General features: G+C 56.1%; 56 protein-coding genes and 1 other RNA gene (2 of these 57 running past the window's edge). 28 read left to right on the forward strand and 29 right to left on the reverse strand.

Annotation, left to right across the window (positions count from 1 at the left end):
- From ftsH to P1U45_RS02720, 9 genes are all read right to left on the reverse strand, one after another.
- Positions 1-202, reverse strand: the start of a protein-coding gene (gene ftsH, locus P1U45_RS02680) for an ATP-dependent zinc metalloprotease FtsH (protein ID WP_301057377.1). Its footprint begins 1,697 nt before the window's first position; 202 of the gene's 1,899 nt are visible here — the first part of the coding sequence; the start codon lies at positions 200-202; the stop codon falls past the left edge of the window.
- A gap of 55 nt (positions 203-257) precedes the next feature.
- The gene (tilS, locus tag P1U45_RS02685) at positions 258-1,610 is read right to left on the reverse strand and encodes a tRNA lysidine(34) synthetase TilS (protein WP_301057378.1); all 1,353 of its coding nucleotides are present in this window, start codon (positions 1,608-1,610) and stop codon (positions 258-260) included.
- Positions 1,594-2,595 (reverse strand): tetratricopeptide repeat protein, encoded by a 1,002-nt coding sequence (locus P1U45_RS02690; protein ID WP_301057379.1) that lies wholly within the window; start codon positions 2,593-2,595, stop codon positions 1,594-1,596. The genes tilS and P1U45_RS02690 overlap by 17 nt, the downstream gene beginning before the upstream one ends.
- Before the next feature lie 78 nt (positions 2,596-2,673).
- A complete protein-coding gene (gene pal / locus P1U45_RS02695; protein WP_301057380.1) occupies positions 2,674-3,231 on the reverse strand; it encodes a peptidoglycan-associated lipoprotein Pal in 558 nt (185 codons plus the stop codon).
- Positions 3,232-3,347: 116 nt separating this feature from the next.
- Positions 3,348-4,712, reverse strand: coding sequence for a Tol-Pal system beta propeller repeat protein TolB (tolB, locus tag P1U45_RS02700; RefSeq protein ID WP_301057381.1), 1,365 nt, complete (start codon positions 4,710-4,712; stop codon positions 3,348-3,350).
- 20 nt (positions 4,713-4,732) lie between these two features.
- A complete protein-coding gene (locus P1U45_RS02705; RefSeq protein WP_301057382.1) occupies positions 4,733-5,638 on the reverse strand; it encodes a hypothetical protein in 906 nt (301 codons plus the stop codon).
- A 5-nt stretch (positions 5,639-5,643) separates the two neighbouring features.
- Positions 5,644-6,081: an ExbD/TolR family protein gene (locus tag P1U45_RS02710; protein ID WP_301057383.1), complete on the reverse strand. Its 438-nt coding sequence runs from the start codon at positions 6,079-6,081 to the stop codon at positions 5,644-5,646.
- Between the two features lie 3 nt (positions 6,082-6,084).
- Positions 6,085-6,804, reverse strand: coding sequence for a protein TolQ (tolQ, locus tag P1U45_RS02715; protein WP_293607682.1), 720 nt, complete (start codon positions 6,802-6,804; stop codon positions 6,085-6,087).
- Between the two features lie 120 nt (positions 6,805-6,924).
- On the reverse strand, positions 6,925-7,377 hold the full coding sequence (locus tag P1U45_RS02720; RefSeq protein ID WP_301057384.1) for a YbgC/FadM family acyl-CoA thioesterase: 453 nt from the start codon (positions 7,375-7,377) through the stop codon (positions 6,925-6,927).
- Positions 7,378-7,487: 110 nt separating this feature from the next.
- On the opposite strand from P1U45_RS02720, the gene P1U45_RS02725 reads away from it, so the two are divergent.
- From P1U45_RS02725 to P1U45_RS02740, 4 genes are all read left to right on the forward strand, one after another.
- Positions 7,488-9,173: a tetratricopeptide repeat protein gene (locus tag P1U45_RS02725; RefSeq protein WP_301057385.1), complete on the forward strand. Its 1,686-nt coding sequence runs from the start codon at positions 7,488-7,490 to the stop codon at positions 9,171-9,173.
- The gene (locus P1U45_RS02730) at positions 9,173-9,535 is read left to right on the forward strand and encodes a DUF983 domain-containing protein (RefSeq protein WP_301057386.1); all 363 of its coding nucleotides are present in this window, start codon (positions 9,173-9,175) and stop codon (positions 9,533-9,535) included. The genes P1U45_RS02725 and P1U45_RS02730 overlap by 1 nt, the downstream gene beginning before the upstream one ends.
- Positions 9,536-9,590: 55 nt before the next feature.
- A complete protein-coding gene (locus P1U45_RS02735; protein ID WP_301057387.1) occupies positions 9,591-10,022 on the forward strand; it encodes a hypothetical protein in 432 nt (143 codons plus the stop codon).
- Between the two features lie 173 nt (positions 10,023-10,195).
- Positions 10,196-10,624 carry a hypothetical protein gene (locus P1U45_RS02740; protein ID WP_301057388.1) on the forward strand — a complete coding sequence of 143 codons (429 nt, stop codon included), beginning with the start codon at positions 10,196-10,198 and terminating at the stop codon, positions 10,622-10,624.
- Here the strand turns inward: P1U45_RS02740 and ruvB are convergent.
- Genes ruvB through ruvC form a run of 3 tightly spaced genes read right to left on the reverse strand, consistent with a single transcriptional unit; the run spans position 10,621 to position 12,766 of the window.
- Complete coding sequence (gene ruvB, locus P1U45_RS02745) at positions 10,621-11,646, reverse strand: Holliday junction branch migration DNA helicase RuvB (protein WP_293607677.1); 1,026 nt, start codon at positions 11,644-11,646, stop codon at positions 10,621-10,623. The two genes, P1U45_RS02740 and ruvB, sit on opposite strands and share 4 nt — an antisense overlap.
- Positions 11,643-12,269: a Holliday junction branch migration protein RuvA gene (gene ruvA / locus P1U45_RS02750; RefSeq protein ID WP_301057389.1), complete on the reverse strand. Its 627-nt coding sequence runs from the start codon at positions 12,267-12,269 to the stop codon at positions 11,643-11,645. The genes ruvB and ruvA overlap by 4 nt, the downstream gene beginning before the upstream one ends.
- Positions 12,266-12,766 carry a crossover junction endodeoxyribonuclease RuvC gene (ruvC, locus tag P1U45_RS02755; protein ID WP_301057390.1) on the reverse strand — a complete coding sequence of 167 codons (501 nt, stop codon included), beginning with the start codon at positions 12,764-12,766 and terminating at the stop codon, positions 12,266-12,268. The genes ruvA and ruvC overlap by 4 nt, the downstream gene beginning before the upstream one ends.
- A 229-nt stretch (positions 12,767-12,995) precedes the next feature.
- Between ruvC and P1U45_RS02760 the strand changes: the two genes are divergently transcribed.
- Positions 12,996-15,290: a TonB-dependent receptor gene (locus P1U45_RS02760; protein ID WP_301057391.1), complete on the forward strand. Its 2,295-nt coding sequence runs from the start codon at positions 12,996-12,998 to the stop codon at positions 15,288-15,290.
- 61 nt (positions 15,291-15,351) lie between these two features.
- Here P1U45_RS02760 and P1U45_RS02765 read toward each other — a convergent pair whose 3' ends face one another.
- The 3 genes from P1U45_RS02765 to thiE all read right to left on the reverse strand — a co-directional run bounded on the left by P1U45_RS02765 (position 15,352) and on the right by thiE (position 17,186).
- Positions 15,352-15,966: a glutathione S-transferase N-terminal domain-containing protein gene (locus tag P1U45_RS02765; protein WP_301057392.1), complete on the reverse strand. Its 615-nt coding sequence runs from the start codon at positions 15,964-15,966 to the stop codon at positions 15,352-15,354.
- A gap of 112 nt (positions 15,967-16,078) precedes the next feature.
- Positions 16,079-16,528, reverse strand: a complete 450-nt coding sequence (locus tag P1U45_RS02770) for a YcgN family cysteine cluster protein (protein ID WP_293607672.1) — start codon at positions 16,526-16,528, stop codon at positions 16,079-16,081.
- A 1-nt stretch (position 16,529) separates the two neighbouring features.
- Entirely contained in the window at positions 16,530-17,186 is a 657-nt protein-coding gene (gene thiE / locus P1U45_RS02775; RefSeq protein WP_301057393.1) for a thiamine phosphate synthase, read from the reverse strand.
- 90 nt (positions 17,187-17,276) lie between these two features.
- Here thiE and P1U45_RS02780 point away from each other — a divergent pair, with 90 nt between their 5' ends.
- The 4 genes from P1U45_RS02780 (at position 17,277) to P1U45_RS02795 (ending at position 20,356) form a co-directional block, all read left to right on the forward strand.
- Positions 17,277-17,759, forward strand: coding sequence for a VOC family protein (locus P1U45_RS02780; protein ID WP_301057394.1), 483 nt, complete (start codon positions 17,277-17,279; stop codon positions 17,757-17,759).
- Positions 17,760-17,781: 22 nt separating this feature from the next.
- Positions 17,782-18,195, forward strand: coding sequence for a VOC family protein (locus P1U45_RS02785; RefSeq protein WP_301057395.1), 414 nt, complete (start codon positions 17,782-17,784; stop codon positions 18,193-18,195).
- A 95-nt stretch (positions 18,196-18,290) separates the two neighbouring features.
- Complete coding sequence (locus tag P1U45_RS02790; RefSeq protein ID WP_301057396.1) at positions 18,291-19,985, forward strand: S41 family peptidase; 1,695 nt, start codon at positions 18,291-18,293, stop codon at positions 19,983-19,985.
- A gap of 2 nt (positions 19,986-19,987) precedes the next feature.
- Positions 19,988-20,356, forward strand: a complete 369-nt coding sequence (locus P1U45_RS02795) for a hypothetical protein (protein WP_301057397.1) — start codon at positions 19,988-19,990, stop codon at positions 20,354-20,356.
- A 264-nt stretch (positions 20,357-20,620) separates the two neighbouring features.
- On the opposite strand, the gene P1U45_RS02800 is transcribed toward P1U45_RS02795, so the two are convergent.
- The 7 genes from P1U45_RS02800 to tkt form a co-directional block, all read right to left on the reverse strand.
- On the reverse strand, positions 20,621-21,511 hold the full coding sequence (locus P1U45_RS02800) for a fructose bisphosphate aldolase (RefSeq protein WP_301057398.1): 891 nt from the start codon (positions 21,509-21,511) through the stop codon (positions 20,621-20,623).
- A 65-nt stretch (positions 21,512-21,576) separates the two neighbouring features.
- On the reverse strand, positions 21,577-22,773 hold the full coding sequence (locus P1U45_RS02805) for a phosphoglycerate kinase (protein WP_301057399.1): 1,197 nt from the start codon (positions 22,771-22,773) through the stop codon (positions 21,577-21,579).
- A gap of 3 nt (positions 22,774-22,776) precedes the next feature.
- The gene (locus P1U45_RS02810; protein ID WP_301057400.1) at positions 22,777-23,412 is read right to left on the reverse strand and encodes a class I SAM-dependent methyltransferase; all 636 of its coding nucleotides are present in this window, start codon (positions 23,410-23,412) and stop codon (positions 22,777-22,779) included.
- 204 nt (positions 23,413-23,616) lie between these two features.
- Entirely contained in the window at positions 23,617-24,624 is a 1,008-nt protein-coding gene (gene gap / locus P1U45_RS02815) for a type I glyceraldehyde-3-phosphate dehydrogenase (RefSeq protein ID WP_293607663.1), read from the reverse strand.
- A 136-nt stretch (positions 24,625-24,760) separates the two neighbouring features.
- The gene (locus P1U45_RS02820) at positions 24,761-25,267 is read right to left on the reverse strand and encodes a 1-acyl-sn-glycerol-3-phosphate acyltransferase (RefSeq protein ID WP_293607662.1); all 507 of its coding nucleotides are present in this window, start codon (positions 25,265-25,267) and stop codon (positions 24,761-24,763) included.
- A gap of 169 nt (positions 25,268-25,436) precedes the next feature.
- On the reverse strand, positions 25,437-27,149 hold the full coding sequence (locus P1U45_RS02825) for an alpha/beta fold hydrolase (protein ID WP_301057401.1): 1,713 nt from the start codon (positions 27,147-27,149) through the stop codon (positions 25,437-25,439).
- Between the two features lie 253 nt (positions 27,150-27,402).
- Positions 27,403-29,382: a transketolase gene (tkt, locus tag P1U45_RS02830; protein ID WP_301057402.1), complete on the reverse strand. Its 1,980-nt coding sequence runs from the start codon at positions 29,380-29,382 to the stop codon at positions 27,403-27,405.
- A 137-nt stretch (positions 29,383-29,519) separates the two neighbouring features.
- Here tkt and P1U45_RS02835 point away from each other — a divergent pair, with 137 nt between their 5' ends.
- The 4 genes from P1U45_RS02835 (at position 29,520) to P1U45_RS02850 (ending at position 32,051) form a co-directional block, all read left to right on the forward strand.
- On the forward strand, positions 29,520-29,798 hold the full coding sequence (locus P1U45_RS02835; protein ID WP_293607659.1) for a DUF4164 family protein: 279 nt from the start codon (positions 29,520-29,522) through the stop codon (positions 29,796-29,798).
- Positions 29,799-29,817: 19 nt separating this feature from the next.
- Positions 29,818-30,147 carry a cell division protein ZapA gene (locus P1U45_RS02840; protein ID WP_301057403.1) on the forward strand — a complete coding sequence of 110 codons (330 nt, stop codon included), beginning with the start codon at positions 29,818-29,820 and terminating at the stop codon, positions 30,145-30,147.
- A 96-nt stretch (positions 30,148-30,243) separates the two neighbouring features.
- Entirely contained in the window at positions 30,244-31,056 is an 813-nt protein-coding gene (locus P1U45_RS02845) for a hypothetical protein (RefSeq protein ID WP_301057404.1), read from the forward strand.
- A 74-nt stretch (positions 31,057-31,130) separates the two neighbouring features.
- The gene (locus P1U45_RS02850; protein ID WP_301057405.1) at positions 31,131-32,051 is read left to right on the forward strand and encodes an outer membrane beta-barrel protein; all 921 of its coding nucleotides are present in this window, start codon (positions 31,131-31,133) and stop codon (positions 32,049-32,051) included.
- A 1-nt stretch (position 32,052) separates the two neighbouring features.
- Here P1U45_RS02850 and P1U45_RS02855 read toward each other — a convergent pair whose 3' ends face one another.
- Complete coding sequence (locus tag P1U45_RS02855; protein WP_301057406.1) at positions 32,053-33,492, reverse strand: S8 family serine peptidase; 1,440 nt, start codon at positions 33,490-33,492, stop codon at positions 32,053-32,055.
- Positions 33,493-33,593: 101 nt separating this feature from the next.
- On the opposite strand from P1U45_RS02855, the gene P1U45_RS02860 reads away from it, so the two are divergent.
- The 3 genes from P1U45_RS02860 to P1U45_RS02870 are packed head-to-tail and all read left to right on the forward strand — an operon-like array spanning position 33,594 to position 35,383.
- Positions 33,594-34,091: a sigma-70 family RNA polymerase sigma factor gene (locus P1U45_RS02860; RefSeq protein ID WP_301057407.1), complete on the forward strand. Its 498-nt coding sequence runs from the start codon at positions 33,594-33,596 to the stop codon at positions 34,089-34,091.
- A complete protein-coding gene (locus tag P1U45_RS02865; protein WP_301057409.1) occupies positions 34,084-34,878 on the forward strand; it encodes a hypothetical protein in 795 nt (264 codons plus the stop codon). Before P1U45_RS02860 ends, P1U45_RS02865 begins: the two co-directional genes overlap by 8 nt.
- Positions 34,868-35,383: a hypothetical protein gene (locus P1U45_RS02870; protein ID WP_301057411.1), complete on the forward strand. Its 516-nt coding sequence runs from the start codon at positions 34,868-34,870 to the stop codon at positions 35,381-35,383. Before P1U45_RS02865 ends, P1U45_RS02870 begins: the two co-directional genes overlap by 11 nt.
- A gap of 58 nt (positions 35,384-35,441) precedes the next feature.
- Here the strand turns inward: P1U45_RS02870 and P1U45_RS02875 are convergent, their stop codons facing one another.
- From P1U45_RS02875 to P1U45_RS02885, 3 genes are all read right to left on the reverse strand, one after another.
- Positions 35,442-37,478 (reverse strand): methyl-accepting chemotaxis protein, encoded by a 2,037-nt coding sequence (locus P1U45_RS02875; protein WP_301057412.1) that lies wholly within the window; start codon positions 37,476-37,478, stop codon positions 35,442-35,444.
- A gap of 134 nt (positions 37,479-37,612) precedes the next feature.
- Positions 37,613-37,933, reverse strand: a complete 321-nt coding sequence (locus P1U45_RS02880; RefSeq protein WP_301057413.1) for an energy transducer TonB — start codon at positions 37,931-37,933, stop codon at positions 37,613-37,615.
- 279 nt (positions 37,934-38,212) lie between these two features.
- On the reverse strand, positions 38,213-40,576 hold the full coding sequence (locus tag P1U45_RS02885) for a DUF3772 domain-containing protein (RefSeq protein WP_301057415.1): 2,364 nt from the start codon (positions 40,574-40,576) through the stop codon (positions 38,213-38,215).
- A 142-nt stretch (positions 40,577-40,718) separates the two neighbouring features.
- Here P1U45_RS02885 and ssrS point away from each other — a divergent pair.
- From ssrS to P1U45_RS02905, 4 genes are all read left to right on the forward strand, one after another.
- A non-coding RNA gene (gene ssrS, locus P1U45_RS02890) (6S RNA) lies at positions 40,719-40,880 on the forward strand.
- Positions 40,881-40,907: 27 nt separating this feature from the next.
- Positions 40,908-41,492 carry a 5-formyltetrahydrofolate cyclo-ligase gene (locus P1U45_RS02895; RefSeq protein ID WP_301057417.1) on the forward strand — a complete coding sequence of 195 codons (585 nt, stop codon included), beginning with the start codon at positions 40,908-40,910 and terminating at the stop codon, positions 41,490-41,492.
- 140 nt (positions 41,493-41,632) lie between these two features.
- On the forward strand, positions 41,633-43,804 hold the full coding sequence (locus tag P1U45_RS02900) for a methyl-accepting chemotaxis protein (protein WP_301057418.1): 2,172 nt from the start codon (positions 41,633-41,635) through the stop codon (positions 43,802-43,804).
- 123 nt (positions 43,805-43,927) lie between these two features.
- Positions 43,928-44,752 (forward strand): TIGR00282 family metallophosphoesterase, encoded by an 825-nt coding sequence (locus P1U45_RS02905; protein ID WP_301057419.1) that lies wholly within the window; start codon positions 43,928-43,930, stop codon positions 44,750-44,752.
- On the opposite strand, the gene P1U45_RS02910 is transcribed toward P1U45_RS02905, so the two are convergent.
- On the reverse strand, positions 44,749-45,156 hold the full coding sequence (locus tag P1U45_RS02910; protein WP_301057420.1) for a hypothetical protein: 408 nt from the start codon (positions 45,154-45,156) through the stop codon (positions 44,749-44,751). The two genes, P1U45_RS02905 and P1U45_RS02910, sit on opposite strands and share 4 nt — an antisense overlap.
- 180 nt (positions 45,157-45,336) lie before the next feature.
- On the opposite strand from P1U45_RS02910, the gene P1U45_RS02915 reads away from it, so the two are divergent.
- The 4 genes from P1U45_RS02915 (at position 45,337) to P1U45_RS02930 (ending at position 49,244) form a co-directional block, all read left to right on the forward strand.
- Positions 45,337-46,086 (forward strand): YebC/PmpR family DNA-binding transcriptional regulator, encoded by a 750-nt coding sequence (locus P1U45_RS02915; RefSeq protein WP_293607644.1) that lies wholly within the window; start codon positions 45,337-45,339, stop codon positions 46,084-46,086.
- Positions 46,087-46,211: 125 nt separating this feature from the next.
- A complete protein-coding gene (locus tag P1U45_RS02920; protein ID WP_301057421.1) occupies positions 46,212-46,580 on the forward strand; it encodes a hypothetical protein in 369 nt (122 codons plus the stop codon).
- A gap of 59 nt (positions 46,581-46,639) precedes the next feature.
- Positions 46,640-47,503, forward strand: a complete 864-nt coding sequence (locus tag P1U45_RS02925; protein WP_301057422.1) for a protein phosphatase 2C domain-containing protein — start codon at positions 46,640-46,642, stop codon at positions 47,501-47,503.
- Positions 47,504-47,597: 94 nt separating this feature from the next.
- Complete coding sequence (locus tag P1U45_RS02930; protein WP_301057423.1) at positions 47,598-49,244, forward strand: methyl-accepting chemotaxis protein; 1,647 nt, start codon at positions 47,598-47,600, stop codon at positions 49,242-49,244.
- A 55-nt stretch (positions 49,245-49,299) separates the two neighbouring features.
- On the opposite strand, the gene P1U45_RS02935 is transcribed toward P1U45_RS02930, so the two are convergent.
- Positions 49,300-50,556, reverse strand: a complete 1,257-nt coding sequence (locus tag P1U45_RS02935; protein WP_301057424.1) for an FAD-dependent monooxygenase — start codon at positions 50,554-50,556, stop codon at positions 49,300-49,302.
- Positions 50,557-50,782: 226 nt separating this feature from the next.
- Here P1U45_RS02935 and P1U45_RS02940 point away from each other — a divergent pair, with 226 nt between their 5' ends.
- The 3 genes from P1U45_RS02940 (at position 50,783) to P1U45_RS02950 (ending at position 55,102) form a co-directional block, all read left to right on the forward strand.
- Positions 50,783-52,090: an ammonium transporter gene (locus tag P1U45_RS02940; RefSeq protein WP_293616106.1), complete on the forward strand. Its 1,308-nt coding sequence runs from the start codon at positions 50,783-50,785 to the stop codon at positions 52,088-52,090.
- Positions 52,091-52,212: 122 nt separating this feature from the next.
- A complete protein-coding gene (locus P1U45_RS02945; RefSeq protein ID WP_301057425.1) occupies positions 52,213-52,500 on the forward strand; it encodes a hypothetical protein in 288 nt (95 codons plus the stop codon).
- 130 nt (positions 52,501-52,630) lie between these two features.
- On the forward strand, positions 52,631-55,102 hold the full coding sequence (locus P1U45_RS02950) for a DNA translocase FtsK 4TM domain-containing protein (protein WP_301057426.1): 2,472 nt from the start codon (positions 52,631-52,633) through the stop codon (positions 55,100-55,102).
- A 38-nt stretch (positions 55,103-55,140) separates the two neighbouring features.
- Here P1U45_RS02950 and P1U45_RS02955 read toward each other — a convergent pair whose 3' ends face one another.
- A complete protein-coding gene (locus P1U45_RS02955) occupies positions 55,141-55,539 on the reverse strand; it encodes a hypothetical protein (protein ID WP_301057427.1) in 399 nt (132 codons plus the stop codon).
- 265 nt (positions 55,540-55,804) lie between these two features.
- Between P1U45_RS02955 and P1U45_RS02960 the strand changes: the two genes are divergently transcribed.
- Positions 55,805-55,979 carry the beginning of an outer membrane lipoprotein carrier protein LolA gene (locus P1U45_RS02960; protein WP_293616109.1) on the forward strand. Its footprint extends 524 nt past the window's final position, so the window shows 175 of its 699 coding nt (coding positions 1-175); its start codon is at positions 55,805-55,807; its stop codon lies off the right edge, out of view.

Here is a 55,979-nt window from a genome sequence, read left to right on the forward strand (position 1 = left end):
GTTGATCGGTGATTGTGACGCCATGAACGGTGTAGCCATCCACATCCACGCTGCGCACTTCGCCATTGCGGGCGCGCTCAAGGAGTTCAGAATAGCTGATCTGGGTGCCGCGCTCTGCTGTATCTGTCGGCTGCAGATACGAAAAGAGTGCGATCAGAAGGGCAGCAATGACAGCCCAGAGGGCGATATTGCGCATGTTCATGTGTTCAGGCTTTCTTCTTCAAAAACGTTACTTTGTATAACATAGGTAAGGAATATCAGGAAAACGACTCCCTATGGCGAGATTCAGTCGCAAAAAACTGCGCTTTGAACTGCAAAAGCTTATAAAAGCGCGCCTGCGAAAGGTCTCTTGGGCAGACTGACGCGCCATCTTGCAAATGGGGGACTTCAGTTACCTCACCGGCATCATTCAGAATGACCGGCAGACTATGTCTGATATCGTAGCGCGGCAGACTTCCCCTATCAAGCGAACGCGGAACTTCTCGCGTCTCCCATGAGGCAACCAATGATGGCCCGGCGCAATTGTCGGTTCGCGTTAGCAGGGTTCGCCCTTTCCAGACTTCAGAGCTTTGAGGTTCGAGTTCCAGAACGTCTGCGAGCGGAGCAGGTTCCGGCGCGACGAGACAAACACCATCGCGCACCTGCAGACGGCATCCATGCAGCGTACGCCCGGCTGCACAGCCAGACAGATCAATCAGTGCCTCGGCTTTTTCCTTACGCGGCAAAGCCTCTTTCCCGCCAACAGCGGTCAGAAGCGCCATCAGAAATCGTAGGCGCAGCGCTGGCTCCAGTTCCAAAAAAGCAGGCACGTCAAATTCGGCTACACCGCCGACGAGAAAATTGACGTGTCGCGCCGCCCAGCCCGTCATCTGGTCGGCATCGCGTATGCGTTGAGAGATCGCGTGACCGAGCACGCCTTCCAGCCGTTTGACCTCATCCGGGTTGTCTCTAAGCAGATTGCGCACCCGTACGCGTTCAAACGCAGTATTGGTATTAGACGGGTCTTCCACCCATTCTGCGCCCAAACCCTTCAGAAGCTCACGCAAATCATGTCGCCCTACCGTCAGAAGCGGGCGCACCAGGGAGAGGTCATACCCTTCATGCCAGATAGGCAATGGCGCGACATCTGCCATGCCCGCAAGGCCATAGAGACCAGAGCCTGCACCTTCACGAATGAACACCGTTTCCAACTGATCATCATAGGTGTGACCTGTAGCAATCGCGGTCAGCCCGTGTGCACGGGCATGAGCTGCCAGCGCCGCATATCTCGCTCGCCTTGCCTGCGCCTGCGAGACGCTTGCCGCGTCGTCCCAAGCAAGGGTCAGAATGTCATGATGAAGCCCGAGCCGCTTGCACACATCGCCGACCATTTCCGCCTCGGCTAGCGCTTCAGGCCGCAGCCCATGATCGACCGTTGCAACCCGGATGACGGGCTTGATGGCAACTGGCAGACGGTTAAATGCATGGAGCAGCGCCAGCGAGTCACTGCCACCGGAAACGGCGAGCAATAGCCCGCCGCTTAATTCGTCTTCATAGAAAGAGACAAACCGTGAGAGCCGCTCAATAACAGACCGGCCTGTCACGTCAGATCGTTCAGTTACAGCCGGCAAGTTGTTCCTGCACATTAGCCGCCTGCATTGTCCGTGCTGACACATCACCAATCTGGTCGATGCGCGATAGGAACTGGCAGGCGCGGTTCGTATCGCCGACCTCAACCAGCGCGCGGGCGAGCTTCACCACACCATCCGCGCGGCGCGGGTCTTCAGGGAAGTCACGCACGAAAGAAGTGAGGAAGCGCGCAGAGCCTTCATAGTCACCTTCCTGATAAAGGACTTCGCCAAGCCAGTAATGGACTTCGCCAGCCTGCGGGTCATCGCCGAACTCGTCGAGAAAGGCGCGGAATGCCTGCTCGGCACCTGTATAGTCAAAGTTCAGAAGACGGTTGCGACCAAGTTCATAGAGCGCGCCCGCTTCACCCGGAAGCTGACTTGCTGGCAGAGTACCGAGACTACCTTCTGGCAGGCGTCCATCCGGACCGCGTGTGAAGGATGATGTTTCAGACGCACCGGTTGGGGCGCGGCCACCAGAGAGAGCAGACTGACCATCAGGCGATGTGTTCGGAACAGCCGTTTCAGGGCGTCCAGGCTGGGTGTAGCGGACACTTCCGTCACGCGTCTGGATGTTACGTGGCCCTGTTGGAACTTCCGGCGCAACCTGCTGGAAGGATGGACGCGGCTGGCCAGTCGTCACCTGCCCTGAGTTAACGGAGCTGGCCCCAGCAGCGAGGCGCGCATTGATCGTATCAATCCGTTCGTTCAGGCTACGGAAATCTTCCTGCAACTGCTCGCGAGCATCTTCACTTTCAGACAGGCGATATTCAAGCTGCTCGATACGCCCTGTGAGGCGGGAGATTTCAGCTTCCAGATCCACCACCCGCGCGCTCTGGCGGGATAACTGATCCTGCATATCCTGCTGCGTCTGATAGGAAGAACTGCCATCACCGAAACGGATAGGCGCATTGGATTGCGCCATGGCAGGAGCGGAAAGGAGCACCAGTCCCAGTGCTGCGAGAACGGAATGACGTGCGTGTTTCATGGCTCAACTCATACACAAAAAAGCAGGGCTGAAATGAGGCAGCCCTGCTTTTTCTGTTTTTAATAGCAGTGCCGGGATTTAACCGACCTGACCGCTCACAATTTGCGTGTGAGAGTTACGGTTCACTTCCCATGCTTCCGGCGTAGAGCGGCCGTCGATCGGGCGTTCTTTACCGTAAGAAATGGTTTCGATACGGTCTGCAGAGATACCGCGCGAAACGAGGTAATCTTTCACAGAGTTCGCACGGCGTTCCCCAAGGCCGAGGTTATATTCACGTGTGCCGCGCTCGTCGCAATTGCCTGCAACCATGATGCGGACAGTCGGATAAGCCTGCAGCCATGCTGCCTGACGGTTCAGTACAGACATATCGTCTGCGTCGAGGTTGTAACGGTCTGTGTCGAAATAGACGCGCTCACCCACATTGACGATGAAATCCTGAACCGTGCCCGGAGGCGGGCCCTGAACCACTTCGCGCGGCGGCTCAATAACTTCGCGCACTGGTGGCGGCGTTGTATCGCGCACTGGCGGCGGTGTTGTAACCGCAACTTCTTCCTCAACTGGCGGATTTGAAGCACATGCGCCCAGTGCAAGTGCTATGCCCGCGACCGAAACCAACTTGAACATTTTGTTTTTCATTTGGGACCCTTCCACAACCTTCTTGCGTATCTCAGTCTCTAAGTTGGGATTTTGTCAACTCTGAGACCAATGTCCTGATTTCAGAGTGACAAATTCCAATTCATTTGCCCAATGAATTATCGGAGAGTTGGAGACCATGCCGGGTCAGATGCATCACCCGGTGTATTGAGGCGGCGCAAATTGCGACCCGTAAGGTCGACCGTGTAGAGCGCAGGGCTTGCGCCCGGGCGGTCTTCACGGAAGAAAATGATCACACGGCCATTTGGAGACCAGGCCGGACCTTCATCCAGATAAGCCTCTGTCAGAAGGCGCTCGCCCTCACCATCCGGCTCGATAACGCCGATATAGAAACGACCGTTTGCCTGACGTGTGAAGGCGATCAGGTCACCGCGTGGAGACCAGACCGGCGTTGAGTAACGACCGCTACCGAATGTGATACGGCAAGCTACATCGCGGCCACCTGACGGGCAGGTGCGCATAGAGCCGTCACGGTTCATGACATAAAGCTGAGGAGTGCCGCCACGGTCCGATGTGAAGACAATCTCATCCCCGTCCGGAGACATGCTTGGTGAGGTATCGATCGCAGGGTGATCTGTCAGGCGCGTACGGCGACGGCTGTTCAGATCCATGATGTAGATGTCGGAATTACCGTTATCGGCCTGTGCCATGATGACGGAGTTACCATCCGGCGAGAAACGCGGCGCATAAGTCATGCCCTGGAACTGGCCCAGCGCTTCTGAACGGCCTGTCTCAATATCAAAGAGGTAGACCTGCGGACGACCGCGCTCATACGTCATGTAAGTGATCGTCTGATCAGACGGCGAAAAGCGCGGCGTCAGAACTGTATGTTGGCCGTTAGTCAGGAATTCAGCGTTCGCGCCATCCTGATCCATAATTGCAAGGCGTTTCACACGCGCTGTACGTGGGCCGGATTCAGCAATGAAGACGATGCGGCTGTCGAAATAGCCTTCGTCACCGGTGAGGCTTGTGTAGATGTCATCGGCCAGAACGTGCGCAACACGGCGTAGGTTCTCGGATGTCGTCACATACTGGCGACCACGACGACCGGAGAGAAGGTGCTCTTGTTCCTGCGCTGTATCCCAGAGACGGAAGGCGACGCGCATACGCCCGTCATCCATGATTTCGACTTCACCAATACCGAGCGATTCAGTGTCGATAATGCGCCAGTCGGCAAAGCGCGGCTGCACAAGCACTGAAAGATCCTGCTGGATGAAGGAATCCGGCGTCAGAAGATCAAACAGGCCAGTCGAGCGCAGATCGTTACGCATGATTGCCGTGATCTGATCTGCCAGCGCCTGAGCTTCCGGAGTGTTCGCGTTAAAGTCTGGCAGGGCGACGCGGAACTCACGCGCGGACGCCTGCGTGACTTCACCTTCAAGCTGCGCCATTGCAGGCGCGCCGAGGCCCATGCTTACCGTGAGCGCCACCCCAAGGCTCAAAATCATTCTCTTTAGTGCCATGTGTGTTCCTCCAATCGGAATCAGAATGTGTCTTCGTTAAATGTCAGCACGATGTCTTCATCACGCCAGAATTCGTAATTTTGTTCGCTCATAGGAAACGGCTCGCAGTTCCGTATCGCGCGAATGGCGCGGTCAGCTGCCGTCCGTATAAAGCGATCTGAGTTCACCGGACGCGAGGAGCCGGTAACGCGCGGCGAACGCGTGATGTTACCCTCAGCATCAAGGCGGAAGGACACCGTCACATCAAGGTTCTGCCAGTCCGGCAAGTCGGAAACAGAGCGCCAGCAATCCTGATCTTCGATGTAGGATACGATGAAATCGACAACCGTAGCCGTGTTGCCGGTCTGTGCACCTGCGCCGCGCTGGTCTTCCTGATCCTGATCTTCCAGTTCCGTCGTTGACGCGTTCCGGTTGCGCCGTGTTGGCGCCTCACTTGTTACATCCTGATTGAGCGTTTCTTCGACTTCATCAATCAGGTCACCGAACGGGTCGTCATTTTCCGGCTCTGGTTCTGGCGCGCGTGTCACCGGCGCTTCAGGCGGGTCTTCGCGAACCGGTTCAGGTGCTTCTTCCTCAGGCTCTGGCGGCGCCTCTTCTTCAGGTGGCTCTTCAGGCGGCGGAGGCGGAACGTCTTCAATTTCTTCCGGCTCGGGCTGTGCTAGCGCCGTATCTGCCGGAACAATCGTATCCTCTTCGTCTTCACCTTCCTGGTCGATCAGCTCTTCTTCCTCTTCAGGTTCCGGCCGAGTCTCAGGCTCGGGGCGACGGACTTCGCGTATGTTGGTTTCCTCAGCGATATTCACAATATCAAGCGGCACTTCCACGAATGTTTCCACACCCTCACGCGGCGCCGTGCTCCAGACGAAAAGTCCGGACGCGCCGATCGCGACGTGTACGAGAATGGAAACAGGAAGCGCGTATTTCATACAGCTCAGCCTGCGTTGGAATCTGTCACGATGGCCGCGCTGTTGAAGCCGGCCGCCTGAATAGCTGCGAGCACCTGCGCGACAATCTCCAGCGGCACGACACCGTCACCGCGCACATAGACGCGCTGGGAATAGCCGGTAGAGACAATCGCCGCGAGCCGCGGGCGCAGCTCCTGCATGGAGATTTCCTCTTCCTGCAGATAGATGACGCCTTCTTCTGTGATCGTCAGAGCCAGCACTTCGCCTTGCGTTTGCGGCAGTGGGCGCGCCTGCGCATTCGGCAGGGCCACATCAATGCCCGTGACCAGCAGCGGCGCTGTCACCATGAAGACGATCAGAAGAACCAGCATTACGTCCACAAATGGCGTGACGTTGATCTCGGAATTCAGGCCGCGACGTCGACGCCCTCTGCGTCCTCCGCCGCCTTGCATCATCATGGCCATGGATCAGCCCTCGCCTCTGCGCTCGTAAAGACGGCGCGACAGGCGCACGATGAATTCCTGCGAGAAGGTATCAAGGCGATCCCCGAAGCCAGCCAGCTGGGAGGCAAATTTGTTGTAGAAGGTGACGGCCGGAATAGCCGCAACAAGGCCAAGCGCGGTCGCAAACAGAGCCTCAGCAATACCCGGCGCAACAACAGCAAGGTTAGTAGACCCCGTGCCCGCAATCTCGCGGAAGGCGTTCATAATACCCCAGACCGTACCGAACAGACCCACGAACGGTGAGACAGACCCAATCGTCGCCAGCACGCCAAGCCCGCCTTCAAGACGGGACATTTCACGGTCGGTTGCCGCCTGCATGAGGCGCTCTGCGCGGTTTACCAGCGCGGCGCTCTGACTATCGGAGAAATTGGAAACCCGCCGTGCATCCTGCCACTCGCGACGGGCAGATACAAAGACACGCGCCATCGCTTCTTTCTTGTCGGACATGACGCTATCATCGAGATCTTCCAGCGGCTGACCGGACCAGAACGCGCCTTCGAATTTTTTCGCTCGGCTAATCGCGCCGCCAATCGAGCCAAACTTTTCGAAAATGATCGCCCAGGACCAGATAGAAAGCAGAACCAGAAGGCCCATAACGCCTTTGACGATAATGTCCGCTCTGAGGAACAACTCATAAAGCGAGAAATTGTGCGAGGTTACGGCCTGTAGTGCTTCAGTTTCCATGGACGCGTCCAACTCTTTCTTATGCTTGTCACCCCGGCAAAGAAGCGGGCCTAGACTGTGTCGGCAACCATCTTGGCAAAATCAAGACAATCGACGCACGTGACTGCGATTTCATGATTTTTATGATTGATAGACGTAGCTTTGCAGTAGTTTTGCGATTTCCGGAATAGGTCTGCGCGGGCGTCCATCCGAATGGATGGTCACTGCGATAATCTTAGCCTCGCAGATCAGGGTTTCACCACGTAGCACCGCCTGATCGAAGAAGATGCGTGCGCCCTTCACGCCCATATAGCGGGTGCGCACCATCAGCTCGTCTTCCACATGGGCGGCGTTTTTAAAGTCCACATCGGCCTTCACAATCGTGAAAGCGGCAGGGTCGTCGCGCTCCAGAAGAGACTTATGCGTTACGCCGGCATCACGCAGATGGTTCGACCGTCCGCGCTCGAAATATTTCAGATAATTGGCGTGATAAACAAGGCCGGTGAAATCGGTGTCCTCGTAATAAACGCGCACGGGCGTCCAATGCTGTTTATCGGCGTCGAAATTGCGATCATCAAGCTGCAGTGTCGTCATGCAAAGCCGGTAGCAAGGTTTCCGGGCCTTGTCATGCTGATTGACCGGCCAGAGCCGTCATGTTCCCATCAGGCAGGAAACGCGCCGGTTCGGCGGGAGGGGCAAACGATATGATGAACACACTTTTTCGGGCGACCGCCTTAGCAGGAACGCTTCTGATCATTCCCGCCTGCACACAGACAACACCGGCGGAGCCGACCGAGGCAGCTATTGTCGAACAGGCAGGCGCGCCTTTATTCGATGGCATGGGCGACTATACCCGCCCCATTTCCACCTCCAATCCGTACGTCCAGCGCTATTTCGATCAGGGCATGGTCATGGCTTTTGGTTTCAATCATGCCGAAGCGATCCGCTCTTTTCGCGCCGCGCAGGCTCTCGATCCGGACTGCGCAATGTGTTTCTGGGGCGAGGCACTTGCGACAGGGCCCAACATCAATGTGACCGCCAATGGCAAACCGGTGATGACCGAGGCCGAGCAGATCGCCGCCTATGCCGCGCTCCAGCGCGCGCTGGAGCTTGCGCCTGACGCACCGCAGATCGAGCAGGACATGATTGCCGCGCTCGCAAACCGCTACACCGAAGAACCGGTTGATGACCGCACACAAATAGACATCCAATACGCACGGGCTATGGGCGAGCTTAAAGCCAGTTATCCGGACGATGATGATATCGCCGCGATGTATGCCGAGGCGTGGATGAACACCATGCCATGGGATTACTGGTCGGACGGCTCCACGCCGAGACCAGAGGCTGAGCAGGCAATCGAGGCGCTGGAAACCGTGCTGGCGCGTAGCCCCGACCACCCGCTAGCGATCCATCTCTACATCCATGCCGTTGAAGCCTCAGATAATCCGGGACGCGCAGAAGCGGCAGCAGACCGGCTGGTGACACTGGTTCCGGCTTCCGGACACCTCGTCCACATGCCTTCGCACATTTACTGGCGGATTGGCCGGTATGATGATGCAGCGCGGGTTAACATCATGGCCGCGGAAGTCGACGAAGCTTACATCGCCGCCTGCAATGCGCAGGGGTTTTATCCTGCCGCTTACTACCCGCATAACATCCACTTTCTCTGGGCCGCTGCTTCCATGGCTGGTCAGAGCGAGTTAGCGATAGAGTCAGGCGAAAAGGTCGCCTCTTTTGTGCGCCTCGAAGACATCGACCAATTCCCAACAGTGGAGCTATTCCACACGGTACCGCTGCTGACGCGTGTTCAGTTCGGTCATTGGGACTATCTGCTGGATACACCACAGCCACGTGCTGATCTTGGTTTCTCAAATGCCATCTGGCGCTATGCCCGCGGCACAGCGCTCGCCCGCACCGGTGACCCACAAGCCGCTCAGGCAGAACGTGATGCGCTAGCGCCGCTCAAAGACAATGACCGCGTCCTTTATCTCGATGGCGTCGATTATCCGGCAAGCCTGCTGATCAATATCGCAGACCATTTGCTGGAAGGCGAAATTGCCATGGCCAATGGAGAGACAGACATTGCCATTGCGGCCTTTGAAAGCGCCGTCGCTCTGCAGGATACACTTCCCTATATGGAGCCCCCTTTCTGGTACTATCCAACGCGCCAGTCGCTTGGCGAAGCCTTTATGGCGGCAGGCAGGTTTACTGATGCCGAGGCTATCTATCGACGTGATCTGGAACTCTTTCCACGCAATGGATGGTCGACCTTCGGCTTGATTGGCGCGTTGAGCGCTCAGGGACGGTCCGAAGAGGCAACGGAACTACAGACCCGCTTCGACCAGATTTGGTCAAATGCGGATGTGACACTTACCGGCTCCCGCCTCTAATGACAGCGCCTTCCGCCCTGACACCGATCACGCGCGGTCTGCGCCGTAAATGCCCCGCCTGCGGCGAGGGAAAGCTGTTCGCCGGATATCTGAAGCTGAAGCCGGAATGCCCACATTGCAGCGAGGCGTTCAATCACGACATGGCAGCCGACGGCCCGGCCTGGCTGACAGTGCTGTCGCTTGGCCCATTCTACGCCCCGCTAATCTTTCTGGCATCACTTAAAGCTGGCGAGCATGCCATGCTCGTTTTTCCGCTCCTTCTCGTTTTCATGGTGAGTACAGCGCTTGGCCTGCTCGCTTTGATGAAGGGCGGCTGGCTCGGCGCGCTCTGGCATATGGAACAGAAACGCACGGCGAGGTGACAAAATTCCAAGCCCCGCTATTATCCTCCTCGGGGACGATCAGAGGGGGGCTTTCATGACTGAGACCATAAAGACACCATGGCATATCTGGGTGGTGGGCATCATCACCTTTATCTGGAATTTCGCAGGCGGCGGGCTGGATTACATCTTCACCCAACTCAACACCGAATTCTACATGTCGGGCTATACCGATGAGCAAAGGACCTATTACGAAGCCCTGCCGGCATGGTTCACCGCGATATGGGCGATCAGTATCTGGACAAGCGTTCTTGGGTCCATTCTCATTCTTTTGCGAAACAAGCTGGCATTTCCGGTGTTCGCGATTTCGCTGGTCGGATACATTTTCGGAACGATCTACTCGTTTGCGCTCAATACTGTGCCAGATGTCACGACAGCCAATTATATTTTCACGGGCGTTATCACAGCCGTTCTTCTGTTCGAGGTCTGGTATTCCAGCTCGATGACCAAGCGAGGCGTTCTGCGTTAAAGCGTCATCCGCAGGGACGAACCGCTCATTCTGCGTGCGGATTGGCCGTCCGTTGACCAATCGGCGGCACATTAAATTCTTTGACCGATGCGTTATCGCCATAGAGGCGAACTCACGTGACAAATACAAGTCTCTGGCTATCGTCGTGTTAACGATATTGAGCGGGGGCTGTCATGTCTGAGAAAAAGAAAACGCCTTGGCACCTTTGGGTGGTCGGCATCATCACACTGCTCTGGAACGCCTTTGGCGGTTTTGACTACACCATGACCAAGCTCAATGTGGACTGGTATATGGAAGCCTTCACCGCAGAGCAGATCGCTTATTACCAGTCTCTTCCGCAATGGTTTGTGGTCGCCTGGGCACTCAGCATCTGGCTAAGTGTAGCAGGCTCTCTCCTGCTTCTCCTGAAAAGCCGCATCTCAACATTAGTGTTTGTGATCGCCTTGTTCAGCTATGGCGCGGCGCTGTCAGGTACATTCCACTTCCACCCGCCACCAACCCTGACCGATCAGGATATGATCATCAGCGGCGTCATTCTGGCAGTGCTTGTGTTCGAATGCGCCTATTCCATCATCATGAAATTACGCGGGTTCCTGCGTTAATCAAACAAATCGCCAGCCGGTTTTGCGAGCGGTGGCGCAATGCCAAGGCGCTCATACGCGCCAGGGGCAGCAGTTCGTCCACGCGGGGTGCGAGCCACAAAGCCCTTCTGCATGAGATAAGGCTCGATCACGTCTTCAATCGCGTCGCGCGCTTCTGAAAGCGCCGCCGCCAGCGTATCAACGCCCACAGGCCCGCCAGCATAGGTTTTCACCAGCGCATGCAGATAACGACGGTCGAGCGCATCCAGACCGTCAGGATCAATCTCAAGGCGTTTTAGCGCGCGGTCAGCCGCCTCTTTGGTGATGGCAGAGCCTTCAGCGTCTGCAAAGTCGCGCACACGCCGTAAAAGACGCAGCGCGATACGCGGTGTGCCACGTGCACGGCTCGCAATTTCCAGCGCGCCGTCTTCAGTGATCGTCACGTCCAGCTTGGCCGCAGCTGCGCGAACGATACGCGCCAGATCTTCCGGCTCATAAAACTCAAGCCGCATCGGAATGCCAAACCGATCACGCAAAGGCGTTGCCAGAAGGCCAGCCCGTGTTGTCGCGCCAACCAGCGTGAACGGCGCGAGATCAAGCCGCACAGAACGCGCCGCCGGCCCCTCGCCGATCATGATGTCGAGCGCATAATCCTCCATCGCCGGATAGAGAATTTCCTCGACGGCGGCTGGCAGACGGTGAATTTCGTCAATGAAGAGCACGTCATTCGGCTCAAGATTGGTCAGGATCGCTGCCAAGTCGCCCGCCTTGGCGATGACGGGGCCTGAGGTGGAACGGAAGCCCGCGCCAAGCTCTTTGGCAAGAATCTGCGCGAGCGTTGTTTTACCAAGCCCTGGCGGACCAAACAGAAGAACGTGGTCCAGCGCCTCTTCGCGCTTGCGGGCGGCCTCGACATAGACTTTGAGGTTCGACTTGGCGCGGTTCTGACCGACATAGTCGTCAAAGGTCTGCGGGCGCAGCGCCCTGTCCAGCGCTTCACCAGCTTGCAGCTCGGGGCTGGAAAGGCGTTCAGCATCGTTCAAGCAGAAAGCTCCTTCAGGCCTGCCTTGATGAGCGCAGACACATCGTCTTCATTTGCGCCCTGCGCAGCGGCGGCCGCAACAGCGCGCGCGGCATCTACTTGCTGATAGCCGAGATTAACGAGCGCGGAAACCGCTTCGGCGCGTGCACCGCTTGGCGCGGAGACGGGCGCTTTCTTATCGCCTGCATGGACCGCGCCCGGCAGCGTGCCAAACCGGCCAAGTGGTGGTGCCTTGCCAGAGAGTTCACCGACAATACGTTCAGCGACCTTTTTACCAACGCCTTTAGCGCGGGTCAGGCTTGCAGCATCGCCGAGCGTCACAGCGTCCATCAGGCCATTCGGCCCAAGCGCATCCAGCACAGCGAGCGCAACCTTGCCGCCCACACCCGGCACATCCGTAAGACGGACAAACCATGCGCGTGCCTCATCGCTTTCGAAGGCAAACATCTGGATAGAGTTTTCGGTAACGCGCGTCTCAACATGCAGCTCTGCCTCACGCCCCGGCGCGAGCTTTGCCAGAAGCGAGGAACCGGCCAGCGTAACATATCCAACGCCGTTCACATTGATGAGAAGCGTGTCCGCGCCTGTTGAGAGGACTTCGCCTTTAAGCCAGCCGATAATCATGCCACGCCTCGCACCAGTGCAGGCCGGTAATGGGCCGCACAGATTGCAGTCGCGAGGGCATCCGCCGCATCATTCTTTACACCGCCCGCCCGCGGGAGGAGCCGCTGCACCATAAAGGCGATCTGTTCTTTGTCGGCCTTACCTGTGCCCACGATCGCCTGTTTGATACGGCGCGGCGCGAACTCGGACACCTCAACAGACGACACGGCCAGCGCAGTCATCGCGGCGCCCCTCGCCTGCCCCAGTTTCAGCGCGCTCTGCGCACCGGCATTCACCAGCGTTTCCTCAACGCCCGCCAGATGCGGTTGGTAGAGAGAGACAAGCTCGCTCACGCCATTGAAAATCACAGCGAGACGTTCGGCCAATGGTAAAGTCGGATCAGGTGAGATAACGCCATGCGCTACCCATGACAAACGCGGGCCATCAGAGAGGATCATTCCCCATCCTGTATGGCGCAGACCGGGATCAATCCCGAGAATTCTGACTGGTGTTCCCATAAGTCGTATCTGCGCCTGAAATGGTGAATCGTGACTTAATGTTTCTCGTTTTGTTCCGCAAAGGTCAAGGCCGGGCAGAACGCTCGTGACGAATGTGCCCTAAAATCCACAACGTATTGGAATGACGCTCGCGTCACCAATTGTCATTCAGATGAAACATTACTGTCGCGAAAGCTTCGCAGCTCTCGCTTAGCTCCCCGCGAATACTTCAATGCTTGCGGAGTGCATCATGAAATCTTTCCTCTTTGGTACTGCATCGCTGATCGGGCTTGGCGCCCTGTCCCTTCCGACATTCGCGCAGGATGCTCCTGTAAACGACCAGCCGCTTATTGCGAATACGATCTACGTCACCGTCCAGAAGCGTGAAGAAAGCCTGCGCGATGTACCGGTTGCGGTCACCGCGATTGATGCCTCTGTGCTTGATGATCTCGGCCTTGACGAGTTCGACCAGATCGCGCGTTTCGTACCGGGTTTCGAAGTTCAGGAGCAGAGCCCGAATAACCCTGGCTTTGTGATCCGCGGCATTACCTCTGACTCAGGCGAGGCCAATATCGAGCCCCGCATCGCGATCTTCCAGGATGGCGTTTCTATTTCACGCTCACGCGGCTCCGTGATCGAGCTGTTCGACATTGAACGTGTCGAAGTTGCCAAAGGCCCGCAGCCAACCCTGTTCGGTCGCGGCGCTCTGATTGGCGGCGTAAACGTTATTCAGGCCCGCCCTGAATTTGAATTCTCCGGTGAAGTCACCGTGGGCATGGGCAATCTTGAAGAACGCTATGCTGACGGCTTCATCACAGGCCCGCTGATTGATGGCCTGCTTGCAGGGCGTCTCGCAGCGCGCTTCCGTGAGCGTGACGGCTATGTAGAGAGCCTCAACCCTGCCGAAGAAGACTTTAACAGTCAGGATATGGCGGCCATCCGCGGATCGCTTTCCTTCACGCCGCGTGAGGATTTGTCCTTCGACTTTATCTACAACTACCAGCGTGATGACCCTTCCGGCACAAGCTTCAAGTCCGGCGCATTCGAGCCAGCACCGGGCGCCAGCACGGATGCGTGGGAGCCTGCAAATCTCAACACTTTCGGCAACTTCCTTGATGGTCAGGAACTTGGCCTCAACCGCGTGGTCAACAGCGCCACACTGATCGGCGAATGGGACATCAACGACACTGTCTCTCTGACATCGACGACTGGCTGGCGCGACATTAGCAGCGTTGAAGTGTTCGATCCGGACGGTTTTGGCCTCGACCTTCTCATCTTCGCCGAGGATTATCAGGGCGAGCAATTCTCTCAGGAATTCCGCGTGAACTATGATAGCGGCGAGCGTCTTCGCGGCTTTGCCGGCATCAGCTATTTCGATGAAACCGGCTCACAATATGTGCCACTGACATTCGACGAACGGGCTGTTCAGGCTCTGCTCGGCGGCCTTCTCGTGCCACCAACCGTTCCAGACGTGAGCACTCTTCCGGCAATCAACCTTACAGCGTTCGCCCAAAGCGGCGGCACTTTGATTGTACCGCTCAAGCCGATCCACAATGAAGCCTTCACCAACTTCGGCGAGACCCAGTCCATCGATCTGTTCGCAGATGTCAGCTATGACGTGACTGATCGTCTGGAAGTGACCGGCGGCGTACGCTGGACCCGCGACGAGAAAGAGTCCGGTCTTCTCGTCGAGCTTCTGAACGGCCCGAGCAATCTGACCTTTGGCGGCCTGTTCGTACAGGATTCCAATGGCCTCATCTCTGCCTCTGACGAGTTTGATGACTTCACATATCGCGTCGCAGCCAGCTATGCGGCGACAGATAGCGTCAACATCTATGCAAACTATGCACGCGGTCGCCGCCCTGAGGTCATCACGGCTTCAGCATCAGCTCCAAGCGCAGGTTTTGCAACACTGGATGCAGAGATTGTCGACGCGTTCGAGCTTGGCCTGAAAGGCCTGTTCCTCAACGGCAATCTCAGCGTTGAAACCTCTGTCTTCAACTATGATTACTCAAACTTCCAGAGCACGCAGGTGAATGCGACGACCGGCCTGATCGAACCGATCAACGCAGGTGATGCAACATCGAACGGCTTTGAAGCGCAAGCAATCTGGTCAGTGAATGACATGCTCGCCTTCACTGCGAACTATGGCTACAACCATGCCCGTTTCGATGATGAGGCGGGTGCACCATTCGCCGGAAATTCTCTGCGCCTATCACCAGACCAGACGGCATCGGTTTCTGCCCGTGTGCTCTTCGATCTCGGTTTTGCGGATCTTAAAATCGTGCCGAGCTATACATGGCAGTCTGAAGTCTATTTCGACAACACAGAGCGCGCCGCGATCAGTCAGGACAGCTACGGCCTGCTCAACCTGAATGCCCAGCTCGACTGGGATAACGGGCTTGGCTTTGAGGTTTATGTGTCGAATGTGCTCGACGAAGAGTATCTGATTGACGCTGGCAATACCGGCGATGCGTTCGGTATTCCGACCTTCATCTCTGGTGCGCCTCAATTCTATGGCGTGCGTCTGTCCAAGTCCTTCTAGAGACAACCGGACACAAATATCAGGATGGAAAAGCCGCGTGCCATGCTCGCGGCTTTTTTGTTTAAACGAGCGGTGTTGAGATGAACTCCGGCAGCGCCTCCGCCCGCTTAGAGAGCGCAGCGATGGCCGGGTAGGTCGTCAGGTCTGCAAGGTTTGGATAAACCAGTCTGGTAAAGCCCCACGCGCAGGCAGCTGTAATATCTGCCTGGGTTGGCTCGTCTCCACCGAGGAACGCTGATAGCCCTTCAAGCTCTTTATCAAGCGCGGAATACGCTTCCCCCAGCTGGGTTTCAACACGCGTCAGCCAGTCCGGATGCAGCTTGTCCGCGGGGCGCATATTGTACTCATAGACGATCTGAACCGTCTTTTCGCAGGCGATAAGCGCAAGGCCAATAACCCGCTGACCTTTTACAAAATCAGACAGCGTTTCGGGGAAGAGCGTTTTGTCCGGCCCTGCCAGTTTTTCGAGATATTCAAGGATGACCGTCGATTCCATAAGCACTGTACCGTCATCGGTGATCAGTGTCGGCGCTTTTACCAGCGGGTTGTAAGCGCTGAAGGCCTCGAACTGACGCATCACCGAAATCTGCTCATGCTCGAAAGACAACCCGAGGCGTTTTGCGCTGATCGCGACGCGGCGCACAAACGGGGAATCAGACATGCCAATCAGTTTCATCACACCCTCCTGATAAACTGGTGCGAGTACTGCTAGCCCCGTCACCCATCACGCGCAAACCGCCGAATGTCACATTCCGGTGCGCGGGGCCTGAATGCTTCGCGGCGGGGCGCTAAGGCTCGTTGCCTTCCCAGTCGACAATCCAGTCGAACTCGTCACCCTCAAAGACCGTATCTTCAGAGACCGTCCGCCCCATAATAGAATGATCCTGCCGGTGGACAGAGCTCTGCTCCCCCGAAATCAGCGGATGCCAGTGTTCGAGTGATTTGCCTTCATGGATCAAACGATAGGCGCAGGTTTTCGGCATCCATTTCAGCGCGCCGAGATTATCCGGCGTCAGCTTTACGCAATCAGGAACGAACTGTTTGCGGTTCTCATAGTTCGAACAGCGGCAGGTTTCAGCATCCAGCAGCTTGCAGTGAAGACGCGTATAGGCGATCTCACCGGTGTCCTCGTCCTCGAGCTTTACAAGGCAGCATTTCGCACAGCCATCACAGAGGGCTTCCCACTGATCCTCGCTCATATCCTTGAGCGGAACGGTTTCCCACCAATTGCCAGCCATTCTAAGCGCCAGCGACCCGATCAAAGATCGCGTTCAGGTCTGCCACCGCAGCGGCTGCACCTGCTTCATGTTTCCAGACGCCACCGGAGACCGCGAGGAAATCAGCGCCCGCCTGAACCAGAGGCTCTGCATTGGCTGGCGTGATACCGCCAATAGCCACGCAAGGCAGCTCCATCATTTCCTGCCACCAGGTGAGGAGTTCAGGTTCGGCCTGTGTCGGTGCCGCTTTTGTCTCCGTCGGGTAGAAAGCACCAAAGGCAACATAATCTGCGCCCTGCTCGCCAGCGACCATCGCAAGATGACGGCTATCGTGACAGGTCACGCCAACAATGCCGTGCTCGCCCACCCATTTCTTGGCGTCTTTGAATGTGCCGTCGGACTGGCCGATATGCACGCCATCCGCGCCAAGCTCTGCAGCGAGATCTGCGCGATCATTGATGATGACAGCAACGTCGCGCGCCTGAACCTTCTCAATCAGCTTTTCGCCAAACCGGCGGGTCGCGTCCACGTCGACCGTCTTCCCATCTGCACCCTTCAGCCGCACCTGCAGACAGGCGACATCGCCCGCATCGAGTGCGTTGAAAAGATCGGCTTCGAACGCCCCAAGATCAGCAATGACAGGAGGCGTGATGAGATAAAGGCGAGTGCGATGGTCCATCCCGCAGTCAGAAAGCGAAAATACCCTGACGGTCAAGTCTTGTCGTTTTCTCTACAGCGTATAAAGCTAAGTTAAATATAGGGAGGTATCATGAAATATATTCTAAAAACGGGTCTAATCACGGCGGCGCTTCTGGCGGTCGGATGCACATCTACAGCGCAGGAAGCCGACCCGGTTCCAACACCGAATGTCGACGTGGCTGTCTCAGCCGTCGGTATAGGCGTCACCAGTCTTGAAACCAGCATGGCGTTCTATCAGGACACGCTGGGCATGCGCGCTATCGCGACATTCGAGATCTCTCACATGGATGAGATCGTGCTCGTCGCGCCAAATGGCGGCAGCGCGATTGTGCTGATGGAATACACAGACGGGATTGAGCGCAATGTCACCAACCTGCCGGTAAAGATCGTGCTACGCGTTCCAGACCCTGCCGCTCTGGCGGCCAATATCCGTGCAGCTGGTTATGAGATTGTACGCGAGCCAATACCTTCCGCAGAGGTAGGTGGCGCAATTGTCGGTTTTGCCCGTGATCCGGATGGATATCTAATCGAAATTCTGCCAACTCAGCCATAACGAACACTCAGGGGAGGCTTTCATGGCGGATACACAAACACTTATGCAATCGCGGCTCTTTGCGATGGGCATTGCTGTCAGTGATCTGGAAGTCTCCACCGCCTTTTACCGCGATGTTCTGGGGCTTGATGAAGTGAACCGCATTTCATTGCCGAATATGGAAGAGGTAGTTCTTCAATATCCGGGCGCAGACCATAAAGTCGTCCTGATGAATTTCACCGATGGCAAGGATCGCAACGTCACCCGCCTGCCTGTGAAGCTCGTCTTCCAGTTTGCCAATGTGATGGAAACGGCCAAAGCAATCCGGGACGCGGGCTATCAGGTCGTGAAAGAGCCTGAACGGGTGCCTGAAATCCATAACGCGATCATCGGGTTCGCGCGTGACCCTGACGGCTATCTGATTGAACTTTTACAGTCATACACCCCTGCCGAGTGATCAAATCTCAGTGGGAACAGTCAATTCCGGTTTACTTGAGCGTCCGTCGCACTAACGTTTCTGTTTCACAGTATTGTTGAACAGGACATTCCAAAATGCGCCCGGGCCTAAAGCCATCCCTTCTGACGATCGCCCTTTTCGCAGGATTACTGACCGCGTGTAGCGGCGGCGGAGGTGGTGGCGGCACAACTGTTGCGCCTGTGCCTGTTCCGACACCAACCCCTACGCCCACACCGACGCCAACTCAGTCGCAGCCGACCTATACGCGCGGCGTCTTCCCGGCAGCGAGCAGCTTTAAAGACCAGTGCGAAGTGCCGCGCGTGGGCGTAGATATTGAAGGCAATCCTTACACGGACGTTCAGGGCACACTCGGCGATGAGCTCTTCTGGCTACGCTCCTGGACCGAGGAAACCTATCTCTGGAATGACGAAGTCACCGACCAGAACCCGTACAATTTCTCCAATCCTGAAGCCTATTTCGACGTGCTGCGCACAACAGAGACAACGCCATCCGGCGAGGACAAGGACGACTTCCATTTCTATCAGCCAACGACTGAATATCTGGCGCAGCGCACGGCTGCACCGACTGCAGGCTATGGCGCCCGCTTTGCAATTTACGCCTCGGCTCCACCGCGCGATGTGCGCGTTGTGTTTACCGAACCGAACTCACCAGCCTCAACGCCGGTCAGCGGTGAAGCCCCATTCCAGCGCGGCGCCCAGATCCTGCAGATTGACGGGGTCGACGTCGTCAATGGCGGCAGTCAGGCTGACGTCGATATTCTGAATGCAGGACTGTTTCCGGCAACCGCCGGCGAGTCACACACTTTCGTTGTGCGCGATGTCGGTGAGACAGCCCGCACCGTCACCGTCACATCAGCCAATATTGCACCATCGCCCGTGAACCGGACCGAGATCATTGATCAGGGCGCGAACAAGGTCGGCTACATTCTGTTCAATACGTTCAGCCCGACCACGTCTGAAGAAGCGATACGCGATGCTATTCAGACTATGGCAGACGGCAATGTGACAGACCTCGTTCTGGACCTTCGCTATAATGGCGGCGGGCTTCTCGCAGTCGCCTCGCAGCTGTCTTACATGGTGGCGGGCCCAACGCCGACGACAGGTCAGACATTCGAGCTGCTCCAGTTCAACGATGATGCAGGCAACCGCAATCCAGTCACCGGTCAGGTGAATAGCCCAATCCCGTTTTATGCGACTGGACTTGGCTTTTCCCTGCCGAATGGAACGCCCCTGCCATCACTGGATCTGCCGCGCGTCTTCATTCTCTCAACGGGCGGCACATGCAGCGCCAGTGAAGCGGTCATTAACGGCCTGCGCGGCGTAGGTATCGACGTCGTACTGATTGGCGATATCACCTGCGGCAAGCCTTATGGCTTCTACCCGACAGACAATTGCGGCACGACCTTCTACACGATCCAGTTTCAGGGCGTGAACAATGTCGGCTTTGGCGATTATGCGGACGGCTTTGTGCCTCAGGACAACAGCTTTGCCTTTGGTGAACGCCTGCCGGGCTGCACCGTCTCCGACGACCTCTCTAACCCCCTCGGCACAGCAGGCGAGAACTTGTTGGAAACGGCGCTCTATTACGCCGAGAACAATGCCTGCCCACCTGTTCCGTTCTCGTCTGCCGCATCTACCGGGGTTGCGCCAGGTTCGCCGGAAACCGTGTTTGATCGCATTCCGGGCCAACAGCTTGCAATCCGCACATCACCTTTCACCGAAGCCCGCGATATTCTTGAAAATAGCCGCGACCTGACCGGAGTGAACTGATCATGCTGAAAACAGGTTTTGCAATCATGACGGCGCTGGCGAGCCTTGCTGCCTGCGCCCATCCTGTCGGCGGCGCGCCCGTGCCAGCCGTGCTGGCCAGTGACGCTGAACTGGCACCGCTTATGTCAGAGCTTCGCGAGATGACTGGCCGCGCCAATGTTGAGCTCGGCGCGGATGATCCGCTGGTTACGCCTGTTGTAACGGTCCTGCCTCCACCTGCGGGACCGTTTGAAGGCAATAATCCGGCGCTACCGACAAGCTATGGGCTGGAGCTGCGTGACGGAGCGTGTGTTCTCGTTGATCAGAATGGCGATTTGGTCCGCACACTTCAGGATGTGACTTGTGCGCCCTATACGGGCGAGGCCGGGTAATACCGTCTTGATCTCAACCTTACTTGAGAAATTAAAGACATGGCCTGCAATCAGAAAAAGAAGCAGACCATGAGAGGAAAATCGACACCCAGCGCAGGCATTCGCGTTGGCACGCAAAGCGACCCGACCACATTCTGGAGCGCATTTCGCGATCTCCCACAGGGTGGCCACCGCACCCGCTAGATACAAAAAACCCCTCACCAGCGCGGTGAGGGGTTTCTCAATTCTGAAGGAACGATTGGTTCCTCAAGCAAGGCTTAACTATCAGCCTGCTTTTGACGCCTCGCAGATCGCGTCGATTGTCTCTGCGAGCATAGAGTTGAACTCTTCGTCAGACTGCTGCGCGGAAAGACCTTCAGTCAGTGCGCGGGAGAAGCTTGCGATAACGCCTGTGTTCTGCGCGAGCTTTGCGTTTGAGTCTTCGCGGGAATAACCGCCAGACAGAGCCACCACACGCATAACAGCCGGGTGGTCTACCAGCGGCTTATAGTGGTTAGGTGTTTCCGGCAGAGTAAGCTTCAGCATGACCCGCGTGCCTTCTGGCAGAGCGTCGAGCTGCTTTGTGATTTCTGCGAGCAGGATGTCTTCAGCTTCAGCCTTGTCCGGCGCGTTGATGTTCACTTCAGGCTCGATGATCGGCATCAGGCCGGCTGCGAGAATCTGCTTGCCAACTTCGAATTGTTGCTCGACGACAGCTGCGATACCGCCAGCGTTCGCAGAGTTGATGTTAGAACGCATTTTCGTACCAAAAATGCCTTTAGAAACGGCTTTCTCAAGCAGCTTGTCGAGGTCCGGATTTGGCTTCATGACTTGAACGCCGTTTTCCTCGTCAGCGAGGCCTTTGTCGATTTTCAGGAATGGAACAACGCCGCACTCATTCCAGAGATACTCGGCTGTTGGTGTGCCATCGATATCGCCGTCCATTGTACGTTCGAACAGGATTGCGCCGATAACTTTCTCGCCCGTGAAAGCAGGAGACTTGATGATACGCGCACGCATGTCGTGGATGAGGCCAAACATCTCCTCATCATTTGAGTAAGCGCTTTCCTCAACACCATAAAGGCGCAGCGCTTTTGGTGTAGAACCACCTGATTGGTCGAGCGCTGCAATAAAGCCGTCTTTTTCTGCAGCCTGTTTGGCCATTTCTGCGTTCATCGTCTTATGTCCCTGCTTATGTGACTATGAAATGAGTATCGTTCTGACAGTGAAACCTGCCGCTATTATTTCTTGAGTGCTTCCACACCCGGAAGCGCTTTGCCTTCCATCCATTCAAGGAATGCGCCACCCGCGGTGGAGATGAAAGTGAAGCGGTCTGCTGCCTTTGCATGGTTCAGCGCAGCAACTGTGTCACCGCCGCCCGCAACAGCGATGAGAGAGCCTTTCTCGCAGCGCTTCGCAGCCGCCTGAGCCGCCGCTACCGTTGCTGCATCAAATGGCTCGATTTCGAACGCACCCAGCGGGCCGTTCCAGATAAGGGTCTTCGCGGCATCCATAACCGTTTCAATACGGGTCACAGTCGCCGGGCCAGCATCGAGGATCATCTCGTCGGCTTCGACTTCCGGCAGGCTGCAAATGCGGTTCGGCGCGTTCGCTGCGAACTCTTTGGCGCAGACCAGATCAACCGGCAGAACCAGCTCGCAACCGTCAGCTTTCGCATTAACTTCAATCTCTTTGGCTGTATTCGCAAGGTCATGCTCACACAGAGATTTGCCCACATCAGTGCCGCGCGCTGCGAGGAAGGTGTTCGCCATGCCGCCGCCAATGACGAGATAATCCACTTTCGCAACGAGGTTCTTCAGAAGATCAATCTTGGAGGACACTTTCGCGCCGCCGACAACCGCCACAACCGGACGCTCCGGCGCGCCGAGCGCAGCGTTCAGCGCATCAAGCTCGCGCTCCATGCTCTTACCTGCATAGGCCGGAAGGTGATCCGCCAGACCAACCGTAGATACGTGAGCACGGTGCGCAGCAGAGAAAGCGTCAGACACGAAGATATCGCCGAGCTTTGCCATTTCAGAGGCCAGCTCCGGATCGTTCTTCTCTTCGCCCTTATGGTAGCGTGTGTTTTCCAGCAGGATGATGCCGGTTTCGTCCAGAGCCTCAATCGCCGCTTTTGCGCCCTCGCCTTTACAATCCTCATAGAACGCAACCGGATGTCCGATCACCTTAGCAAAAGCAGGCGCGATAGGCGCGAGGCTCATCTCTGCCACGCGCTCACCTTTGGGACGACCAAAGTGGGCGAGCAGTGCGACTTTCGCGCCCTTACCGCGCAAAGCATTCACTGTGTCTACAGCCGAAACCAGACGCGTATTATCACTGACTTTGCCATCCGCCATTGGCACGTTAAAATCGACACGAACCAGCGCCGTTTTGCCAGTCAGATCGCCTGCGTCGTCAATGCGGTTAAAATCAGCCATTCATCAATTCCCTGCTTTTGTAAAAACCGCGCGCAGTAATGCTGCCGGGCCTGTATGATAGGGACCCTCTTCGAGTCGCTCGATGCCTGTCAGCAGAGACTCTTCGCGAAGGCCCTCGAAATCAGAGCGGATATCTTCCGCGCTGTAGAGCATGTCGACATCTGGCGGTCCGCCAGACTGGTATTTTTCCTGATATCCGATCTGGTCCTGAGTGAACCCCTCCAAAAAGACAAAGCCGCCCGGAGCGAGCGACTTTGAAAAATGGGAATGAAGGTGCGGGCGGACTGCAGATGGCACATGGGCAAACATGGAGGCTACAAGGTCAAACTTGGCCTCTGGCCATGCCCACGCAAACAGATCTGCTTCAATCGTTTTCACGGACACACCCTTGCGGGCAGCAAGCTCCGCTGTGCGCTCCAGGCCGACAGGTGAGATATCAACGGCGGTCACATCTAGGCCAAGTTCAGCCAGAAAGACCGCATCACGTCCCTGACCAGATGCAGGCACAAGCGCTGTTTTACAATTTGAAGCGATAAGGTCGGACCAGCCGAGCAACAGTCGGCTTGGACGATCGCCATAGGCAAAACCGTCTTCCGAAAATCTTGCGTCCCAGAATTCCTTTGGAATGCCTTGAGACAAGATACGCCCCCGCTTAACTCAACCCAGATACCGGCGTGAGACATACCTCACAATGGCGTAATGTCCAGCACATGGGACAATTGAAACCGGCTATTTCATACATTTTGCATGCACGACGTGCGGATTCTTCGATGAGGCCCAAAAGACAAAGCCCGGCACGCAAAACGTACCGGGCTCCGAATTAGATCAGCGTAAGCGCTGAAACTAGATAAGCTTTGCCATAGCAACTGCTGTGTCAGACATGCGGGTCGCGAAGCCCCACTCATTGTCATACCAGCTGAGAACAGAGCAGAAATTGCCGTCCATGACTTTGGTCTGTTCCATGTGGAAGATAGAAGAGTGGTCGTCATGGTTGAAGTCAGTTGAGACGTTCGGCGCGTATGTGTAGCCGAGAACGCCTTTCAGAGCGCCATCAGACGCCGCTTTGATCGCGTTATTGATCTCGTCGACTGATGTGTCTTTCTTGGCGATGAACTTCAGGTCAACAACAGACACGTTCGGTGTTGGAACGCGCATGGAGAAACCGTCCAGCTTGCCATTCAGTTCCGGCAGAACCAGGCCAACAGCTTTCGCCGCGCCTGTAGATGTCGGGATCATGGACATTGCAGCCGCACGTGCGCGGTAAAGGTCGCCATGCATACGGTCGAGCGTAGGCTGGTCACCTGTGTAAGAGTGAATTGTTGTCATCATGCCGCGCTCAATGCCGATCGCGTCGTTGAGGACTTTGGCTACCGGAGACAGGCAGTTTGTTGTGCAGGACGCGTTGGAAACAACGAGATCGTCTTTTGTCAGCGTGTCATGGTTCACACCGTAAACGATTGTCTTGTCAGCGCCGGATGCCGGAGCAGAAACGAGAACGCGCTTTGCGCCAGCTTCGAGGTGCATTGCAGCTTTGTCGCGCGCGGTGAAGATGCCGGTACACTCAAGAGCGATATCAACATCCATTTCGCGCCATGGCAGCTCTTTCGGGTCGCGAACAGCTGTGCAGAGGAATTCCTGATTGCCAGCTTTGATGGTTTCGCCGTCAACTTCGACAGGAACCGGAAGCTTGCCGTGTACGGAGTCGAACTGCAGGAGGTGCGCGTTTGTCGCGACCGGACCGAGATCGTTGATTGCGACAACTTTAATGTCATCACGGTTGTGCTCGATGATAGAGCGGAGAACCAGTCGACCAATACGTCCAAAACCATTAATCGCGACGCGAACTGCCATTCTTACCTCCAGTAAGTTACAAAACGAGTGTTCCCCCACGGAACGGAATTTGCGCGTTCTCTAGACCCAGATTGGGTGAAGGTCCAGTGATGACGGGATGAATCTTTGCTTAACCCACTCAAACGCGCGTGATTGATCACTGCTTCTCAGGGTGGATGCCAGTCCATGTTGCATCAACATAAGCTTTGATATTGGCATTGTCGGTTTCAAGGTCGCCGGTCAGGTCCATGAAGCGGTCCAGCACAACCCGTTTGCCAATGCCATCAAAAGCGGCAAGGAAAACCGGCACGCCCGTCGCATACGACACGCGCAGATATCCGCTTTTATATTTGTCGACTTTGGACCGCGTGCCTTCAGGTGGAAAGCCAACAACGACTTCATCGCGGCTCTCGATCAGATCAATCATCTGGTCGACTGTTGCGCGCGCATTGCCGCTGCGATCAACTGGGTGACCACCCACCGCACGGAACAGAACGCCCATCGGCCAGAAGAACCATTCCTTCTTTACGAGGATGGTATAGTGCAGCCCGACCGACAGCATGGAAAAAGTCGCAGCCAGCGCATCCCAGTTTGACGTGTGCGGCGCACCGATCAGAATGACTTTCGGCTCGTCGGGAAGTTTGCCTGCCAGCTTCCAGCCCATCAGCTTCAGCCCCGTAGAGCCTATCCAGCGTGTGAACGCATTGCCCTTACGCGGCGAACGCGCACCAATATGCGGATTATCGTATTCCAGCTGAGGTCTCCTACCCTGATCTTGTTATATTCAGACCAGCGTATCGGGTTTGTCTCACGGAGAGAAGAGAAGACTATATTTAAGTCCCAGCCGCGTCCGGCACGAGCTCTCTCACCATGTCGGCGATCTGACGCCACCCCTTATACACCACCAGCTCACCGCAATCAGGCACGATTGTCAGATTGGTTGCCGGTTGGACCTGCATGAACTCATCAATGCGCTCGGCGATCATCTGGTGATCACTTTCGCCCACAATCAGGCGCACAGGGTTCTGGAACCGGGAAAATTCCGGAAAACCGTCATAATGTGCGAACTCGAACTCACGTACGAAACTTTCCGGCCCCTGACTGATGCCATGCGCACAAGCATTGCGGAGTAGCGCACGATAAATCGGATGGTTCATGATTTTCTGGTCGGCGTCCGAGTGGCCGTAGGCGCGCGTCAGATACCAGTCGAGCCCCTTTTCATACATGATACGCTGACCGGCCCTCGCCAGCATGCGCGCTGCCCATGGCGCCTTCTCCACCAGATCGAGAAACGTGTTGTGTATGAGCGGCAAATGTCTGCGCCGGGATTTATCATACATGGGAAAAAACCCGCCGACAGAAATAAGGCTACCAACCTTTTCCGGATAGAGCGTCCCAAAGCGCGCGACACCCATGCCAGTAAAGGTGTGCGCAACAAAGTGCAGCCTTCCTGCATTCAGGTGCGCATGGAGATCGTTCATGGCTTCAATGAAATCATCGACCACCGGCATATCGTAACGCGCTTCGCTATTACCAAAGCCCGGACGTGAAAACGCGATCAGGCGCACACCCATCTCGCGATAATAACGGTCCGCCTCCTCAGACAGGGTGACGCCAACAGAATGCCCGTGAAGCAGGATAACCGGCACGCCGTCTTTCGCGCCAAGCCATGAATAAGCAAGCTTGCGCCCTGACGGCGTCTTGAAGACACGTTCGCGACCATAAGGGTCGCGCCATACAGGAATACTCGTCTCGTCTTTTCTCGTCATTCGCACACAAATGAGCGCCAGAAGCCGGACCAGATCCACCTGAGACGTGGCACCCGTCTTATGAAACACCGAGGCAAGCTGCAGGCGCACCGTGCGCGCCGACGTATTGCGCTCTTCGGCGATCGCTGCGGTATCTCTCAAGCGAAACAATGCGCGGCAGACTTCAGCTTCTGCGTCTGTCAGTCCGAAAGCTTCAATGATCCCGTCCTTTACTGACGGGGTCCATTCAGGGTCCAGCACGCGGACAGCAATCGCATGGACGTCGCGTCCATTGCGCGGTTCTACCGGAAAAATCTCTGCAATGCGTTCATCCATATCGGCCGTGCAGATACGCACCATGCCATGCTGCAGATTGCCACGGTTCTTGAGATTACGAAGTATGGTGCGGAACGTGTCAACTGAATCGGTAGATAGCCAGTCCTCACCGATTTTCTGCCCCTGAAAATGACCAAACTGCATCGTCCACTGGTCATTCGCTCCCAGAACATATTGCTCTGCGGAGACGACGAGCGTTGCGAACGATCCATCAGCGAGCAGTCGGTCTACCGGATCGTTTGCGAGCGCGGTGGGCACTTCGCTTGCAAGTTTGTCCGCTTTCTCAATGTGCTGGAACAACTGGTTAGCGAAGCCGCTAATACCGGATGAGGTATTCTCGCCGCCAGCTTTCTCGAGACGGTCCTGCCAGGCCGCGACGAGCCCATCAAACGCATCCGCGTCGCTGATCACACGATAGCTTTGCGCTACAATTTCAAAGTCTTCCTCGCGAAGATCTTGCATGAAATGTCACCCCATATGTCACATGACATATGACAAGCGCATCGCGATGTAGTTTTCAACTCACAAAAGCTGGTCCTGCGGGGGACGTGCCTAAAAATAATACTCTCGAAGCGCGACATTCGCTCTGTCCGCGCTCTCGCTCTGAAACGCGTTCCTATCAAAGGGGACGCGTTCTTTTTTGCGCAGAATTCTGAAAACAAAAAAGGCGCCCCGTTATGGAACGGAGCGCCTTCAAAATTCAGATAACTGAGAATCAGACCAGAGCTTTGGCCGCAGCCACAACGCCTTCGGCTGTGATGCCGAAATGCTTGAACAGGTCTTTGTAAGGCGCGCTCGCGCCAAACGAGTCCATGCCGACGAAGCCGCCTTTACGGCCGATCCACTGATCCCAGCCTGTGCGAACACCGGCTTCAACCGCGAGCTTAGGCAGGTCACCGCCTAGAACGTCGTCAATGTAAGCCTCGTCCTGCTCGGCGAAGATTTCCCAGCAAGGCAGAGACACAACGCGCGCTGCGATGCCCTTAGCTTTGAGGCTCTCCTGAGCGGCAAGTGCAATCTCGACTTCAGAGCCTGTCGCAACGATCACAAGCTGTGCATCGCCTTCGGCTTCTGAAAGGACGTAACCACCTTTGGCAGATTTGTTCTCAGATACGTCGCCAGAACGTGCTGGCGCGAGGCCCTGACGGGTCAGAACCATCATGCTCGGGCCGTCTGTGCGTGCGAGCGCCAGTTCCCAGCATTCAGCCGTTTCAACGCCGTCAGCAGGACGGAATACGTTGATGTTCGGCATAGCGCGGAAGCTTGCCAAATGCTCAACCGGCTGGTGGGTCGGACCGTCTTCGCCAAGACCGATTGAGTCGTGTGTCATCACGTGGATGACAGGCGCACCCATCAGAGCGCCAAGACGGATCGCAGCGCGGGAATAGTCAGAGAAGACAAAGAATGTGCCGGAGTAAGGAATTACACCGCCATGCAGCGCCATACCATTCATCGCAGATGCCATACCGTGCTCGCGCACACCATAGTGAATGTAGCGACCAGCGTAATCGCCTGATGTCAGCGGACCGGTTGAGCTTGTCTTGGTGTTGTTGGAGCCTGTGAGGTCAGCAGACCCGCCAATCATGGTTGGCAGAATTTTGGTCGCGACTTCCAGCGCAGCGCCAGACCACTGGCGTGTCGCTTTCTTGTCCTGACCGTCAGACACGGACTGTTTATGCGCCTTCATGGCATCGGCGAGTTCGGCAGGGATCACTCGATCCATAGCTGCAGTGAACTCCGCCTGTTTGTCAGATGCAGCCAGACGGCCTTCCCATTCTGTACGTGTCGCTGCGCCGCGAGCGCCTGCTTCGCGCCATGTTGTGAGAACATCTTCCGGCACAACGAATGGTGCGTGGTCCCAACCGATATTCTTGCGAATGCCTTCGATTTCGGACGCACCGTAAGGGCCGCCATGGGCTTTTCCTGTACCTTCGATTGTCGGCGCGCCGTACCCAATGCGGGTTTTGCAGGCGATCATGACCGGACGGTCAGATGATTTTGCCCACTCAAGCGCCTGATCGATCGCGGTCGGGTCGTGACCGTCAATCGCTGCTACAGCCCAACCAGCGGCTTCAAAGCGTTTGATCTGGTCTGTTTCGTCAGCCACATCGAGCGTGCCATCGATAGTAACGTTGTTATCGTCCCAGAGCACGATCAGCTTGTTCAGCTTCATGTGACCTGCGAGTGTAATCGCTTCCTGGCTGACACCTTCCATGAGACAGCCATCACCCGCAATCACCCATGTGTTGTGGTCGACAACATCATCACCGAATTTCGCATTCAGGTGGCGCTCTGCGATCGCCATACCAACAGCCGTAGCGATACCCTGACCGAGTGGGCCAGTTGTCGTCTCTACGCCTTCGGTCACAAAGTTCTCCGGGTGGCCCGGAGTAGCAGCGCCGAGCTGGCGGAAGTTTTCAATATCGCTCAGAGAAACGCTCTCATATCCTGTCAGATACAGGAGAGAGTAGATGAGCATAGAGCCGTGGCCCGCTGAAAGGACGAACCGGTCCCGGTCAGCCCATTTAGGCGCCTTCGGATCATACTTCAGATGTTTGGTGTACAGAATGGTTGCGACGTCCGCCATGCCGAGCGGCATGCCGACGTGACCACTTGCAGCCTTCTCGACAGCGTCCATAGAAAGCGCACGGATCGCATTAGCCATATCCTGATGGGAAGCGGGGGAAGAGGACATGTCATTATTCCTTTGAGCAGCGTTACCGCGCACAAACTGAGTCTGGCCCGATACGTCAAGGCTTGATATTTGCTCTGAACTGCATTTTTGGGAATAATGCCTGTGATTCTTGAAGTTAATTTCGGCGGCAAAAGGCCATGACCCAGTTAAAAGACGCCGTTTCAGACCTCGAGGCAGCCCTGCGCCGCCTCGAAAATAGTGTTGAGTCTCTGACTGATAGACACTCGCCGGGGCGCATCATGCAGGCCGAAGCCGAAGCGCTGCGCCGCGACCGTGCTAAACTGGCAGAGGACCTTGATGCCTCACGCGCAAGAGAACGCGAACTGGAAGCGCTGGCTGATGAAGCCTCCAAAGCGCTCGGCGTTGCGATTGCAGAAGTCAAAGCGGCCATGCAGGCCCAGCCACAGAACACTTAAGCAGGATTGCTGAACGCTCATGTCCAAAGCTGATATCGTCATTCGCGGCACAACCTATTCCATCGCCTGTGCGGAGGGGCAGGAGCCGCGTCTCATCGCTCTTGGCGAGAAGCTGAACGAACGTCTGGAAGCTCTGGTCTCTGCTATTGGCGATGTCGGCGACACCCGCCTGCTGGTTGCCGCTGGCCTTTCACTCATTGATGAGCTTGAGAGCGGCGAAGGAAGTAATTCCGAGTTTGCCGATCTCGACAATCGTATCACTCTGGTAGAACGCACTGCGGCTGCTGCACTTTCAGAAGCTGCCGCGCGCATCAACCAGATCGCGGACCGCGCCGATCAGGCCGGCTAATAAAACGGTACGGTTCGGAAATTTTCGAAACACGCCGGAATAAAACATCAGCTACCACGTCACTCCAGCATCAACACGATGACGAAGGAGTGTGTGATGCTTAAAACAGTTTCCATTTCGACACTGACACTCGCAGCAGTGCTTGGCTTTCAGGCTCAGGCGCAATCTGTATCCGTAGATGTTTCTGCGAGCGGAGCCGGTTCAGCAACAGCAACCAACAACGCCGTCACAACAACTGTGACCGCCGAAGGAAATGCCGATGCGCAAGCATCTGTATCGCCGGAAGGCGTAGAACGCTCAGCCGAAGCCGAAGGTGACGCAGACACAGATACGTCGGTTTCGCCAGGCATGGCCGATGAAGCAAGCATCGCTGCAGAAGGGGCAACCGAACGCACAGTCACGCTCGCAGGTGCAACCTCGGGCCGCGTCCTCGGCGAGAGCACCAGCTTTGTCCTTACTGCTGAACGCCAGAGCGAAGCCGCGATCAATGGCGCGATCGAGGACGGCGAAGCGACCGTTGAAGGCGCTGCCGAAACGACGCGCATGGTTTCAGCGCAGGCTGAAGGCGCACTGAACGGCACACTCGAAGCCACGAGTTCACGCGCAGCCTCCGGCTCTGCGACAATCACGGGCCTGGCTGACGACTCTGTGCCGGATCTTAGCGGTGCAGGCGATCTGCCTGTCGCGTCTCAAATAGCTGGCGAGATTTCCGGTAACGTCGCCTCTAACCTGTCCGCCACAATCAATGATGCTGTCAGTGCAGACATTGCAGGCGACCTTGCGGGCACTGTGAATGCTGAAATTGCCGGCGAGATCGGAGCAACCATCCGCGAAGCGCTCGCGACAGATATCGGCTCTGATATCCGCGAGAACATTGTGAACGACATCAGAAACAACCTGCCGCTCTAACCCCCGAGAGCAGCAGTGGCCGGCGCTCCCTCGCGTCGGCCTTTCCCCTGACAGATTATACCGGAGTAGACTTCATGAAACGTCCGATCCCATATCGGCGCATAGGCGCACTTTGCCTTCTGACCGCCCTCGCCCAACCGGCAATCGCGCAAGACGATCCGGTCACGTTTTCTGGTTCCGTAAGCGCAGGCATTGGTTCTGATTCCAATGTCGGCATTCCGGAACTTGACCAGACAACAGGTGAAGGTGACCTGTCCTATCTGTTCAGCCTGGAAGGTAATGTTGAAGCAGATGCAAGCGAGCGCCTTACGCTGCGCGCAGGCTATGAACTCGCCCATACCGGCTATCAGGACTTCGACCAGTTTTCCTTGCAAACACACCGCGGCTCGCTGGAAGCTGTCTATGATTTTGATGTCGTGGAAGCTGGCGTTCTCTACAACTATGTCCATGCGCGCCTCGATAGCGAAGGCTATCTGAACTATCAGCAAATTTCGCCTTATGTGACGCATCTGGCCGGTGACCGTGTTTTCCTGCGCGGCGCTCTGGAATTCACAGACAAGGATTTCCAGACTGACGATGCCCGCGACGCTGAGGGACAGGGGCTGCGCGGCGACGTGTACTACTTCATCGATGGCGCATCGCAGTATGTCTCCCTCAACGGGCGCGTCCGTGAAGAAAACGCAAATTCGGACCTGTTTGACTTCACCGGCATGAGCGTGGATGCGCGCTATAATCAGGACTTTACGGTTCTGGATCGATCCGCGGAGCTTCGCATTGGCGGCGGCTATGAAAGCCGGGAGTTTGACGGCGTAGATCCGCTGATCAGTGATGCTCGCAGTGACGACATTCTTTCTGCGCAAACGGGTCTGGAGTTTGAGCTCGCCGGCCCGCTCGCGCTCGACGTCGACTACAGCTATCGCGACCGCCAATCGAACCTGCCAAGTGCCGATTACGACGAGCACGTTGCCGAGCTCAGACTTCGAGCTAGCTTTTAGGTCAGTCTTCCTTCCTTGGGGCTATCATCAGCACCCCATAGCCGATGGCCTCATCCTTAGCCTGATCCTGCGTCCAGCCTACGGCGCGGATCAGGCGATTTTCTGCCTCATCGACTGCGGAAAATTCAGCATCTTCAACCCATCCTGCCAAGAATGCAGAGACAATTGGCGCCGCAAGCGATGTTCCTGAGTCCCGCTGTTCGCCGCCATCAGGCGCAGCGACCAGGACGTTGACCCCTTCCGCAGCAATGTCGACATAAGATCCGCGATTGGCCCAGCGATAAGGAACGCCATTTGCGTTTACTGCCGTGACACCGATAACGCCGTCATAGGCTGCAGGATAAAGCGGACCGGAGGCCGGACCTTCATTTCCAACTGCGGCCACCACGACAATGCCACGCGCCCGTGCGCTCTGGATCATACTCTCCAGCGCCGCGTTCGGCGGCCCCGTGAGGCTAAAATTGATGAGATCAACGCCTTCGACAATCATCCAGTCGATTGCTTCGATCAGGCTGGCCGTTGTTGCGCCTGTCGTGCCGTCACTATCCAGAAAAAATACCGAAGCCCCTAACAGCTCCGGCGTTCGTTGCACGCTCGCATGGCGCGACAAAACTGAGGCAACGGATGTCCCATGCCCTGTCGGGCGAAGCGCGCCATGGCTGACAAAATCTGCCTCGGTCAATTCCAGCGTCTGAAGCAGAGGATGCCCCTCTTCGATATCAGTATCGACCATGCCGATGCGCAGGCCTCCACCCGCACCTTCGAATGTCATAGGTGCTGCGGCGGGGCGCATATCCTCGGATATATCAGCCTGCGGGTCATCCCGAGCCGCGCGGCGGAAGACATGGTTACGCTCCACTATCTGACCATCAAGCGCGGAAAGCTCTGCCTCTATCTGGCGGCGCGTCGTCGGATCGTCCGGAAACTGCACTACAAGCAGCGTTTGAGAGACCGATCCAAGATCGGTTTGCTCAAGCACGTCCAGAGACAGGTCATCCAGTTCGCCTACTGCAACAGTCGGCAGCATCACGATCCACTCATTGCGCATGACCGGCCAGCCATCGAAACGGTCGATCGCGATGGCACGTCGCGGGCGCACCTGACTGACTGTTTCGCGAACGCCGGAGACGATGCCTCCCGTCAGCTCGCGCGTGGCGTCCAGCGTATTACCGATGCGATCAGAACTCAGCACACGGTCCGTCAGCACCTCACCCAACTCGCCATCAACGACCCGCTCGGGAAGGTCGTCCAGCACGTTGTCGAGGTTTTGAAGCCGGTCTTCTATCGGGCGCTGGATCTGATCAGAAAGCCTGTCTTCCACCCGATCTGTCACGCCAGGCAGAAGCTGGGCGTGCGCAGCAGGAACAGCTGTCAGACATGTACAGGCGGCGAGCCCGAAACCGATGCGTCTGGCTCCCGCAAAAAGAGATATCACTGGCACACGGCGCTCCATCATCTTATTCACATGACATAGAGACGGGACAGAACCAAAAAAATTTCACAGTGGCGGGAATAAAAAAACATCCGGTCCGTCAGTGCAGCATGATAAACAAAAAACCTGATCTTGAACGTGAAATCCTGGAGGCTGTGCCGCATGTCCGGCGCTTTGCCTTCTCGCTGACACGAGATGCGACGGACGCTGACGATCTCGTCCAGTCCGCAATCGAGCGCGTGCTTGCACGTGGCGTTCCCGATGATGTCGATCTGAAAAAATGGATGTTCCGCGTCTGCCGCAATCTCTGGATTGACGGACTGCGCGCGAAAAAAGTCCGCCAGGACGCCGTGCCCGAACTGTCAGAGGCGCAACCCGAAACCGTATCCAGCGAACAGGTCGCCAGCGCGTCCATCATGTTTGCGCGCACGAAAGATGCGATTGCAGCTCTGCCGGATACGTATCGCGAAGTCCTGACCATAATCGCCATTGGCGGCGCGAGCTATAAAGACGCGGCCGCTCAACTGAACATTCCGATCGGCACGGTGATGAGCCGTCTGGGGCGCGCCCGTGCCATGATCGCAGACAAGGTGGGATATCATGACTGATCTACCAAAAGACCTCGACGCACGCCTCAGCGCGTTTCTGGATGACGAACTCGGCGAGCTGGCTCGTGCTGAAATCGAAGCGCTGATCATCAGTGACGAACGCGTTGCCGAACGCCTAGAAGCCCTCGCACTGGCTGACTCCGACTACATCGAAACTGTCGGCGAGATTGACAGCGCGCCAATGAGTGATGGCCTCAGCCGCACGGTTCGAAAGCTGGAAGCCTCCGACAAGGGACAGGTCATCCTGTTCCCCGCCTGGCGCCGCGGCATGCAGTTTGTGGAGCGTCACAGTGCGCTGGCGGCCTGCGCCGTCATCGGTATCGCCGTTGCGTCATTCATTCCGCAATTGATGGGCAGCGGTTCAAACCAACTGCCGGACCTTTCCGCTGGCACCGTAATTACGGCAAACTCCGAGCTTGGCAGCTCAATCGCGTCAGCACGCGGCGGGGAGATGTTCACCGTATCAGGTACAGAGTTCCAGCCGCGCTTCAGCTATCTCGCCGATGACGAAGCCTGCCGGTTAATGGACGCGACAAGCGCATCTGAAACCACACGATTTGTTGCCTGCATGACACCAGATGGCTGGGAACTGCGCATCGCTGAAACCGCACCAGTAACCGACCAACCACCAGGTGGCCCGTTCACAACGGCGAGCGGTCCGTCTGACGACGCGATTGAGGCTTTTCTGGATGAAACCATGACGAGCGCCCCTCTGGGCGCCGGTGAAGAAGCTGCCTTGATGGAACAAGGCTGGGTAACACGCGAGGAGATGACTGATGTCGAATAAGCTTACCGCCATTCTGTTGGCCGCAGGCCTTGCCGTCTCTGCCTGTGCAAGCGCGCCGGACTATACCGAGGCCCGCAATGATCGGTCCTCCGGCTATTCAGAGACACAGCTGGAAGCTGACCGGTATCTGGTACGCTATCGCGTGCGCCATGACGAGCTGGAAGAAGCCCGCACACTCGCGCTTCGCCGCGCAGCTGAGCTCACCCTGCTGAACGGATATCAGACGTTCGAAATCGTCTCACAAATCGGGACGCGTGACCGAGACAGCGACACGTTTCATAGCGCCTATCCGGCTGCGCCTGTAGTCGCGCAACGCTGCGGACTTTTGAGCTGCCAGAGCACCGTCATTCATCAACCCGGGATTACAGGCACCACACGCTTCGAACGCGAAGAGAGCCTGGTGGAGCTCGACATCGTCATGTCTGACAAAGACGCTCGCGTCAGCCCGTCACTCTATGATGCTTCGGAAATGTATGCCTCCCTTTCAGACGACGACAGCCAATAACAGAAAACCCCGGCCCAAAGGACCGGGGTTTGAACTGAGGGGGTCTGGTCTTCGCGAATTACGCCGCGCGGACCCTGGTAAGGAAGTTGGTGATTGCAGACTGCATTTTGCCAGCTTCCTGCGTGATGCCGTGAGAGGCACCTTCAACCTGAGTTGCACACTCGCCAGTTTCAGCCGTTGTCGCAGAGAGCGACTGGACGTGCTCTGATACGTCGCGTGCACCACCAGCAGCTTCCTGAGCAGAGCGGGAGATTTCCGCAATCGCTGCACGCTGCTGTTCCATCGCCGCCGCAATCGTGGAGGAGATGTTGTCGATGTTAGAGATCAGCTTGGAGATATTCTCCATAACGCCAACCGCCATACCGGACGCATTCTGGATAGAAGAGATCTGCTGAGCGATCTGTTCTGTTGCGCGGGATGTCTGGCTAGAAAGCGCCTTAACTTCACTCGCAACAACCGCAAAGCCTTTACCAGCTTCACCAGCACGTGCCGCTTCGATCGTCGCGTTGAGTGCAAGAAGGTTTGTCTGGCCAGCAATGTTGTTGATGAGTTCAACAACTGCGCCGATGTCTTCAGCCGCCTTATCGAGGCCACGGACACGCTCGGAAGATACAGTCATCTCTTCAACCGCTTCAGACGCGATTTTCGTAGATTCGTGGATCTGCTGAGTGATTTCGACGATAGACGCAGAAAGCTCTTCAGCCGCAGACGCAACCGTACCAACATTGTAAGATGCGTTGTCAGCAGATTGTGACGCAGAACCTGTCTGTTGTGCAGCGTTCTCTGCAGAAGACTTCATGACAGACGCAGTGCTTTCGAGTTCACGTGTCGCACCGTTCATCATTTCCAGCGTACCCTGCATTGTAGAGTCGAACTGGGAAATCAGATCTTCGATTGCTTTAGCACGTTCAGCGCGGGCTTCTTCTTCAACACGGGATGCTTCTTCGAGGCGGACGCGCTCACGGCCGTTTTCTTCGAAGACGCGGAGTGTCTTAGCCATCTGACCGATTTCGTCTTCACCGTCTGTACCAGTCATATCGACATCGAACTCGCCATCAGCCAGGCGGCCCATAGCAACAGTCAGTTTTGTCAGACGACGGGAGAGACCGCGTTCAACGTAGAAGTAGCCAATCGCACCCGCACCAGCCAGAGACGCCAGCGTGATGATTACGAGGAAGATCGTTGTCATACCGCTTGTTGCAGCCGCGCCAGATGCATTCGCATCAGCAGATTCTGAAAGCGTGGTTGCGAGCGCCTGAGCTTCTGTTTGAAGCGTCACAGCTTTTGCACCAGCTTCTTCAGCCACGGCATTCGCACGAGCAGACTGTTCAATCGCTGCGATGCGGAGTGCAGGAACAGACCGGTCACCCTCAACGAGAGAGTTCAGATTGCTAACCGCATTGCGCAGGTCACCAGACACAGCACCGCCGAGAATAGCAACGTTCACAGTCATCTCATCGACCTGGTCGAACATGGATTCCTGAAGCCCGGTCACATCCGCCGCACTGTCCATGAGGCTGGCTTCAGCGAACAGAGAGTTCAGAAGGTTTGCAGACAGAGAAATCCGCAGGAAGGTTTCGATGTCAGCTTCGTCAGCGGTATCAAGTTGTGCTTCAACTGCGTTGACAACTTCGCCACGGAATGCCTGAGCCGTAATAAGCTGCGAGTTCAGCGAAACTTCTGTCGCGATGCGACGCTCTACAATCTGGTTGAGCGACTCAACGGCGCCAACCATTTCTGTATAGGACGCCTCAACCGCAGCAAGGTTCACATCGCCATCTACTGCCAGTTCATCGAGATCGCGACGGATGATATCCATCATACCATTCACGACGTCCTGACGCTCAAGGCGAGCATCTTCCTCGCGCACAGACGCAAGATTTGTTGTTTCCGATGTCAGCGTATTCGCATACTGAGCGAGCTCAGCGGAATGCGTCAGCATTGGAAGTGTTTCATTTGCGACCGTTTTCAGCGAATTGCTGGATGAATTCAGCGCGAAAACGGAAATAGCTGAAACCATCAACACGACCACACCAGCCAGACCAAATGCGGCCGGCAGGCGGAAGCGGATCAGTTTCGAATTAAAATTTGCCATCAGATTTGCCCCTCAGCGATTTCCTCTGGATTCAGCACCCGGAAGACTCCCGGGCGCTCTCAGCCTGTACGGGCAGCTCACCTGCCCGTGCCGTTAAATATTGTTTGAGCCCCTCGCGGGGCTCTTGTACCGGCTTAAAGCTGGAATGCGATCGTGATCTCGCCACGACCCGGGTTGCCTTCTTCGAATTCCCACTGTTCGAGAGCTTCGATTGCAGCATTGTCGAAAACGCCCGGCATAGAAGCAGACACCACTTCGACGCCTTCGACGCGACCAGAAGCGTTCACTTCAAATGCGAGTTCTACACTACCCTCAAGGTTACGACGCTCGGCGCCGCGCGGGTATTCTGGAGCAACTTGTTTGACAAGAACTGGTTCAGCCATTGCTGGCGCAACGCCAACACCGAAAGCGGTCATAGCAGTCGCAGCGGCTAGAAAAGCATGCTTGAGCTTCATTTGGGTTTTCCCTCTATTTATACACACCATCAAACGAGCCCGCCCTTTTCATATTCTACGTGGACGGGTCCCGATGGGAGGGAAACTAGCAATGCTCGATGAAATCTAAGTTAATACAGTCGTGAATTTTGTTTAGTTTCCGCGATTTGCAGCAGAAACCAAAAGTCCAGATGCCTGAAAATGCAAATCACGACTATATATTTACTTACCGTAAACCATTTTGAACGCGGTCAATCTACAGATATCACAAGCAAAACGTACTTACGAATGGTAAATATTTTAACTTTGCTTGTCATCTCGAGAAGTATTCAAGTCACCTATATCAGAAGACCGGATATGAAGATCGCGCTGTGGGAATGGAATCTCCACATTTTCATCGCGGAACAGTTTGAATATCTCAACTCTGACTTTTGAACGCGTGATAATGCTTTTCTGTACATCTGCGATGAACACTCTTAGCTCAAAATCAAGAGAACTATCCCCGAAACCCATGAAAAGCACCTGCGGCTCAGGGACTTCCAGAACATCATCCAGCTTCGCCGGAATTGACTCCAAAAGCGCGATAATACGGTCCGGGTCTTCATTATAAGAGACACCAACTGGTATATTAACGCGGCCGAGACGGTTCTTATGCGTCCAGTTCGTCACGCTGTTTGCGATGAGTTCTGAGTTCGGAACCAGAATGGATGATCTCTCGAAGGTCTCAATCTCGGTCGAGCGGACAGAGATTTTCTTGACGATCCCCTCGCCCGAGCTGGTAACGACCCAATCGCCCACTTTGATCGGACGCTCGAATAGCAGGATCAGACCGGAAACGAAGTTGTTTACGATGGACTGAAGGCCAAAACCGATACCGACCGAGAGCGCACCAGCAATGATAGCCAGGCTGGACAGATCGAAGCCCAGCATGCTGACGCCAGTGATGAAGGCAATCACCAGACCGACATAGCCAATGAGTGTCTTCAGCGATGTCTGTATGCCCTGATCCACACGTAGACGGGACAGAACACGCTTTTCTGCTGTCCGCTGCACAAAGCGGGTGAGCATCACCAGAACAACAAACACTGCAATCGCGATCAGGATCTGAATAACCGAGATACGCACCGGCCCGATGCTGAAGCCGGTCGCCATGGTGGTTAAGATCCGGCGCACGACCTCCCATTCGAGCCCGACAAGCAAGAGCGCAATCGGAGCGATCGCAGCGATCACCAGAATATCGACGAACAGGCTCACCCAGAAATCGATCAGGTCTGCACCTGTTTCCGACGACAGCTTTGAACGGAAGACCCGTCCGGTCACGACCAATGCGATTTGCTTCAAAGCAGCGCGCGCGATCAGAGCCAACAGCAGAAGACCGCCAATCAGAACCACACGCGTCATGACAAAGTGCGCAAGCGCTTCATAACCGAACAGCGCGCCAGCCAGACTCACAACAGAGAGGAAGGTCAGCCCTGTGCGAATAACGCCCGGAATAGCAAAGGCGCGATGATCCACGAGCAGAGGTGAGGCTTCATCATCTTCTTCGGCGGCATCCGTCTTTTCCGACTTCCAGACACGCGCCGTAAAGAAAACGAGGCCAGCTAATAAAATCGCGACAATGCCGCGGCGGATGAGTTCAACATCTTCAACACCAGCAAACAGATTGATTTCTGCGTGCATGAGATGATCAACACCGGCTATGCAAACCATCGCCAGAATAAGGGTTGTGACGAGCCCCGACATACGGCGGGAATCCATATTAAAAGGCGGCAGCGGCGCACGGGACGACATAAAGATGCGTGACACAGCTTCCAGCAAAATGAGGATAGCTGGCACAATCCAGAGCTTCTGATCCGCAAACCTCAACACATCAGAGCCAAGCGAGATCATGGCCGTCGCATGATAGAGCGCGAAAAGCCCCAGAAGTGACGGCAGCGCGCGAATGAACGCACGCACAAGGCCGACCACCGCACTCAACGCACCGGTACGGTCATCATCACCGAGCGGCTTGACGATTTTTTGATTCAAATACCGACGGACGGGGATAGCGAACAATAGAGCGAGGACAAGCACCACGCCGACCTGCAGCCATGTCAGCGTGCCGATCGGCTCATCCGACTGCAATTCCAGAACCGGCGCCCCGGCCTCTGTCAGAGTGGCATACTTCTCTCCAAAGCCGGAAAAGGCATCTGACCATATGGACGGGCTGACGAGCATTGGGCCACGTTCGACGAGCCCTTTATAGAATTCACGGCGACGCAGATCATCAATTTCAGACTGCAGGCGATCAATCTCTTCCAGATTGCCTGTCGTGCGCGATAAAGCCTCGGTCAACGTATCAAGCTCGCTCTGAAGCGCGTTTCGCCGCTCAGAAACACTCGCCGATTCTCCCTCAACCTCTTCACCGATCCGCGACAGCTGGTCCTGCGTCTGATCGCGTAGCGCGACGAGTTCTGCTTCCAGCGAGATGACATTTTCTCTTTGTCGGGCCAGCGCAGAACGGATTTCGGCAAGGTCAGGAGAGGACGTAGTCAGCTCTACAGCGTTCTGGGAAATAATGCGGGTCTGCTGTGAGGCGCGCGCATCAAGTTCTCGAACTTGCGCCATAGAAGGCTCAACGAGCAGAAAAACCAACATAAAGAAGGCAATAACAGAACGTGTCATAAGACCAGCGTCACTCCGGAAGAAAACTTTCGTGCAGGGAATAGAAACTATTACACCCTGACAAGCGCTATATCAGAGGCTGGCGTGGAATATAAAGCCATCCCCCCTTCACGGAAGGCATTTGCCATCTTATTTCTGTAGCCGGCGGCTGCGGCGTTCGAGCAGGGCTTTTATTCCAGCGACCTTACATTCTCATCAGGGAACTGGCAGAACTGTCTGGATCGTGGTCCAGGTAACCGGTGCCCACCTAGCGTTGCTGGGTCGATGGGAATAAACATACCTGAACGGCGCACGCGGTCGCTTTATTTAATACAATCGGGAGCTGACTGACATGACGCCTGACAAAAATGCGCTCCGACAGTCAGCCAAAGAGCTTCGCCAGCATCTTCACGAAACAGAAAAAGACGCGGCTGAAACCATCGCGTCCATTTTTCCGGAAAAGCTGTTCAACCGGTTTGGTCCTGTTGTGGCGGGTTACATCGCCATTGGCAGCGAGCTGGACCCATCTCCGCTCCTTGCGCGCCTGTCTGATCTTGGCGCGAAAATCTGCCTGCCGCGCGTTGAAGATGATGGATCAATGACTTTCCGTCACATCGAAGGAACGGACTCGTTAACCGCCGGGCCGTTCGGGTTAACCCAGCCATCAGTCGATGCACCGCTTGCCGCTCCGACTTTAGTCTTAACTCCTATGCTGGCCTTCGATGCGCAGGGAAATCGTCTGGGCTATGGCAAAGGCCATTACGATCGTGCGCTGAAAAAGCTGAAACAAAACGGCCGCGTCTTCGTCTGTGGTCTCGCCTATGCAGGCCAGATTGTCCCTGTAATTCCAGCGGAATCTACCGATATCCCCCTGGACTGGATGGTTACAGAAACAGGCTCACTCCCACTCTTTTTCGGGCGCGCTGCCGGGGCATAGCATCTGCCCCGACCAGCAATATTAAATTTGAGCGTCGATCTTAACTCGCGCTTTACAGAAAATTTCACGAACCCGTTTCAACAATAAAAAAGCTATTCGGCATAAAAACTCGCTGTGGGAATTATAGCGGGTGAATACTTATGCTGAATCGTATCTCGATTACATACAAACTGCTGGGGCTCGTCGTTGGCGGGATTGCTGTAACGGCAATGACACTGGGATGGGTAACCAGTCAGGCCTCTTCAGAAGCGCTCTCGCGTTTATCCGAAGATAAGTTGAGTTCTATTGCTCAGACAGAGGCAGCTGCGTTTTCAGACTATCTGCAATCAATCCAGCAAGATCTGGACACCGTTGCAGACAACCCATTCACTCTGAACGCACTGCGCGGGTTCGAAAGCGGCTGGGATGCGCTGGGTTCAAACCAGCTCAACACGCTCCAGGACCTCTACATCGAGTCTAACCCTAATCCGCTGGGTGAGAAGCATCTGCTCGACTATGCCAGCGACGGCTCGGAGTATTCGCAGGCCCATGCAGAGTTCCATCCATGGTTCCGCCAGTTTCTTGAGGCCCGGGGCTATTACGACATCTTCCTGTTCTCCAATGACGGTTCGCTGGTTTACACGGTATTCAAAGAGCTGGATTACGCGACCAACCTGCGTACTGGCGAATGGGCATCATCAGATCTTGGCGCTGCGTTCCGCGCCGCCGCTGACGATAGCGCCTATATCTCCGATCACGCTTTCTTTGATTTTCAGCCCTATGCGCCAAGCCATGGCGCACCGGCGAGCTTCATTGCCCGCCCGATTCCAGATGAAAACGGCAATCAGGCAGGCGTGCTCGTCTTCCAGATGCCGATTGACCAGCTGAACGAAATTATGGGTGCTACATCATCAGGTCTGGGCGAAACAGGCGAGAGCTTCCTGATCGGCGAAGACGGTGTTCTGCGTACCGATGCGCCGCGTTCAGATACTTCGACGATCCTCAACGCACGCTTCCCAACGGACGGCCTCGCAGGCGCAGCGTCGCGTAACTTCTCTATGTATGAGGGCGCTTCCTACACCGGCGCTGACGTTAGCGCAGCGATTGTTCCGGTCGAATTTGAAGGCACACAATGGTTTGTCGTCGCGCAGGAGAATACAGAAGAGCTGAACCAGCCGATTGTTGATCTGCAACAACGTACTCTGATCACATCGTTGATCGTTCTGGCCATTCTCGGGGTTATCGGCGCGTTCTTCGCCCGCATGATCTCAGGCCCGATCGCATCCATTGCCAAAACAACTGACAAAATCGCCAATGGCTATTTTGATACTGTGATCCCTTACCAGAAGCGTGGCGATGAAATTGGCCCGCTGGCGCGCTCGCTTGAGAAGTTCCGTCTTGCAATGATCTCGGCTGAAAAGCTTGCTAAAGAACAGCAGGAACGCGCCATTCAGGACCGTAAAGAAGCTGAGCAACGCGCTGCAATTGGTGAAGCCCTCGCAAACCGCGCCAGCAAGTTCGATGAGATCGTGAGCAGCGCGCTGGAACAGTTCACGAAAGCGGCTGGTAATCTCGATGAGAATGCTTCGGCAATGGCCGCGATTGCCGAGGAAACAGCCTCGCAGTCCAAGGGCATTACGTCAGCCTCACAAAACGCGTCCAGCAATGTTCAGAGCGTTGCAGCCGCAACCGAAGAACTGACTATGTCAGTGAACGAAATCAGCTCCAAGGTTGAGCATTCACGTGACGCCACAAGCAATGCTGTCTCCAAAGCAGAAGTCATGCGTGAACGCGTTGGCGGTCTGGAGACGGCAGCAAATGCGATCTCCGACGTCGTTGGCCTGATCACAGATATTGCTGGCCAGACTAACCTGCTTGCGCTTAACGCAACCATCGAAGCGGCGCGCGCTGGCGAAGCAGGCAAAGGGTTTGCGGTTGTTGCAAGCGAAGTGAAAGCCCTCGCGACACAAACCTCCAAAGCGACTGAAGACATTAGCCGTCAGGTTCAGGCTATTCAGGAAACAACCTCAGCGTCTGTGTCCGGCATCCATGACATTCTGACGGTCATCAGCGAGCTGGAAGAAGCGTCTGCCCAGATTTCTGCGGCGATTGCCCAGCAGAACTCTGCGACCATGCAAATCTCTGAAAGCATTCAGAGCGCAGCCGGCAGCGTGTCTGAAGTGGATAACAACATTCACGGCGTGAACGACGCGGCACAGGAAGCAGGCGTCACCGCGACCCGCATGCGCACAGCCTCCGAGCTTCTGAGCGAGCAGTCCAACATTCTGAAAAGCGAAGTCATGAGCTTCCTGAATGATGTACGTGTCGCCTAGATTCACACACCAGTGACCATTCGAGAGAGCCAGCCCTTGTGCTGGCTCTTTTGCTTTTGATGCAGGCACAGACTGGTTTTTTAGCCCCGTGTGGTCCATATCGCTCGGCTATAGGAGAACGAGATGAGACTGGCTTTTTTCGGAGATGTTGTCGGCAAACCCGGGCGCGACGTGGTGGAACGCTATCTGCCCCGCCTGCGTGACCAGCTGTCTCTGGATTTCGTAGTTGTGAACGCCGAGAACGCAGCGGGCGGCTTCGGCCTCACCGAAGCGATTGCAAACGACTTCTTTGATGCGGGCGCCGACTGCCTCACCCTCGGCGATCATGCCTGGGACCAGCGCGAAATGGTCTCCTACATCGAACGCGACTCCCGCCTTATCCGCCCATTGAATTACCCGCCGAGCGCGCAGGCACCGGGCAAAGGGTCAAACATTTTTGCTCTGCCGGACGGTCGCATGGTTGGCGTCATCCAGCTTCAGGGCAATGTATTCATGCGTCAGGCGCTGGATAACCCGTTCCTCGTTCTGGAAGATACGCTGGCCGATATGCGCCTGCGCGAAGTGTGCGACGCAATCATCGTCGACATGCACTGTGAGGCGACGTCAGAGAAAATGGCGATGGGCCATCATTGCGATGGGCGCGTCAGCCTTGTTGTCGGCAGCCACACGCACATCCCGACAGCCGATGCACAGCTTCTGGTTGGCGGCACTGCCTATCTGACGGATGCGGGCATGTGCGGCGACTATGACAGCGTCATTGGCATGAAGAAGGAAAACTCGGTTTACCGCTTCCTCACCCAATTACCGGGTGAACGCTACCAGCCTGCCCTCAGCGACGGCACACTTTGCGGCGTATTCGTGGAAACCGATGACAAGACCGGCCTTGCGACACGCGTTGAACCGATCCGAATGGGCGGACGCCTTCAGTCACTCGTGCCTGCAGCTTAAGCTCCACAAACGAGATCACGCACCGCCGCCATTGGCGCATCATAGGGATCGTCGGTAATCGGCGTGAAGGTGAGCGCGCGCAGGCTGGATGACACGATATTGCTCGAATACTGCGCCAGCTGATCCAGCGCTTCAGGCGTCACTGGCAGCTCCGGCGCATGGTCCATCGCCAGATAGACATACTGGCCGGAAGCACAATCCGTCATCTGATCCATTAGCGTTGCGCCGCCATCTGCGCGGGTGATCAAAAGCGACACCACAGGCCGCTCTACGCTGCCATGAATGCGCATCAGTTCATAGGTAGAACCGTTTGGCCCAGCCATCGAAAAGCCCTGCCCGTCGCCGCTCGCCGTCATGGGCAAAACCAGCAGAGCACCTGCGATAAGTCCGTAAACAGATTTCATCGTCTCACATCCCCCAATGTTCAGAGCGTTTAGCTTAACTTCTTTACTCACAGATAGAAGCATCTTTCGCATTTCGGCTCCCGACACGTCTTCTGAGCCAGCACCCTTCACCTTTCAGCCCGCATAGGCTAAACGAGGCGCTTCAGAACACACCGTCAGAAACAGCCTGCAGGAGTTTTCATGGCTGGCCACAGTAAATGGGCAAACATTCAGCACCGCAAAGGCGCGCAGGATAAGAAACGTGCCGCAGCTTTTGCGAAGCTCTCAAAGGAAATCACAATCGCTGCCAAGCTCGGCGGCGGTGACATTGACGGTAACCCGCGTCTTCGCCTTGCGGTGAAAAACGCGCGCGCCGAATCTATGCCAAAAGACAATATCCAGCGCGCGATTGATAAGGGTGCTGGCGGCGATTCCGGCGACTATTTTGACATTCGCTATGAAGGCTTCGGCCCGGGCGGCGTTGGCGTGATCGTTGAATGCTCTACCGACAACAAGAACCGTACTGCTGGCGATGTCCGCTCTACATTCGGCAAGAATGGCGGCAATCTTGGGGAGACCGGCTCTGTATCCTTCGGCTTCGATCAGGTTGGTGAAATCGTGTTTGCACGCGAAATCGGCGACGAAGAAGCCGTTATGGAAGCGGCGATTGAAGCTGGCGCGGAAGATGTAGAAGTCGAAGACGAAGTCTATGTCATCTACACAGCACGCGACGACTTCATGGAAGTGGCTGGTAATCTCGATGCGGCCTTCCCTGACCATGAAGCCCGTTCGACCAAGCTGATCTGGAAGCCTCAGAACTATATCGAGATTGAAGGCGATCCGGCGCTGACCCTTCTTAAGCTCATCGATGCGCTTGAGGATCTGGATGACGTGCAGAACGTCTACCACTCCGGCGAAATCGACGAAGCCACGCTCGAAGCCGCAGAATAAGCATCCTAGACAGCCCTCTTCCTGGAAGAGGGCTTTTTCCTAGCTCCGCCTCATTCGAACAGGGGATATGAGCTTTTCCAAGCTTGGGTTACTCTTCTTCCTGAACGCGACCGAAGGAGGGGACGATGCTCAAAACACTTACCAAAACCGCTGCGGCGCTGGGACTCGCCGCGACACTCACTGCTTGCGGTAGCCTTGATGGTGGACCGCTTGTCCGCCCGGGCGAGCCGGTAGGTCAGATCACAATCCGCAACACATCCAATGCTCATCTGACCGTTGTAACCATGTCAGATTGTTCAAACTCGACTTACGGCTTCAACCGACTCTCTGACGGGGAAACCATCGCGCCGGGTTATGATCGCTACTTCACTGTGTCCGCAGGGTGCTGGGACGTGCAGGTGGGATACGGATATGGAACGGGCTATGCGACTGGCACCAAACGCACACAGGTTTCTCCCGGACGAAACCATATTCTGAACTATGGCGGCAGCTAAGCCCTTTTGCCGCCCTGCCCGAACCGATATACGGAACGGGCAGACGCGGAGGGACACGAGTGCCAATCTCAGTAAAAGAATCCATCAACTGGCCCGGTGCCGGCCTGACCGCCGACACGCCTAAAGTCACGGGTGATGACCGGTTTGGCTTCGATGAAAGCGCTGGTACAGCATGGGTTCTCGATGGCGCAACCGATCTTGGCCCGTTCCGCCTGTTCAATCAGTTTGAGAGCGATGCCGCATGGATGGCCGAGTTTCTGAACCGCGAGCTTATGAGCCACCCTCCAAAGGGTGATCTGCGTGCGTATTTTGGCGACATTCTCGCGGCTGTTCGCAAACGCGCGGAAAAGAAATCAAAAGTCGACGTCGAAACCGCGCCACGTGAGACATGGCCAATCGCATCGGGCATGTGGATGGGGCACACCGATGACGTCACAACCTTTGTCCGCTCTGGCGACTGCGTAGCCCTCATCCGCACGCCAGACGGCAAGACCGAAGTTCTCACTAAGCACGAACAATCAGACCTTGAGGCCCGAACCTCGCGCGAGCTGAATGCCATGTCGCCGGAAGACCGCATGGCAGGGCTTCGTAAAATTCGCGCCACCCAGAATACAGATCCGCAGCACGTACTTCTGGGCCTGTCACCTCAAGGGGTGGATACGCTCGTCATTGAAACCCGCAATTTGCCGGAAGGAAGCCACATCCTGATCATGTCCGACGGGCTTTGGCGGGTCGTCGATCCTTACGCCATGATGACCGCTGAACAAATGATGGATGAGGCTCTTTCAGACGGCGTGGAGCATCTCGCCCGCCTGATGCGCAAGTTTGAGAAAGCTGACAGTCAGGATGCAGCCGCGCGTATCAAAAAGAGCGATGATGCCTGCGGTGTACTGGTTGAAATACACAGCCTCACGGCGCTTTAACTAAACAAGTTCATAGATTCCAACGGTTTTTTAACATCAGCCGGGTACACTCACCTCAAATATAACAGGTGTTTGGGAGATGCCGGTGAGGAATATGAGTACATCCAGTCAGTTAAATCTGATTGGGATTGCGAGCATTGTAGCGCTTGCAATCGTCATCGCGGGAATGACCGCATTTGCTTATAACAAAGAAGTCGAGAGCCGGAAGCAGGAGCTTCGCAGCCTCGTCGATTCTACGCTCACTCTGGTTGAGGATGCCCGCGCGAGCGGTGATCCGGAAGCCGGTCAGGTGATCAATCCGCTTCGCTATCGTGAGCGCGAATACTTCTTTGTTATCAATACTGATGCCTTCATGGTGGCGCACCCTATCCGTCCTGAGCTTAACGGCACGGACCTGCGCGTGCCGGATGCAAGCGGTAACAATTATTTCGAAGAGATGATTGAAACGGCGCTCGCTGATCCGCTTGGGGGATTTGTGAACTATGAGTGGGCGAAACCGGGCAATCCGCCAGAAGAACTCTCTCCGAAGATCAGCTTCGTAAGGGCAACCGCTGACCGTCAGTGGATTGTCGGCACAGGCATTTATGTAGACGATCTGCAGACCCTGCTCTGGCAATATATCGCGACAGGCATCGCTGCACTGCTAGTGATTGGCGGCCTGCTTTTCCTGATCATCCGCAGCATTGCGAACTCCATCAAAAAGCCGATCAACAGCCTGCGTGAGACAACAATTCAGCTGTCGTCCGGCAACACGTCCATTGTCGTGCCTGCGACAGACCGGACAGACGAAATTGGCGAAATGGCACGCGCAATCGAGACCTTCAAACAGGGCCTGATTGAACGCGCCAGCCTTGAAGAAGAACGCACGAACGCGAACAAAGCGAGCGCCGAACGTCAGGCACGCATCGATGCCATGATCGAGGGCTTCCGCGATGAAGCACGCGGCCTCATCGCAAGCGTCGTTGAAAATGTGCACATGCTGAAAACGACTGCCGAACAGGTCGAAGCGATTTCTCTGCAGACAACTGAGAGCTCCAGCACGGCGCTTCGTGCAACCGGTCAGGCGTCTCAAAACGTCGAGACGGTTGCCGCGGCTTCCGAAGAACTGTCAGCATCTGTGTCTGAAATCATCCATGCGATCACAGAGGCGAACTCTTCTGTTGCATCAACATCTCAGGTCACGACTGAAACCTCCATCAATGTTCAGAAGCTTTCCGAGGCGGTGAACAAGATCGGCGACGTTGTCACCCTGATTTCAGATATCGCGGAGCAGACAAACCTCCTTGCGCTCAACGCCACAATCGAAGCGGCGCGTGCGGGCGAAGCAGGCCGTGGCTTTGCAGTCGTTGCTTCGGAAGTGAAACAGCTGGCGAACCAGACAGCCCGCGCCACCGAGGAAATCTCCGGTCAGATCATGGCCGTTCAGAATTCCACCGGTATCGCAGTGTCCTCTATCGGCGAGATTTCCAGCGCCATGGAAGGTGTTTCCGGCACAATGGAAGCGATTGCCAGCTCGGTTGAGCAACAAGGCGGCGCGACACGCGAGATCAGCGAGAACGCACAAATGGCAGCGGGCATGACACGCGATGTCGTGACGAATGCCGATGCGGTCGTTGGCATGGCCGAGAATTCAAAAGCGGCTGCGGTTGCTGTGAAGTCTGCAGCCGACGAACTGTCCACAGCCTCTAAAGATCTGGAACAACGCGTTGAGACATTCCTGTCCAACGTCGCTGCGGCCTGATCTGACACGACCTTAAAAAAGCGCCCGGCCTTCTGAAGGTCGGGCGTTTTGCGTTCTAACCAATCAACGCTTCCAGAGGTTCGCCGCGGACAAGTCGCGGCAGTCCCGGCTTGTCCGCACTGGCCTGCGCGGCAAGGGCACGGCGCAGCGGGCCGACTGTGCTGCCAACTGAAAGCGCTAACCGCTTGAACGGAGAGAGCAGCGCGCTCGAATTTGAGAATGTGCGATTAATGCCATCCATGGCGAGCGCTGTGGCCACGCCATCAAACCGGCGCCAGCGCTGATAGGTCTCAAGCTGCGCGCCATCTGAAAGCGCAAGACCTGCACGGCGGCTCTCAACGAGAATTTCCACCAGCGCCGCAATATCTTTAAGGCCGAGGTTAAAGCCCTGCCCGGCGAGCGGATTCACGCGGCGTACCGCATCACCAACCAGCGCAACGCGCGGCGCAATCAGCTTTTCAGCCAGGCGCAGACGTAGCGGATAGGCCAGCGGATCACGCAACACTTTCATCGGGCCAGCCAGATCACCAAAGCGCTGATTGATTTCAGCCTCAAGGTCAGCTTGCGAGAGCTTGGCTGTGGCGATACCCGCCTTCTCTTTACGGAACCAGGCGAGGTTTCCGCGATTCTCCGTCAGCGGCAGAATGGCGAACGGACCTTCATCCTGAAACCATTGGCGCGCCGCACCATGATGCGGCCAGTCAAGCTGCACCGTCGCCGCGACAACAGCCTGCTCATAGCTCCAGCCGAGTGTCTTGATGCCGGAAAATTCGCGAATGGCGCTACCGACGCCGTCTGCCCCGATTACGAGGTCGGCTGTAATCGTCTTGCCCGAGTCGAGCGTCACAGCAGCGCCGCTATCGCCAACATCAAGACCGGTGACCGTTTCAGGCGCGTATTGGGTGATCGCGGTGCAGGCATTTACCCGATCGCGGATCGCCTGATTGAGAAGATCGACTTCAATCATATAACCGAGCGGCTCACCTTCGGTGACACCATCGGGCAGGTCTTCTACGCCGAACATGCTTGCCGCAGGCGGCAAAAGCCCATTGCGATCATGGGCTTCCATCGACAGAAGTGGCTCGGCTTTATTAACTAAATTGCCGCCAACACCCGCTGCATCGAGAACGCGCCAGCCACCGCGCACAATTGCGAAAGCGCGGCTATCAGGCGTAAATGGCAGCGTCGGATCGCGCGTATCGACAAGGGCGACTTCAAAGCCAAGCTCGGAAAGAAGAACCGCCAGAACGCCGCCGCTTGAGCCACCCCCAACAATGAGAATCTGCGATCTAGTGTGCTGTGAAGCTGGCATTTATCTCTCCTGATACCGGAAATCGATAATAGCTTACTGCGATTTCCCGACAAGCGGTGCAACGCTTTTGGGCGATTCAGTCGCAGGGTGCTCAGAACGTGACCAGTTTGTTCGTAACCCGTTTCAGATGCTCCATGGCGCTTAGAAGAAACGAGCCGTTTTGCAAGATTGGCCCCCGAGCAAGCGGGGCAAAACCGCTTCTCCTGATTAACGATTGGGGAAAACAATGAAAGAAACAGTTTGGAAATGGACGGCCCGTTCTGCGGGCGCTGCCATTCTGAGCGGACTAGCGCTGACGGGTTCAGCCTTCGCTCAGGAAGCCAGTGAAGTCTCGGCATACGTTGATAACTCTTACCTCTTCCTGATTTCAGGCATGGTCGTCATGTTCATGGCAGCCGGTTTCTGTATGCTGGAAGTTGGTCTCGTTCGCAGCAAGAACGCCGCTACTCAGTCCGTAAAAAACATCATGATCTACTCTGTAGCGGGTATCATGGTTTACCTCGTAGGCTACCACCTGATTTACCCTGCTGGCGACTGGATGATCCCAGGCGTTCTGGCTGGTTTCAATGTCTGGTCTGAAGGCGACCGCGAAGCTATGGACGGCGCTGGTTATGCGCTTGCGTCTGACTGGTACTTCCAAATGGTATTCGTAGCGACTGCTGCGTCTGTTGTTTCTGGTACAGTTGCAGAACGCGTGAAGCTTCTTCCATTCATGATCTTCACAGCAGTTCTCACTGGCTTCATCTACCCGATCCAGGCTTCCTGGCAGTGGGGCGGCGGCTGGTTGTCTGAGCTTGGTTTCTCTGACTTTGCTGGTTCTACGCTCGTACACTCTACAGGCGGCTGGGCAGCTCTCGTCGGTGCAATCATCCTCGGCCCACGTGCTGGTAAATATGTTGATGGCAAAGTTAACCCAATGCCAGGTTCCAACATCCCGCTCGCAGCTCTTGGTACATTCATCCTCTGGCTCGGCTGGTTCGGCTTCAACGGCGGCTCTCAGCTCGCTGCTGGCACAGCTGCAGACATCAACGCTGTTTCTATCATCTTCGCGAACACAAACCTCGCTGCGGCTGGTGGTGTTGTAGCGGCGGCAATCCTGACACCTATCTTCTTCAAGAAGATGGACCCGACAATCGTCATGAACGGTGCGATCGGTGGTCTGGTTGCGATCACAGCTGAACCACTGGCTCCAGCTCTGTGGGAATCAATCCTCATCGGTGCAGTTGGCGGCGCGATCATCGTGTTCTTCGTACCACTGCTCGACAAACTGAAAATCGACGACGTTGTTGGCGCGATCCCAGCTCACCTCGTTGCAGGTATCTTCGGTACACTCGTTGTAGCTTGGAACGGTGGTGACATCGTTGCTCAGGCGACCGGCGTAGTTGCTATCGGTGCATTCGTCATCGTGACATCTGCAGTGACATGGCTCCTCCTCAAATTCACGATCGGCATCCGCTGCTCTGAAGAAGAAGAGATGGAAGGCATCGACAAAGTCGAACTCGGTCTCGAAGCTTACCCGGAATTCTCCAAGTAAGTTTGACCTGATCCTTATGAAGAACCCCGGTCCGAAAGGCCCGGGGTTTTTTATTGCCTAAGCTTGATCAAACTGGCCTCACGCTACACTCTTCCAGGCGGGGCATTCATGAAGGGGACATCATGGCTGATAAAGCACTCTCACCAGATACACAGGCTGAATTTGATGCCCTGCTGACCGAGTACATCGAGAAGGGATTTACCGTTCTCTCGAATGAGGACGCCTTTATCAAACTGACGGGTAAGAACCCTGTAAACCCGTTTGCGGTTCTGTTCTGGATACTCGTACCAATCATGGGCTGGATCATAATTGCTATTATGGCGCTCAAAGCCTTCCATGGTGGCTATATCGTCCAGATTCAGAAGCCTGATGCTAACGAAGTCAGGCCAGAATCTGCCGACGGAGGCTGAGAACTGCAGTTATTAACGAAAAATCTCGCAGTTTGGCCCATTTTTCTGCCATATGTTTCCTGACCATTAAGCAAGAGACCGGCATTCTCAGAGCGACACCTAACGTTTTTCGCCTCTGAGATTTGCCAGAATGACAAATTCAAACACTGCTGCTGCCATGTCAGACACAACATCACAGATGTCAGGTGAACCAATCTGGCGCATCCTTACCGGCTTCGGAATCTTCGCGCTGGGCGTCTTTCTGTGCGGCGCGGTCGGCTATTATGACCCGCAGGACCCGAGCCTGAATGCAGCAACCGGCAATGATGTCAGCAATCTCTTCGGCATGACAGGCGCTGTCGTGGCAGACCTGGCCAACCAGATCCTTGGTTGGGGCGGTATGCTTGGCGCATTCCTCGTATTCGCAGCGGGCCTCAAGCGTATGCTGTTGATCGGCAAGCCGTCTGCGTCCAATTGGGGGCTCGGCTTCCTCAGCGTTCTCGCGGCGAGCACTTGTCTTGCCTCCTGGCCTATCCCGAACAGCTGGGTTCTGGCGACCTCGCTTGGCGGCATGACGGGCGACTTCCTGTTTGGTCTGGCGCGCCTGCCGTTTGCGGCACTGCGCGTGCCTTATCCTGATGTCGTCGCAGGGGTCGCAGCAGCTATTCTCTCCTTCTTCCTGCTGACCCGTGCAGCTAATCTGGAAAACCGAGACCTCACGCGTCTCTCGCGCCTGTTCTTCCGCAATGTCGGCAAGCTGCTTGCCCTGCTGCTTTTGCCGCTTGGCCCGGTCGGGCGCTGGATCAGCCGCAACATGGTCGCGGGCGTGGAAAAGCTCAAATCATCCGTCTCAGGACTGGTAGGGGGTCTGTTCAACCGTGAACGCGACGACTACCCCTATGTGCGCGGTGCGATCACGCCCGATGCAGACGATAATTACGGCTATTTTGATTACTCAAAATCCCAGCGCGAAGCTGAACAAGCCGAAGCGCCGAGAGAAGCTGACACCAAGCCTGAAACAAAAGCACAGCCGGAAGCCCCGCGCACGCAGCGCCGCCAACGCCGCGAAGCGCCGAAAGCGCCGCGCGTGAACAAGGCTGGCCTGCCTTCGCTTGATCTTCTGGTGACGCCGCCCGCCCGTACAGGCACCGTCGACGAACACCTGCTGTTAGAACGCGCAGAACACCTGATGCGCATTCTGAACGAGTTCGGCGTCAAGGGCCGCATCACGCAGGTCCGTCCCGGTCCTGTTGTTACCCTGTTCGAGCTGGAACCTGCACCGGGCGTGAAATCCTCACGCGTTATTGCGCTCGCCGACGACGTTGCCCGCTCCATGAGCGCGATCAGCGCACGTATCGCTGTTGTGCCAGGCAAGAACGCCATCGGTATCGAGCTGCCTAATAAATCCCGCGAGACGGTGTATCTGCGCACGCTTCTGGAAAGCCCGAGCTTTAATGACGGCAAGCAGAACCTGCCTATGGCTCTCGGTGAGGATATTGGCGGCGAACCGGTTTGCGCCGACCTTGCGAAAATGCCTCACCTTCTCATCGCGGGTACAACAGGTTCAGGTAAGTCGGTTGGTATCAACGCGATGATCCTTTCGCTCATGTACAAGCTGCCACCTGAGAAGTGCCGCTTCATCATGGTCGACCCGAAAATGCTCGAGCTCTCGATCTATGAAGGCATTCCGCACCTTCTCTCGCCTGTCGTGATTGACCCGAAAAAGGCCGTCACCGCGCTTAAATGGGCGGTTCGCGAGATGGAAAGCCGCTATGAGATGATGTCCAAAGCGGGCGTGCGGAACCTTGCGGGCTTCAACGAGAAGGTCGAAGAGCTGAAACGCACAGGCGGTCGCCTCACGAAAGAAGTCCAGACCGGCTTTGAGGCCGATACAGGCCGCCCCGTCTATGAGACTGAGGAAATCCCGCTCGAGCAGGTACCGAACATCGTTATCGTGATCGACGAGATGGCCGACCTGATGATGGTGGCCGGTAAAGAGATCGAAGCTTGTATCCAGCGCCTCGCCCAGATGGCGCGTGCGGCAGGCATCCACCTCATCACAGCGACGCAGCGCCCGTCCGTTGACGTAATCACCGGTACTATCAAGGCGAACTTCCCGACCCGTATTTCCTACATGGTGTCGTCCAAGATCGACTCGCGCACCATTCTGAACGAACAGGGCGCCGAGCAGCTTCTCGGTATGGGTGACCTTCTCTACATGGCGTCCGGCGGCAAGATTAAGCGTCTGCACGGTCCGTTCGTGTCCGACGAAGAAGTGGGCCAGATCGTCGAATTTCTGAAGTCCACTGGCGAGCCAGACTACCAGACCGACATTACCGAAGAGCCCGACGAAGATCCGTTCGGCGGCGGTGGTGGCGGCGGCTCTCCTGTCATGGACGCGATGCTGGGCGGCAATGAAGAGGCAGACCTTCTCCAGCAAGCGATCCAGATAGTCGTTCGCGACAAGCGCGCGTCAACCTCGTATGTCCAGCGCCGCCTGAAGATCGGCTATAACCGGGCCGCATCGCTGATCGAGCAGATGGAAGATATGGGCGTCATTTCTGCGCCGAACCATGCAGGCAAGCGGGAAATCCTGCGCAAAGCTCCCGGCGAAGAAGACTAACAAAAAGCCCCGGACATCCGGGGCTTTTCTATTATGGGCTAGTCGATCCGTATCGCCACACGGGTTCCGCGGCGCTCATGAGCGCGGTCATACCGGTCATAGCAGAAGGTCGATTCATAGCGCACACGATCGCCATGCTGCCAGCCATACTGGAACCGCGTATGGCAGTCATAGCCGCCATAATACGGGTCGTAATGATATGCGCGGTGGGTATGCCCCGCCTGATACCAGTGACCTGACGTATAGCCGTTATAGGTGAAGCTATAGCTGGACTGGCGGCGCGGTTCAGGCGCGCGGCCAACTTGTACGCCGACACGAGCATCGGTGTTCACGCCAAGGCCCAGAAGCTGGGCAGACGCCTGCGGCGCGGAGAACATCGCGCCCGCTGAAATAAGTGCGACGCAGACGGCTTTAGTAAGTTTATTCTGTTTCATCATGATCGCCTCCTTTTGGCTTCTCATGATGGACTGACGGATGGGCGACAGATTTATTCCCGCCCCGCTGTTTTTTTCAGCCATCGCAGATCAGATGGAACGGAAAAGCGGGCCGGGCATTGCATCACCTCGCGAGCAGTACGCGACTGCCGCACATAGAATTTTGCTGAACGTCAGGCAACGAATCTAGGCAGCGCGCCCAAATTAAGCCCTATTGTGGTGAAGGGCGTATTCTAGATAAGACACCTGACAAGTAATGGAGTGCCAGATGTTCAATTTTGCGAACTGGATCCTTTCAGGTGCCGTTCTGACGTCGCCTTTCATGGCGTTGGACACCGCGCAGGTGGAAACGCCTGTCGTAGAGACTGAAACCGCAGCAAGCGCTGAGGTGGCTCCGGCTGAAGTCGCGCCAGTGGAGGCCTTCAACCGGACAGAAGCGCTTG

It is taken from the genome of Ponticaulis sp. (assembly GCF_029210165.1).
Lineage (GTDB): Bacteria > Pseudomonadota > Alphaproteobacteria > Caulobacterales > Hyphomonadaceae > Ponticaulis.

What these genes read in the sequence shown, in the direction of transcription:
- tkt (WP_301057402.1), bottom strand. Translation starts at nt 29,382, where the DNA reads ATGTCCTCTTCCCCCGCTTCCCATCAGGATATGGCTAATGCGATCCGT.
- thiE (WP_301057393.1), bottom strand. Translation starts at nt 17,186, where the DNA reads ATGGACCATCGCACTCGCCTTTATCTCATCACGCCTCCTGTCATTGCT.
- P1U45_RS02920 (WP_301057421.1), top strand. Translation starts at nt 46,212, where the DNA reads ATGCTCAAAACACTTACCAAAACCGCTGCGGCGCTGGGACTCGCCGCG.
- P1U45_RS02885 (WP_301057415.1), bottom strand. Translation starts at nt 40,576, where the DNA reads ATGACACGTTCTGTTATTGCCTTCTTTATGTTGGTTTTTCTGCTCGTT.
- P1U45_RS02735 (WP_301057387.1), top strand. Translation starts at nt 9,591, where the DNA reads ATGACTGAGACCATAAAGACACCATGGCATATCTGGGTGGTGGGCATC.
- P1U45_RS02910 (WP_301057420.1), bottom strand. Translation starts at nt 45,156, where the DNA reads ATGAAATCTGTTTACGGACTTATCGCAGGTGCTCTGCTGGTTTTGCCC.
- P1U45_RS02710 (WP_301057383.1), bottom strand. Translation starts at nt 6,081, where the DNA reads ATGGCCATGATGATGCAAGGCGGCGGAGGACGCAGAGGGCGTCGACGT.
- P1U45_RS02725 (WP_301057385.1), top strand. Translation starts at nt 7,488, where the DNA reads ATGATGAACACACTTTTTCGGGCGACCGCCTTAGCAGGAACGCTTCTG.
- P1U45_RS02760 (WP_301057391.1), top strand. Translation starts at nt 12,996, where the DNA reads ATGAAATCTTTCCTCTTTGGTACTGCATCGCTGATCGGGCTTGGCGCC.
- P1U45_RS02900 (WP_301057418.1), top strand. Translation starts at nt 41,633, where the DNA reads ATGCTGAATCGTATCTCGATTACATACAAACTGCTGGGGCTCGTCGTT.
- P1U45_RS02930 (WP_301057423.1), top strand. Translation starts at nt 47,598, where the DNA reads ATGAGTACATCCAGTCAGTTAAATCTGATTGGGATTGCGAGCATTGTA.
- P1U45_RS02785 (WP_301057395.1), top strand. Translation starts at nt 17,782, where the DNA reads ATGGCGGATACACAAACACTTATGCAATCGCGGCTCTTTGCGATGGGC.
- P1U45_RS02840 (WP_301057403.1), top strand. Translation starts at nt 29,818, where the DNA reads ATGTCCAAAGCTGATATCGTCATTCGCGGCACAACCTATTCCATCGCC.
- P1U45_RS02945 (WP_301057425.1), top strand. Translation starts at nt 52,213, where the DNA reads ATGGCTGATAAAGCACTCTCACCAGATACACAGGCTGAATTTGATGCC.
- P1U45_RS02915 (WP_293607644.1), top strand. Translation starts at nt 45,337, where the DNA reads ATGGCTGGCCACAGTAAATGGGCAAACATTCAGCACCGCAAAGGCGCG.
- P1U45_RS02845 (WP_301057404.1), top strand. Translation starts at nt 30,244, where the DNA reads ATGCTTAAAACAGTTTCCATTTCGACACTGACACTCGCAGCAGTGCTT.
- ruvA (WP_301057389.1), bottom strand. Translation starts at nt 12,269, where the DNA reads ATGATTATCGGCTGGCTTAAAGGCGAAGTCCTCTCAACAGGCGCGGAC.
- P1U45_RS02860 (WP_301057407.1), top strand. Translation starts at nt 33,594, where the DNA reads ATGATAAACAAAAAACCTGATCTTGAACGTGAAATCCTGGAGGCTGTG.
- P1U45_RS02800 (WP_301057398.1), bottom strand. Translation starts at nt 21,511, where the DNA reads ATGAACGCAGAAATGGCCAAACAGGCTGCAGAAAAAGACGGCTTTATT.
- P1U45_RS02780 (WP_301057394.1), top strand. Translation starts at nt 17,277, where the DNA reads ATGAAATATATTCTAAAAACGGGTCTAATCACGGCGGCGCTTCTGGCG.
- P1U45_RS02940 (WP_293616106.1), top strand. Translation starts at nt 50,783, where the DNA reads ATGAAAGAAACAGTTTGGAAATGGACGGCCCGTTCTGCGGGCGCTGCC.
- P1U45_RS02730 (WP_301057386.1), top strand. Translation starts at nt 9,173, where the DNA reads ATGACAGCGCCTTCCGCCCTGACACCGATCACGCGCGGTCTGCGCCGT.
- pal (WP_301057380.1), bottom strand. Translation starts at nt 3,231, where the DNA reads ATGAAAAACAAAATGTTCAAGTTGGTTTCGGTCGCGGGCATAGCACTT.
- P1U45_RS02955 (WP_301057427.1), bottom strand. Translation starts at nt 55,539, where the DNA reads ATGATGAAACAGAATAAACTTACTAAAGCCGTCTGCGTCGCACTTATT.
- P1U45_RS02880 (WP_301057413.1), bottom strand. Translation starts at nt 37,933, where the DNA reads ATGAAGCTCAAGCATGCTTTTCTAGCCGCTGCGACTGCTATGACCGCT.
- P1U45_RS02870 (WP_301057411.1), top strand. Translation starts at nt 34,868, where the DNA reads ATGTCGAATAAGCTTACCGCCATTCTGTTGGCCGCAGGCCTTGCCGTC.
- P1U45_RS02850 (WP_301057405.1), top strand. Translation starts at nt 31,131, where the DNA reads ATGAAACGTCCGATCCCATATCGGCGCATAGGCGCACTTTGCCTTCTG.
- P1U45_RS02770 (WP_293607672.1), bottom strand. Translation starts at nt 16,528, where the DNA reads ATGGCTGGCAATTGGTGGGAAACCGTTCCGCTCAAGGATATGAGCGAG.
- P1U45_RS02790 (WP_301057396.1), top strand. Translation starts at nt 18,291, where the DNA reads ATGCGCCCGGGCCTAAAGCCATCCCTTCTGACGATCGCCCTTTTCGCA.
- ruvC (WP_301057390.1), bottom strand. Translation starts at nt 12,766, where the DNA reads ATGGGAACACCAGTCAGAATTCTCGGGATTGATCCCGGTCTGCGCCAT.
- P1U45_RS02720 (WP_301057384.1), bottom strand. Translation starts at nt 7,377, where the DNA reads ATGACGACACTGCAGCTTGATGATCGCAATTTCGACGCCGATAAACAG.
- gap (WP_293607663.1), bottom strand. Translation starts at nt 24,624, where the DNA reads ATGGCAGTTCGCGTCGCGATTAATGGTTTTGGACGTATTGGTCGACTG.
- tolB (WP_301057381.1), bottom strand. Translation starts at nt 4,712, where the DNA reads ATGGCACTAAAGAGAATGATTTTGAGCCTTGGGGTGGCGCTCACGGTA.
- P1U45_RS02765 (WP_301057392.1), bottom strand. Translation starts at nt 15,966, where the DNA reads ATGAAACTGATTGGCATGTCTGATTCCCCGTTTGTGCGCCGCGTCGCG.
- P1U45_RS02795 (WP_301057397.1), top strand. Translation starts at nt 19,988, where the DNA reads ATGCTGAAAACAGGTTTTGCAATCATGACGGCGCTGGCGAGCCTTGCT.
- P1U45_RS02950 (WP_301057426.1), top strand. Translation starts at nt 52,631, where the DNA reads ATGACAAATTCAAACACTGCTGCTGCCATGTCAGACACAACATCACAG.
- P1U45_RS02865 (WP_301057409.1), top strand. Translation starts at nt 34,084, where the DNA reads ATGACTGATCTACCAAAAGACCTCGACGCACGCCTCAGCGCGTTTCTG.
- P1U45_RS02895 (WP_301057417.1), top strand. Translation starts at nt 40,908, where the DNA reads ATGACGCCTGACAAAAATGCGCTCCGACAGTCAGCCAAAGAGCTTCGC.
- P1U45_RS02820 (WP_293607662.1), bottom strand. Translation starts at nt 25,267, where the DNA reads ATGGGCTGGAAGCTGGCAGGCAAACTTCCCGACGAGCCGAAAGTCATT.
- P1U45_RS02875 (WP_301057412.1), bottom strand. Translation starts at nt 37,478, where the DNA reads ATGGCAAATTTTAATTCGAAACTGATCCGCTTCCGCCTGCCGGCCGCA.
- P1U45_RS02690 (WP_301057379.1), bottom strand. Translation starts at nt 2,595, where the DNA reads ATGAAACACGCACGTCATTCCGTTCTCGCAGCACTGGGACTGGTGCTC.
- P1U45_RS02905 (WP_301057419.1), top strand. Translation starts at nt 43,928, where the DNA reads ATGAGACTGGCTTTTTTCGGAGATGTTGTCGGCAAACCCGGGCGCGAC.
- P1U45_RS02825 (WP_301057401.1), bottom strand. Translation starts at nt 27,149, where the DNA reads ATGCAAGATCTTCGCGAGGAAGACTTTGAAATTGTAGCGCAAAGCTAT.
- P1U45_RS02705 (WP_301057382.1), bottom strand. Translation starts at nt 5,638, where the DNA reads ATGAAATACGCGCTTCCTGTTTCCATTCTCGTACACGTCGCGATCGGC.
- P1U45_RS02835 (WP_293607659.1), top strand. Translation starts at nt 29,520, where the DNA reads ATGACCCAGTTAAAAGACGCCGTTTCAGACCTCGAGGCAGCCCTGCGC.
- tolQ (WP_293607682.1), bottom strand. Translation starts at nt 6,804, where the DNA reads ATGGAAACTGAAGCACTACAGGCCGTAACCTCGCACAATTTCTCGCTT.
- P1U45_RS02740 (WP_301057388.1), top strand. Translation starts at nt 10,196, where the DNA reads ATGTCTGAGAAAAAGAAAACGCCTTGGCACCTTTGGGTGGTCGGCATC.
- P1U45_RS02805 (WP_301057399.1), bottom strand. Translation starts at nt 22,773, where the DNA reads ATGGCTGATTTTAACCGCATTGACGACGCAGGCGATCTGACTGGCAAA.
- P1U45_RS02935 (WP_301057424.1), bottom strand. Translation starts at nt 50,556, where the DNA reads ATGCCAGCTTCACAGCACACTAGATCGCAGATTCTCATTGTTGGGGGT.